This window comes from Paenibacillus sp. 2RAB27, assembly GCF_052115445.1.
In the GTDB taxonomy this organism is placed as follows: Bacteria; Bacillota; Bacilli; order Paenibacillales; family NBRC-103111; genus Paenibacillus_E.
Genome location: NZ_JBFRGR010000003.1, coordinates 230,687 through 288,357, shown reverse-complemented (window position 1 = coordinate 288,357; position 57,671 = coordinate 230,687). Strand labels below are relative to the sequence as shown.

The window sequence follows — 57,671 nt, the reverse complement described above, 5'->3', positions numbered from 1 at the left end:
TTCGACACAAATTGGATTTATTTATATTAATGGACTGATTAATCCAAGTTCTATTCAAGCTCTGCTTACCGAAAATTTAAAAGTTGATTTAAGTGAGTCCCCGATTAATGCTTTAAAAAATGCAATGAGTACACTCGGTCAAGTTCGCGAAATTCCCGATTTCGAATCCTTATACCAAGCTATTTTAGCGGGGTTAACAGTTGTTTTATTGAATGGGTGGGGGCAGGGGTTAGCGGCGAATACACAAGGTGGGGAGCACCGTTCCGTTGAAGAACCGACCACGCAATCTGTTGTAAGAGGACCACGGGAAGGGTTTACAGAGCAAATAAGTACTAACGCCGCACTCGTCAGACGTAAAATAAAAGACCCTGACCTATGGATGGAATCCATGACAATCGGGCGTAAAAGTAAAACAGAAGTAGCCATCATGTATATGAATGGCATTGTGAATGACAAGTTGGTACAGGAAGCAAGAATACGGCTTGGACGTATTGATATCGATGCGATATTTGAAAGTGGTAATGTCGAAGAGCTGATCCAAGACGAAACCTACTCACCGTTCCCTACCCTGTACAATACGGAACGCCCCGATGTTGTCGCCGCAGGCTTAATGGAAGGACGTATTGCTATTCTTGTCGATGGCACTCCCTTTGTGCTTATGGCGCCTGCTTTGTTTACTCAATTTTATCAATCTGCGGAAGATTATTATCAACGAGCAGATTTCGCAACACTTCTTCGATTACTTCGTTATGCATGTTTTTTCATATCTTTGTTGGCTCCATCCCTATATATTGCCATAACCACTTTTCACCAAGAATTGTTGCCCTCCTCTTTATTAATCAGTTTAGCTGCTCAAAGAGAGGGGATTCCTTTCCCAGCATTTATCGAAGCGGTTGTCATGGAAGTAACTTTCGAAATCCTTCGAGAAGCCGGTGTGAGGTTGCCGAAGACTGTCGGACAAGCTGTTTCAATCGTAGGGGCATTAGTAATCGGTCAAGCAGCAGTAGAAGCAGGTTTGGTTTCTCCTGCGATGGTTATTATAGTGGCCATTACTGCCATTTCCAATTTTGTTATTCCATCCTTCAATATGGGGATTACGATTCGGATTTTGAGATTTCTATTGATGCTAGTAGCGGCTTCGTTTGGATTATTTGGTGTAACTGTAGGGCTAATCGCTATCGTTATTCATTTGAGTAGTTTAAGGTCATTCKGTATTCCGTACATGTCTCCTATGGCACCTTTTATCTTAGCGGATCAGAAAGATACTATTTTTCGTTTCCCGCAATGGGCATTGTCTACTAGGCCTAGGCTCATTAGTCAAAAAAACAACATTCGAGAAAACAATGCCTCTTCGAATAAGCCTGAAAACAGGCCATAGATAAAGGAGTCATCGGTAATGCGAAGATATGTTATGGTATTTGTTGCCTTATTCGTCACAATTGGGTTACTCACGGGATGTTGGAGTCGGCGCGAGCTTAATGACCTCGCGATTTCGGTTGGTATGGGTTTCGATAAAAAAGATGATCAAGTGCAGGTGACGATTCAAGTTGTTAACCCCAGTGAAGTGGCTTCAAAAAAGGGCGGGAGTGGAACAACGACACCTGTAAGTACCTTTAAAGCTACATCCAAAACGATATTTGAATCTTTAAGAAAAATTACCACACAAAGTCCAAGAAAGGTGTACTCTTCCCATCTTAGGATGCTTGTGATTAGTGAAGAATTGGCTAGAGAAGGGATTACGCCGGTTCTGGATGGGATTTCAAGAAATCATGAAATGCGTTCTGATTTCTATATCGTCATAGCCAGAGGAACAACCGCTGAGAATGTATTAAATGTACTTACGCCCATCGAGAAAATCCCCTCAAATAAATTATTTTCCACGTTGGAGATGTCAGAAAAGGTTTGGGCGCCTACTGTAAAAGTAAAATTAGACAAATTAATTTCCGATCTGCAAACAGAGGGAAAAGATCCTGTACTAACTGGTATCCTAATTAAGGGGGATCCGAGTAAAGGTAGTGAAAAGAGTAATGTATACCGAACAGATCCTCCTACATCTTTGGTATATGCGGGTTTAGCGCTTTTTGAAAATGACAAACTTGTCGGTTGGCTTAATGATAAAGAAAGCAAAGGCTACAACTATTTAATAAACAACGTTGAAAGTACGATCGGACATATCGATTGTCCAAAAGGGGGTATTTTAGCATTAGATGTAGTACGCACTAAAACAAAAATGAAAGGCAAAGTAGAAAATGGCAAACCGCAAATCATGGTTGATGTTTTTCTCGAGGAGAATGTGGGTGAAGTCCAATGCAAGATCGATCTGCTTAATCCGGAAACTATCCAGAATCTGGAGGTATTGGCGCAAGAAGACGTGAAAAATATTCTGGAGGCCACCATTCAAAAAGCAAAAAAATATAATGTTGATATTTTCGGCTTTGGTGAAGCGATAAATCGAGCAGACCCTAAATATTGGAATAAAAATAAAGAAAGTTGGAAAGAACAATTTTCCGATTTACCTGTACTTGTGAAGACAGAAGTGAAAATTCGTCGTCTGGGCACTGTAAGTGATTCTCTGGTACAAAAAACAAAGGAATGATCAAAAATGTGGACGATTACAGCGATACTTTTGGCCTCTGCAACTATCGCGATGTTGGAACTTCCATCGCTTATGAAAAAAAAGCTGTATAAAGAATTCGTTATCGTTTGTTGTTTAGTATTGCTAGGTACAATACTAAGCATTGCTCAAAGTATGCATATGGAATTGCCTAATCCCTTAGATCTCATCACCTTTGTTTTTCAACCGTGTAGCGATTTCATTCTAGGGTTTTTACAGTGAAATTGCGTACATACGAGAGGAGGCATAACAAAGAAATGGGAAAAAGTATCATTGGCATCCGACAATTTACCATTCTTGTCATACTATTCACAGTTGGAAGCTCCATATTAATAAGCCCTTCTGGTCTAGCAGCGGAAGCGAAGCAAAACGCATGGATAGCCGCCATTCTGTCCGTGTGTATTGGTTTGCTGACCGTCTTTCTTTATCAAGCATTGGTAAGACAATTTCCGAACCAAACATTGGTACAGATGTGTGAGACTTTATTTGGCATTTGGATAGGTAAAATAGTTTCTTTGCTTTATTTCTGTTTCTTCTTCCTTCTTGCAGCGCTTGTATTGCGGAACATCGGCGACTTTGTGGTAACTCAGGTTCTCCCCGATACACCGCTTCAATTTATACTTATGATTTTTCTCGCAGTTGTTATAATGGCAAGTTGGCAGGGTATAGAAACTATTGCACGTACCGGGGAAATTTTTTTTCCATGGGTTATGATATTCTTTTTTGCTATGGTTTTATTTCTGGCACCGCAATTCCAGCTTGTTCAGCTTAAACCTTATCTCGGCGAAGGTATTATTCCTGTCATCAGAGCGAGCTTACCTTTTACAGGAACCCCTTTTATGGAACTTATCGTGTTATTGATGGTTATTCCTTTCGTGAATGGTGTGAAAAAAGCAAATAAAGCGTTTTTCGTGGGGACGCTGATCGCGGGAATATTATTGATTGTGATAACTTTGATCTCGATTCTTGTTCTTGGTGCAGGTATTACCGCAAGGAATTTGTATCCAAGCTATAGTTTAGCGAAAATGATTAGCGTTGGACAATTTCTAGAAAGATTAGAAGTCATAATGGCGGGGATCTGGTTTATTACGATCTTTTTTAAACTAACGATTTGTTTCTATGCTTCAGTCCTTAGTTTCGCTCAGGTTATCAAAATGGAAGAAATCCGCCCCTTGTTTTTCCCTTTTGGGATGATTTTGATTGTGTTATCTATCATTGCATATCCAAACGAAAGCTATTTCCTTCACTTCGTATCAAAAATATGGTTTCCCTATGCCTTCACATTTGGAGTACTACTTCCTTTATGCATGATTGGTGTGGCTCTCATTCGAAAGAGAGTATAAAGTAACCAATCACGATTAATTACTTCATGATAACCATCCATTTACACTGAGTAACAGCTCACACCATTCGTTACCATGAAAAGAAAGGCTTGTTAACAGTCGGCATGTCCAGAGAGAGGACGATAAACTAACGCAACCATTCGGACGAGGCTATCGAACGTCTGAGACTCATCTCCCAATTTCGTAAAACTTACACTATGGCATCCCTCCTGACGAAGTGATGTCCCCACATTCGCTTGGGGCTATTCCTCCAGATCCATTACAGAGGTTTCTTCGGTCGTGCACCTACCCTCACAAGCATAAATTCATTTCGGCATATGCCTTATTGCAACCGTTTTGGGTAACAGCCCTTCTTGCAACGTCCCTTGCTTTCCAAGTCCCTTACAACCTACTATATCGTGCTCACCGCCGAATTCGATYACAAGTCGGTGCAGAGCTCCGGCGATTTGCAACTATATCTCTACGCACTGTGCAACGTTGCCGAGGAATCGATCGGCTCCCTCCAAGATGGGGAGGCCATGAAAGGGTCAGCCGTACAAATCAACGATTATCAAGCGGTCATTCTGCTGAGCTTCGCCTGTGGCCGTCCTGCCGATAACGCCGGACTGGCGCTGTCCTTTGCGGAACGATTGCGGGCCAAAACCGAGCAGTTGTTCAAAAAGACGATCAGCATCGGGGTAGGCTCCCCTTATCCCGATTTTCGGGATATTCGAACGTCATATCTGGAATCGTCGGCGTTTATTGCATATAAAATTTTGACCGGCCCGAATGCGATTATCACCTCGGAGCAGGCTGGTTCCTGGGATAGCCGTAAAATGATGGATGTGTTCGAGGCCGTGGACGCGGTGCTCGAGGCCATTAAGCAGGCGGATGCCGATCGGACGAACCGGCAGCTGGACGGCTTGTTCGACAACGCGGCAGTCTCAATTTAACCAAGGATATGATGGTGCAGCTCTGCCTTCAGGTGCTGCTCAAGGCGCTTCGGATCGCGGCGGATTCGAGTCTGGACGAGAGGTTTCGAGAGGATAAGGAAACCGTACTTGACCGATTTAAGCATTGCGAAACGATACAGGAGATGCGTTCGGTGCTCGGCGGGCAATTGTGCGGGCTGATTATGGCCATGATCGAGAAGCGGAGCGCCCGCAAGAAGACGAATGATCTCATTGAAGCCATCCAAGCCTATTTGACGGTTCATTATGTAAATAGCGACATATCAGTGAATTACATGGCTGATCTGTTCGGCATCTCCCCCAATTACTTAAGCAAGCTGTTTAAAGAGCACACGACGATGAATTTCATCGACTACCTAATCGAAGTGCGCATGAAGGCCGCTAGCGGACTGCTGCTCGAAACCGCTCTCAAGTTGAACGGGATTGCGCTTCAAACCGGGTATGCCAACTTTTCAAGCTTCCTGCGCAACTTTAAGAAATATTACGGCATGACGCCCACGGAATACCGGCAGGTGCATGCAGATTCGGTAGCCAAATGAATGATATGAGCAATCCTGCTTGTTCGCTTAATGACAGAAGGAGCAGTTGCCATCCCATCTGCATGATGTTGGGTGACAAATTGGTTTTGGCATGCCAAAGGTGCTATCCAATAAGTCCCTAAAATAAAAAAGTTGGGCGGAAAAAACGACATGTTTTCCGTCCAACTTTTTTTGGCACTGTTTTGTAGGAAAGCAGCGAGGCGAATGCCTGCTACTTTCAGGAGATTGTGGGCCATAGCCACAATCCCAAACTCCGTGAACCTTTTCCAACCMCATCAAGGAAAACCGGCGGAACGACCGATTGCCCTTGATGCGACCAAATACGCTCTCTACCTCGACTTTACGCTGAGCATAGATTGCGGATTTCTTGTCATCACCAAGAGCGCTTTTCGCTTTTGTTTTCAACTCTTCCCATACCGTGTTCCAGTGAACCTGGCGGTTGCCTTTTCCCTTTGTGCACGCCGCTCTCATCGGACAATCACTGCATTCTTCACACTCATAAGTCTTAAAGCTCTGCTCCAAGCCAGAGCGCTTCTTTTTCGTCAGGTACTTTTTGAAGAGAACGTATCTCCCATTGGGGCCGTTACCGCCTCTGCTCATGATAATCAGGTTATGTTTTTCTAGTCACTGGCCAGCCATCTGCTTACGGTATTCTTTAGGGGAGACTCCCGCTATTCTGTTGAACAGATGGGTGAAATAATTGGAGTCGTTGAAGCCGGTGGCCTCAGAAATTTCGAATATTTTCATATCTGTGCTTTTCAGTAGAAGCTTCGCTTTCTGTACGCGGAGGTTCTGGATATAGCCGGTTACACCTTCCCCGGTTTCCTTCTTAAATAGATTGCTGAAGTAGCTGGGGTTGAGATGGACATGGGCCGCCACCTCGGCCAAGCCGCATACGCCCATGTATGATTCTTCAATAAACCGGATGGCCTGCTTGACCGGATTATCATTCTTGCTGGCAAGCCAGTTATTGTGGGATTGCAGGAATTCCTGGATGTATCCCTGCAACCATGCGGCAATATTCTCCGGCGTCGCACATTTGTAGATAGAATCCCACTCTATGGGGCGCAAGGCCATTTGCCATTCGGGAAACTGGACCTGCACCAACCGGAGAATGGCCGCAACCAGCAGCAGCGCTTCGATCTTGGCGTTTTGCGGGGGCAAATGGCTGATACGGACGGCTTGCTCCTGCAGCTCACGGCTCAACCGGTTGTTATCCTCCGACATAAGCCAGGTTACAATTTCCTTCTCCTTCTCGTAAAGCGCCGTCTGGTTGAGCAGTGATTCGTTGGCAGAACCGTGTTCCCTTTCCCCTCCCCGGCAATACCGTCTATAGCCCTGGTGCAATTCTTCCGTGCTGGCGCATAGTCCTTGTCCACTGCATTCAAGAGGCAGCCTTAGATATTGATGAATTGAATCGGTGAGTATTTGCAGCCATGAGGGGGTTGTATCTGGCCGAGTAGTACTCCGGTCCACCAATAAAGCCCACTCCGATGCGTTCAAAGGAAACAGGCGAAAGCCGTCGGGAAACCGTTTATTCAAGTGCTCCCCGGCAATATTGGCGAAAGCGAACTGCAAAAGCGGCACATCCCGGTCGGTATAATGCTTTTCCGGGGGGAAATAGGTAGGAATACGGAGAAAATGCAGCTCGCATTGCTTCAGCAGAGCCTCCACCTCTTCGCCGTTGCAGGGCATGCCCATAATAGCCGAGCGCAGCACGCTGTCTTCATGCTGGCGCTTCCAGCCCTCCACCAAAAGCTGGGACTGGCTTTCTTCAATGAGCTGCACATAAATCCGGTCGAGTATGCTTAATATATCCGTTTCTACACAAGGCTTCGTGATAAAATCCATCACTCCGAACTTGACGGCGGACTGGGCATACGAAAAATCCTTAAATCCGGTTACAATCACAATCTTCGTCAGCCAACCGCGGCTTTTGATTTCTTCTGCCAGCCGCAGACCATCTATATGGGGCATCCGGATATCGGTCAGCAAGAGATCTGGGACACATTTCTCCATCATGAACAAGGCGTCTCGGCCATTGGCCGCTTCCCCCATCACCACCCACTCGGTGGACCGCTTCCCCACCAGCCTCCGCAGCCCCTTGCGGAAGTTGGGCTGATCCTCTGCAATAAACAGCTTGCCCTTCATCCTTTCCCCTCCTCATGACTCCCCAGTGTCCCGGATTTAATAGGGAGCGCCATGTGAACAACCGTTCCTTTCCCTTTACTGCTGCTAATCTCCACGCCATATGCGGGTCCGTATACCAGTTGAATGCGCCGCAGCACACTTTTGTAGCCGATTCCCGTCTTATTGCCGTCCGGAAGATCAGCCTCCGCCTCTGTCAAGGTTCTCAGGGTTTCTTTATCCATGCCGCATCCGTTGTCAGCCACCTCGATATGGAGCGCCTCATTTAACAGGAACGCTTTAATCCGCAGCACCCGGTCTTCCTCCATATCACGGAAAGCGTGCACAAAAACATTTTCCACCACTGGCAGCAAGAGGGAACGCATCATCCGCAGATTCAGCAGGGACTCCTCAGCTTGAATAATGGTTTCAATCTCGCCGGTGAACAGCTCTGTCTGGATCTTGATGTAATTGCGGATTTGATGCAGCTCTTCGCCAAGCGTCGTATCCGTCTGGACAGATTTAAGGGAATACTTCAACATCTCCGAGATTGCGTTGATCAGAAGCGCCGCCTCCTCCTGGTCGTCGCTGTACAGCTTCCAATACAGCTCATTGAACAGGTTGTGCAGATAATGGGGGTTCAGCTGTGCCTGGATCGCCTTCAGTTCCGATTCCCTCTGGCTGATCTGGGCCAAATATACCTTATTAATCAGCTCGCTCACTTGCTCTGCCATGCTGTTAAAGCTGTCTCCGATGTAGCCCAGCTCATCGCCGGAATCCACTCTGACACGGACCGTGAAATCGCCGGAACGCAGCATACGCAGTCCCTGCATCAGATGGGCCAGAGGAGTCAGGAGCGTCCGGGTGGAAATCATAATAAGCAGTGCACTGAGCAGGATCACGCCGATTCCGGCAAATGCCAATACCCGGATGATGTCTTTATTTTTCCTCTGTATCTCTTGCAAGGAAGCCCCTCCGTATAGGATAAAGCCTGCTGGAATCAGCTCGTGGCGGACAAACAAATAGGTGATGCCATTCATTTTGACGTAACGGGGATAATTGGCCTCTGTCAGTTGCAAGAGTTGATCCATCTCGCTCTGGTCGGCATTGGAGTAGAGCATACCGCCCATAGGCTCTAGCAGCAGCACCTTGCCGCTGCCGTTCTCCGTAAGATCCCGAAGCACCTTGGATATCAGGCTTTCCTCTATCACCATCACCATGGTGCCGTACGGGATCAGCTTCTCATTGAGCATCCGTCTGGCTGCAACCAGAACCGTTCTGCGACCGTCCGGATCAATGGTGCTGTTCGCCTCGGCACGGCCCCAGACCATATTCCCCCGATGGGGCTTAAGTTTTTCCATTATCCTGGTCAAGTCATCCGTTCTCGGTTCTCCCGACACACCAGTTTTGGAGAGAACCGTCATTTCGCCGTTCTCATTGTACAGGAAAACGGAACGGATAGACGGCGCATCCACCAGCAGCATATTCAACTGCTCTTCTACATACTTGCGGTTCTTGAATTGGGTGTAAGAATCGCTCACGGGAACGATGTTCTCCCTGAGGAACATTTCAATGTTCGGATTGAGGATAATGGATTGGGATACCCGGTTGATTTCCTGGAAGGACATCTCCAGCCGGGCCAAAGCCTGTTCGTTGGCGATGGAGAACTGCCTGCTAATTTCCCCCTCCATTAACTGGATATTTGAGCGGTAAACCATCCAGCCCGCCAAGGCAAAGGAAAGTGTTACCATACATGAGAGCAGCACGATCAGTTTGATCTTGAAGCTGCCCTTTATTTTTCCGGCTATATACCCCGGCCAGCTTGTGGGATTCAATCAGCTCCCCCCTTAATTTCATATTATATGATAAAACGCTTTCCATCCAAGCAAACAAGGTTCATTTTACCTGTCTACGTAGGAAGAAAGCGCGTCACGTTCCGGTCCGGTTTACCCGTATTATTTTAAAGCTTCATACAAGGCAATAAGAGCAAGGGACTGTCCGTATGCCATCGGCATGATGGCAATATTTTTATAGTGGTCTTTATCCATTCCCATACCGGTTCCGGCCGACACATTCAGCACGGTTCCATCCCCGCCGATATTTTGACAAACCGCCTGGATAGCCTTGTCTGCAACAGCCTGATAGGAGGAGTCCAGGATACCGGCTTTTTTGCCTTTAAGGATACCCGCAGCAATTGCGGCCGATCCGGATACCTCTTCATAGCTGGTTGGGTCTTGCAGGACTGTGTGCCAGAGACCGGAAGCGGCCTGGAGCGGAACCAGCGCATTGACCTGAGCCTTATACGTATCAACCAAAAATTGACGAACGCCCGGGTTCATCGTATCTTGGCAAGTTTCCAAGTAATCGATGAGGCCGTAGGTGAACCAGGAATTTCCGCGGCACCAGAAGATGCTGCCGAAATTATCATTGCGTTCGAAACTCCAGCCGTGGAAGAACAGTCCGGTATGTTTGTCGAACAAGTACTTGATATGGAGCAGGATCTGGTGTACGGCTTCTTGCTCCCACTCCGGCCGGTTGAACTTGCGCCCGGCTTGGTTCAAAAACAGAACCGCCATAAAGAGCGTATCGATCCATAATTGCCCATTGTGTAAATGGACTCCATCCCGGTTGCCAATGGCAGTGACTGTATGCTGGAAGCCGCCTTCTTTGGTTTTGGGCAGCTCGTGAATGAGCCAATCCGCGTGAGCTTGGCATAGCTGTTCCAGCTGGTTAGAAGGCTCGAGCTGATCCATGAGCAGAACCAGAGCCAGATAAGGGGCGGTCGTATTAATATTTTTTGATGGCAGACCCACCTCCAAATTGCGGGAATACCAGTTCTGAAAAAACGCCATATAGCGGTGATCGCTATAATATTTCTGCAGTTTATACAGACCATAGAGACCGACGCCCTGGGGCCAGTCCCATTCTTCAATTCCGAAATCCCGTTGGACAATCCCTTTTCTTGTATCGGCCTGGACCACGGTTTTATCCTTTTCATAGTCACTGCCGCCCAGATTCATAAGCTTGTCTACGACCAGTCCGACTTTTTGGAGCAGCATTTCGTTTGTCATGATTCTTATACTCCTTCTCATATAAAATGTTTCGAAAGCAAACTTGGCCCGACCTTTGCCGAACCAAGTCTGCATTCATTCTATTCCAACCCCATCAGCCCTTACTTCTTATGCTGGGAGCGAACCAACTCCAGGATATCCTTACCCAGGAAGGCTCTATCTTTATTTTCTTTGTACCAGGTATTCATGAATTCCTCGATCTGTTTGCCGCCGCCTCTCTCCCACGCCGCTTTGGCATCCGCTACGGCCTGCTCAGGCGTATATTTGGCCCCGCCGATAATGCCTTTGGCAAAGATGTCCTTCATTTCCTTGTCGACATTAGTATTGATCACGACCAACTCACTCGGCAGAGTAGGCATATGCTCATAGTGACTCAGCGCGGGATACTTGGCCTCAGGATTAAGCAAGAACTCGTCGGCTTTCTTCAGCATGTCCAGACCGGCCTTCTGGTCAGGGTCACTGACGTCGAACGCCGTGGTGGAATTCAGAAGCGGGTTCTCGGGGATGGAGTAAAACATGGAGTAGTCCATGGCCCAATCCAGTTCCTTGGCGTTTTTGACAGGATCGATGACCTTAGGAAAACCGTCCGCCCCTTTTTTCCAATGCTCTCCTTCAATTCCTTTTTTCAGAATGAGTCCGGTCTCCGGCTTGATGATGAAGTTAATATATTCCATAGCAGCCTTGGGATTTTTGGCAGCGGCATTGATCACTGTGGTCATTTGAACCGGATTGACCACATGATGAACGAATTGTCCCATGGGGGACTTTGGCTGCGCCATCGGCGCAATTACCGCCTCCGGAACGACCTTGCGAAGCGTTTTGATGTCCGTTACCGTATTCTCAAACCAGTTGGTGATAGCTGGAGGAAGATATACGCCTATTTTTCCGTTCAGGAAATCCTGCTTGGCTTTGGCTCCGTTTTTGTCCGCGAGGTAATCCTTGTCGATAAGCCCTTCCTCAAACAATCGTTTCTTGAATTTGAGAGATTCCAGCGTATTGTCCCAAGTCCGGATAATTTTGTCGTCACTGGAGATTTTCCAGCCGTACGAGCCGAACATGGAGTCCACCATGCCGTCCGAGGTGTAGCTCATATTGGTTCCATAGGTATCCTTCTTCCCGTTGCCGTCAGGATCCTGCTCAACGAATGCTTTCAGAACGACAAGCAATTCTTCGGTCGTCTTCGGAACCTCCAGGTTCAATTTTTTCAGCCAATCCATCCGGATAAAGGCTACACTCTGCAGGTGGGGCTCATTAATTTTGCCGATTTCGTATAGCTTGCCGTCCGGCTTCGTGCCTATCTTGCGAAGCTGAGGGTACTTATCCAGCATCTTCTGGTATTCAGGCGCATATTTCAAGTAATCGTCCAGAGGCATCAACTGCTTCTGCTGGTATAGAGAATTCCGGAAGCCCGTGTCGAAATCATTGACGATATCCGGCGCACTGCCCGATGCGAACAACACATTCAGCTTCTTGACTGCCTCCGCACGGGAAATCGGCACATACTGAGCTGTTACGGGAGAATGCTCATTAATCCACTTGGTCCAACGGTTCTCCTCAACTGTTCCTTCCGCTGCGGGAATATTGCCCCTGTCATAGTTGGAAACGGTAATTGTGGCTTTTACTTCGGCTTGCCCCTTAGTCTCCCCTTCCTTCTGACTGCAACCTGTTGCCCCTGCCGCCATAACCGCCGACAGTCCCAGCGCCAGCGTGATCTTCATTTTTGGTACTGATGTTTGTCCAAACATATGGTATCCCCCTCAATCTATGATTAATTTCATTGTTGCCGCTAACCCTTGATAGAACCAAGCATAATGCCTTTGACAAAATACTTCTGCAAGAAAGGATATACCGCCAGCATGGGCACGACCATGACCATAACCCCAACCGCTTTCAGCTTTTCGGATACCATTTCCTGCTGCTGCATCATATCCATGGCGGACACATTGAAGTTTCCCTGAATTTGCAGCATCCCCTGAACGATAACAGTAAGATTCTGCAGATTCGTCTTACTAATGTAAAGAATAACGCTCATGAACATGTTCCAGTAGCCCACCCCGTAGAATAACGTCAGCGTAGCCAGCATGGGAAGAGCCAAGGGCAGTATGATGCGCATGAGCAGCTGGACCTCGCCGCAACCGTCAATCTGGGCGGAATCCACCACTTCTCCCGGGGTGCTCTCAAAATAGCTTTTCATAATCAGCATATTATAGGTGCTGATCAGCCCGCCAAGCCACAGGGACCAGTAAGTATTGGTCAAATGCAGGCTATTCATGACCAGATAAGTAGGGATCATGCCTCCGCTGAAGAGCATGGTGAACAATGCAGCCGTTGTGATCGGCTTGCGGGCGTAGAGGTAACGGCGGGATAAGGGATAGGCCGTCAACACTGTGGCCAGCATGCTCAAGGCCGTTCCGCATAAGGTAATGATCACGCTGTTGCCAAAGGCGCGCAGGGCCGGCGTATTCTCAAAAAAGTATCTGTACACGGTGAAATCAAGCCCTACTGGCCAGAACCAGACTTGACCCAGATCAACCGCATGCCCCGAGCTTACGGACAGCGCAATCAAATGCAGGAAAGGCAGGATGCAGGTGAGCGAAATGATGATCAGTACAGCGTGAATAACGATTACAAAAATTTTACCGCCTGTTGATTCCCTCAAGAGGAATTCCCACCTTTCTTCAGAATAATCCCTGATCGAATTTACGGGCCAATGCATTAGCCGACAGCACAAGCACCAGACCGACAAAGGATTCAAACAAGCCCATGGCTGTGGTCAGGCCAAACTGCGCCTGCTGCAGCCCCACTTTGTATACGTAGGTGCTGATGACCTCCGCTTTCTGCAGGACAGTGGGGTTCTGCAGATTGTAAACCTGGTCAAACCCTACTTCCATCAGACGGCCCATTCCTAGAATCAGCAGCAGGATAATCGTAGAACGGATGCCCGGCAGAGTGATATGCCAAATCTGCCTAAACTTGCCTGCACCGTCCATCCCAGCGGATTCGTACAGGCTGGGGTCAATGCCGGAGAGAGCGGCGAGATAGATAATAGCGCCGAAGCCCATCTCTTTCCACATACCTGAGCCAATAAAGATGGCGACCCATGAGTTTGCGCGGTACAGGAAAGGCACCGGCTCCATCCCCCATTGGCCCAGCAGCTTGTTGATGGTGCCGCCGTCGATGGAGAACAGGGTCAGGATAATGCCTGCAACGATGACCCAGGACAAAAAATGAGGCAAATATATAATGGTTTGAATCCAGCGCTTCAACCAGCTCTTCCCGACCTCATTCAAGGCAATGGCGATAATAATCGGCGCAGGGAACCCGAAGATCAGGCTCAGAACGCTAAGGGTAAGGGTATTCCAAATAATTTGCAGCGTGACGTGGGACTGGAATAGAAGCTCGAAGTATTTCCACCCCACCCACGGACTTGACCATATGCCATCGTGAAAATTGTAGTTCTTGAAAGCGATCACAAGACCGCCCATAGGCAAGTAGCGGAATATCAGATAATACAGCACTCCCGGTATAAGCATAACAAATAGCGGAATATTCTGCCGAAACCGCTTTGTCTGGTAAAAGGCCTCTTTGGCTGCCGGTGCTCTATCCGTTGCTACGGCGGCTGGCGTTGTTCTCATGGCTCCCCTTCTTTCAGTTGAAAGTATTTGTTGGATGTGATGCTTATAATGTACCGCAGTTCGTCAATTCCTGGCCTTAAGAATCTTTAGGTGTTTCTGTGCGATTTTTGTTTCTCCTTCAAAACATCAGAAGTCTCCCGGAAATGGCAACCAGCCGGCCGCCCGCGCAGAGACAAAAACCAAGGAGCCTGGCGGGTGTTCCCGCTTGGCTCCTTGGTTTTGTCCTGTGATCCACTCAATCACTTTAATTGCTGCGCCACGCTATAAAGCGCATGATCATGGCGGATACTTCCGCCCGGGAGACAACACTGGCAGGCTCCAGAAGGTTCCCCGGTTTACCGTTAAGAATACCTGCCGATACAGCCCAATCGATAGCATCATTGGCCCAGGCGGACACTTCACCGCTGTCCGCAAAGTTCTTGCCATTGCTGCTTGCAGCTGGCTGTCCTGCGTAACGGTGCAGGACAGTAATCAGTTGTTCCCGGGTCATGGAAGCTTCGGGCACACTGCCATCGCTGATCCCGGAAGCGGTAGCCCAGTCTTTCGCCTTGCTGTACCAATATTCCCCGCCTTCGGTCTCAACGCCATGCACACGGGCCAACACGGTAAATAACATGGCCCGGCTCATGGATACATCGGGAGCGAAGATCCCTTTCTCCGTTCCAAGCAGCCATTCGCGGCTTGCTATGAAGGCAATCGCCTCCGCAGCCCAATGGCTGCCAGGCACATCCCGGAGAACAACCTTATTGTCAATCAGCTGCACCGTCATACTGCTCTTGGCAGTGAAGCTTAATCCGGCTTCAGTAATAACCGTGTTTATCACTTCCCTGGTTCCATTAATCCGAACCGTATAGGCTACCGTGGAGGCGGAAGCATTCTTGAACGGAACTGTGACCCGTGCTTGCTGTACGCCATCAGGCAGTCGAACTGTAGCTGTTACTTCTCCCAGCGGACTTGTGACGGTCTCAACCCTGACTCCTTGCGTATCCGTTGAGACCGTGCGGCTGCTTCCATCGGACTTGCTCACCGTCTCACGCTTGCTTCCATTCTTCTTAATGATAATCTCGGTAACTGTACCATTGCTTTCTTTGGTTATTACTTTGCGATCGCCGTTCGGCCAGACAGTCGTCTCTGTCATCGTACCGGTAGTTGGATCCTTGACACTGGTGGTCGTGCTGCCATCCCCATTCTTGACCTCAGTAGACGGCGTTGTGGGGACAACGGGATTACTTCCGCCCGTTTGGAGGCCTCCGCCACTTTCACCGCTGTCGTTATCATATACACCCACTGTTACAACACAAGAAGCTGTGGAGCCGCCGTCCTCAGTGGTAACCGTAATAACGGCTTTACCAGAGGCATGAACCGTCACAAGCCCCTGTCCATCCACGGTGGCCACAGCCGGATTGGAACTGCTCCAGGTCACGGTCTTGTTGGCTGCGTCAGCGGGTTCCACCTTTGCGGTAAGCTGGACAGTCGAATCCCCTTGGTTGGTATACAGTTGGGCGGCGGTCTGATTCAGGCTCACTCCGGTGACATGTACCGGCTTTGTATAGACTGCAATGATCAACTCCACATGGGGACTAGCTTTATGTGTAGCCGTCTCGGCGTACCTAACCCAGTAAGTTCCGGGTGAAAGGTTTGAAAGGGTATCCCCTTCGATCTGCAACCAGGTGCTTCCATTATCGGTGGACCATTCCATGAATGGATTGACACCGGCGATACGTCCATCTTTTGCCCCAACCGCTGTTTCATTAGTGATCTTGAGCCCCTCGGGAGCTGCTTTCGGTACTCCGGTTACCATCGCTTTGAAATCGTCAAAGTCGATGGAGGCGTTGGCGTAGCCATCGATACCGAACCTTTGAACGGTCAGCTTGTTTCCGCCTGTGTGGCGGAAGTTGAAGTCGGTGGCCACCTCAACGTCGTCGATATAGACTGTATAAGTCTTGGCCTCCCAATTTGCCACCATTTTGACTTGGTACCAGGTATTCAGCTGATAGTCTTTGACTTTAACCTTCGTCGACGGTCCATTCTGCACGACAATTTTACCCGTATCAAAAGCCGTGACCATGGAATAATTGCCTGTGCCGCTGTCGTTTCGCATCATGGCGCCATTGGCGTACTGGAAGCTGGTGTTTAGTCTGGCGCGGTATTCGATGACGATGCGCTGATCCGCCTCGGCCTTTACCTCACCTGCATACGGCAGGATCAGGTTGGCCTTGCCCGAAGCAGCTGTTGTGGTCAGCCGGAGGAATTTATTCCCTGCCTCTTCCTGCAAAGTGGCGGCAGCGCCATTGGTCAAATCCTCGGTTGTAAACCCGTAAGGATACTTGCCGACCGTGTCGCCGGAGAAATCCCGGTAAGCGTTATAGATGACGCCGTCTTGAATGCTGTTCAGAGAACCTAACAAATCATCTTCCGCTTGAGCAAGCTTATCCCGTTCCTCGTCAAACTGTTCTTTGCTTAGATCGGCATTTTCAGCCATCTCTTCCGCTTTGTTCACTTCGGCCATTAAGGCACCATACTTGGATTGGCTATAGTTGCCCAGTCCATCGCCCAAAGGATAGGAGAAGTTGGCCAGCTTGTTGCGGAGTTGATTCACAATCTCATCAAGACCCCATCCCGGAATAACGTTTACGGCAACGGTGGATGGAAAATCACGGCCATTCAGCTTCAGAGTGACAGGCACCTGAACAGTACCAAGGGAGCTGAAGTCAAGTCCCTCCGGCCCCCAGCTGACAACCTCCGCCTTCATCAACTGGCCGTTGTAGACAACATCAACAACGATAGGCAACTTAGGGGCCACTCCGGAAGGGGTCCTCATTACGGAAGGAACCTGAACCGCATCAGAAGCTGCAATAACAGTCAAGCTGCGTGCTGCTATCTTGCCGTTGTATTCAGCTGTAATAAGAGCTGTGCCCGGTTTAACTCCATAGACCGACCGGGTTACGGAATCAATTCCGACCACCCCGGGATCGCTGCTGGTATACTGGGCAGCCGCTGTCACATTCTGAAACTCATGGCTGTTATAGTGAGCCGTTACCTGCAAGGGTCCGCTAGTCTGCCCGCTTGTCAAGATGCTGTGCAAACCGCAGATGGCAACGGACTGCACAGCTTTAGGCTCCGCAGCAACGGTAACCGTGGCTGTGGCCGTTTTACCATTATAGGTGGCGGTGATTGTGGTACTGCCTGCACTTACAGCCTTAACCCTTACCCCTCCGTCAATAACGGCGACCTTCGGATCGGAAGAACTGAAGATTGCTCCTGTATCAACAGCGGTATAAGTAGTGTCTGTTACGGTATACAGGGGCAAGCTGCGGGTTTCACCCAACCCCAACGTGTACCCCGGGGCATCGAATAACATTTCCGATGCATCCAGCTTAACTATATCCATGCTGTCGATTTCGGCAAGGTTGTTCCCCTTAAAGAAGCGGAGGATATTGTCGCCTTCCCTAAGATAGACTTTCGCCATGGAGAGTCCCCAATGATTCAGGCCGGAATAGACGATGTTCAAATTGGCGCCGGTGCTCCCGTTGACTGACAAGATATGGGAGGCATCGGCCGCATTGGGCGAACCGTTGGCATTGCGCACGGACAGCACATAAAATCCCGCTTCCGGCACGTTTACGGTAAACTGGGCATAATCATTAGCGTTCTTAATGTTGGCGATTTTCATCCCGCCGGAAGCGGTGCTTTCCAGCCGGACAGCGGGAGAAGTTTCACCGCCCGGATCCTTCACCAGCAGCGCGTTTTCCGCCTCATAGCGCTTCCGCTCCGGCTCGCCTGAAGGCTTGGCAATCGGTGTGTTCGGATCGGCGGGCTCTCCTAGGTTCGGCGTATTATCTGCGTTCCACGTGAATTTCTGCGTGTGGACTTTACGTGTCCATCCCGATCCGGGCCAGCGGGCGGCATGGTAGATGATCCAGTCCTCCGTCCCGTCAGGAGACGTGACGATGCTGTGGTGGCCCGGACCGTAAACGCCATTGGCGCTGGAGAAGATTGGCGTGTCTTTTTTCACCCAGGAAGCGGGATTCATCAAGTCGTCGCCGATCTTGGCTGTGATCAGCCCGAGGCAATAGCTGTCTGTCCAGCTTCCGTTCGCGGAATAAACCAGATTGATCGTGTCGCCCTTTATCGTAACTTCGGGACCTTCATTGATCCTGGCAGGCGACGATTCCCAATCATATTCAGACGTCGAGAGCAATACCCGTTCCGAGCTTATGGTTCGTGGATCGCTCATCTCCGCCATATATAAATTTTGGAAACTGCCATCCGTTTCTTCCCAGCCCGACCAGATGAAATAGTGTTTCTCATTTACAGTCAGCACCGTGCCGTCGATCGCCCAGCGGTCAGAGGAATCGGTAATCTTCCCCTTGAACTCCCAGGTGCCGGTCAACGGATTTTCACTGGCGTTCTCCAGCACGTACATTCGGTGGTTTGCATTGGTTCCGTTGTCAGCTGCAAAGTAGATATACCATTTGGATTTGCCGTCGCTATCCTTGAGATAGTGCATTTCCGGCGCCCAAACATTGGAACTGTACATGGTGCCCTTGACCGGTGTCCAGGCTAGCCGCCGTTCGCCCGCCTCAAGGCCGGTGATCGTCTTCGATCTGCGGATCACGACGCCGCTGGCGTTTGCAAAGGTGTTGTAGTAATAGCCGTCCGTGTGCTTATAAACCCAGGGATCGGCGCCTGTCTGCATGATGACATTGTAAAAATCCGACACATGTTTCCCCTCCTGTGAGGATGTTGATTCCGGCTTAGCCGGCGTTGGCTCTGCTGCCGATGCCGCTCCGCTCCATTGCGGCAGCATTAGCAGTACTGCGAGACAAAGCAGCAGATGTCTGAATTTTTTTTTGACCATGTGCTGTCCTCCTTGGAATCATTTCACCCTGTTGTCTAAAGCATTCACACTTCTATTGTCTGTTCCGCAGCATGTTCAGCAAGACTCTAATGGCCTCTGCTCTTGTTGCTTGATCGACGGGAGCGAATTCGTTCMCTCCTTTGCCTTCAATAATGCCCCGCTGGCTCAAGGCCGCCACGGCACCCTTCGCCCATTCAGGAATAGCCGTGTCGTCCGCAAACCCTGTGGATTCGGCATCTGCGTCTGACTGACCCAAAGCGCTCGCAATCATCTTGGCCATCTCACTGCGGGTAATCTCGGCATCCGGACGGAATGAACCATCCTCGTATCCGGAAATGATCCCTGCTTGCACCGCTTGCGCCACAGCATTCAGGGCCCAATCCCCGATCTTCTCCTTGTCGGTGAACATAAGCGGCGCGCTGTAGGGGAGATTCTCTTGCGGCTTAAGCGAATGGATAAGCATGGCGGCAAACTCGGCGCGTGTTACGATTCGATCCGGCTTGAACGTGCCGTCCGGATAACCGCTGACAATTCCCAGATCAATCGCTTGTTTGACATCGGCCTCCGCCCAGTGCGCCGTCAGGTCGCTCAAGGTTACCGTCGGTTTCGGAGCGGGCAGACTCACTTCCTGATCGACGCCGAATACCGCAACCTTGGCAGCGTTGTTCAACTTCACAGTAATCGTTGTGGCTCCACTGGCTTGCGCATCTAATTTCATCCAGCTTTTTCTCACTTCATCATAGAAAAATACTGCCGGCTTTTGACCCTTCTCTATTCGGGCAGGATCGAAAGTAAGGGTCAGCGTGATCTCCTTGTCAAATTCCCCTTGGAAATCCTTTTGAATCTCGAAAACAGGACTAGCTGGAGCAGCTTTGCTTGCAGGAAGCTTTTGTGTGTCTGTTATTTTGCTGATGTTAAGTTGAAATTCGCTATGGGAAGCACCTGCAGGGATCTTGATCATAATCTCATCATCGATACCGTATTCGCCATTCTTATCTGCAGGAACCTTAAATTGCCTGCTATCCTTCGAAATAACGCCATTGTTCGTTGGTGTTGAAGGCAAGCTGCCCGTGGAAGAATCCTCATTTGAGCCTTCTCCGGGAGAACCACCGGAATTACTAACCGTCCATTGCGCATACAAGATTAAATTCGCCCCGCCCATCGTGATGAGCTGGCCATCCATATAGCTGGTTCCGCTGCCATCCGCCCGTTCATTCCATCCCGCAAAGTGATACCCCGACTTCTTCAGATTGCCGGTGTTGCCATAGACCGATACCGTGGCGCCCTGCTCATAGCCGCTGTTATCTACCGGAACGAAACCGCTTGCCGCACCGTTGCTGTTATAAGTCACGCTGTAGGACGGCGCTTCGAATATCGCTGTGATCACAACTGCCTCGTCTGGCATGGTGAAGGTATTGTCAGTCACAAGAAGACCGCTGGGACTATTCACCTTCCAGCCCTTGAAGAGCTGTCCAGGACCTGGTGTGGCAGTTAAGGTAATCGCCGTATCCTTGATCGCCAACGACACATTGGCGCCCGCAGTGCCGTTTCCTTCTGTTTTCACCGTAATCCTATGGCTGGTCAATTCGAAGCTATCTACCACATTGACACTTAGCACAGCGGGATTCCCTTCATTAAACAGGATTGAGAAGTCCGCCTTATCGCCGTTCTTTAATCCCAAAGCGGCCATAGTCTCGCGGTTGATGGTCAACCTATCACCGCTAATTGTATAACCATCCGTACCTAATGTGCCATTATATACGGTGCCAGTTACTGTTGCTGCGTAAACCACTCCGGTCACAGACTTGGCTTCATTCCAGATAATGCTGGCGCTTATATCCCCGGGAACATAGAGATCATAGGTGGCCTTTTCGGGACTAACATCCGCATCCTTCTTGGAGACGGTAATGGTGAAGTCCTTAGAGTAGCTCACACCGTTCTCGCTTCCTTCGTCAATCATAGCGGTGACAATGACGGTTCCCGCTCTTGTGGCGGATAGCACATTCCCCTCTAGGACAGCTCTTGTTTGACCCGCATCCTTGATGCTCCAAGTGATGCTTTTGTGTGTGGCCCAATCCGGCGATACGGTTCCGAAGAGAGTCAGCTCCTGGCCGGCCTGCGCAGCCTCCGGAGCAGCAGTAATGTCAGACACCGCGTGGAAGGTGTTATCATACAAGTTGCGCAGCTCGATCTTAAACCGCTGGTGGTCTTTCCCCTCATCATCGGCCAACCGGATAACAGCGTTATTTCCTTTGGACGCTTCATTGACCGTAATCACTTTTCCATTGCTTTTGTTAATTATTTTGTAATAATCGCCCTCTTGCTCCAGGCGCCATTGTTCGGTATCAGAGGGAATGGGGGCTTCCTCAATAGTCTGATTAAGAATAAGCTCTTGGATACCAGAATCAGGCTTGATATCGAGGAAGCGTGCGCCACGCATAATCAAAATCCGGTAATAGCCGGTTCCCAGATCTACGAATCGCATCAATTGACTATTGGAATCGCCATTGGAAAATTGGATGACGGCTGCACCCTGGTTGAACTTCTCACCTGCCACGCTCAGCGCCTTGCCGCTGTGCTTCGGCTGGATCTTCACCATCTTCTCGGGGGTAATCTCCTTGGCCTTCGTGCTCATGAATCCACCGCTGAATTTGTCCAGGATCAGGCTGTCTATATTGAGCTGTCCGGTATCCCCTTCCTCACGGCGAAATTCAATCGTATTCTTCCCGGCCTGCAGACTGACCGTCTCGGTCACATCGGCCCAGGTATCCCAATTCGCTGTCGGCGGCAAGGAAACTTGCTTGACCCGGTTACCGTTCACATATAAGGTCATGGTACGATTCGACGACTGTACACCCGAATAGCGCAAGGTTGACGTATAAGCCGCCGTATAGGGGACATTCACTTCAAAGCGGACAGCATCCCCTTTTTTCTGGAATAAGCCGACATAACCGTTGCCTTCAAACCATAGACGGTCTCTGCCGATCCCCGGCGTGCCTGAGAGGGTTGCCGCTTCCGCCTGATATTCCCAGGGAGTACGTTTATTCAGATGAATATGATCGATATGGATGACGCCTGAGTCTCCGGGTACGCTTCTATAAGCGATACTGTTTTTCCCTTTGTTCAGCGGAACGGTTACAATCTGTTCTTTCCAGATCTTAGCGCCTCCGGAATGTGGAAGTGCGATTTCCTGCACAGGCGCGCCGTTCACTTCCAGCGACAATGTTTTGCCGCCCTGCTCTGTAGCGTACCGCAGCTTGAGATCGTAAGAGGCCGCATACTCGGTATCCACTGTGAATTCCACGGACGAGTTCACTTGAGACAGACCGCTCACATAACCAATTCCCGTATTTCCATCCTGCGCCTGGACGATTACCGCATCCGCCCCACCTGCCGTTTTGGCGGATTCCGCTTCATATGTCCAAGTCGTCGCATCGGTAACGGTGATATAATCCAGATTAACATTCGCCGTATCGCCGCTGTCATACTTATAAGTAATGACATTCCTTCCTTCTTTCAGGAATACATTGTCATATCTGTCAGCCCACTTGTCCCAGTCCTTCAGACCATAGAGATTCAATTGCTTGATCTTGAAGCCATTCACATACATGGACAAGGTTCGATCGTCCACTAGACCAGAGCCATAAGCCAGCTTGACCGAATAGCTGCCCGCGTGAGAAGCGTCTACGGCAAAGCTGATCGCCGAGTTCGGCTCCGTGAACCCTCTAACAAAGCCTGAACCGCTAAATCCGGTATGATCTTGAGCAATTCCCGTGCCGCCGGACAACTCTGCGCCTTCTGCTTCGTATAAGACGCTTTTCTTGGCAATAATGGCGTCCAGTCCCAAAGTACTTTTTCCGGAAAGACGTACGATGTTGCTGCCGGCATTCAGCCTGATGTTATGAACGGTTTTTAAATCGAAGTTCAGCTTGTTCTCCGGTCCGGCATTCGAAGGGAATACAAGCGTGGCAGGAGCCTCCTGGTTCACTCCAAGTGTCATGGTAACTTCTTCTGTTGTATTGTTGTTATAACGGAAATCCAGTGAGTAGACTCCCCCTGCATTCGTGTTGACCGTGAACGCTACATAGTCGTTGACATTGCTGTTACTGTACCGGGCATATCTGCCGGACGAGGCATAGATGCTGTTCATCGTTGCTCTTGTGACCCCTGATAATTCAGCGACTTCCGCTTCATAGACTTCGCTCTTCTCCTCCCCCGAAGGGCGGCTAAGCACGGTGCCGGGGTTGGACGGGATACCCAGATTGATGAAGTCATTATCGTCCCAATTGATCCGCTGGGCTCGAACTTCCCTGTTCTTGCCGCCTTGACTATGGGTCGGTATGCCATGGTAGGTAATCCAGTCCTCTGTGTCATCTTCGGATTTCAGGAATAACGGCGAGCCTGTCGAATAAGATCCGTTTTCATCCGAACGTTTCATGATCGGCTCGGGATGCTTATTCCATGCCGCTTCATTCTCTACGCTTTGGGCAAGATTGGCCCAGGACAGGCCGACAGCATAGTTATCATGCGTGTAGCTGCTTGCTGAATAGGCGAAATAAACTTTACCGTTTCGTTCTACCACGGCTGCGCCTTCATTCACATTATCCACATACTTCTCCCAGTCGTAGGTCGGCCTGGCTAACGTAATCTCTTCGCCTTCCAATGTCCACGGATTTTTCATTTTGACAATTGTTGGACATTCATCAAATCTCTCTTTTCCCGTTTTTGGATCTATGAAATAGAAATATTTGGTGTACGTAAGATATCTCTGCCCCTTGATGGTGACAAAGCCCGTTGGCAGTCCATAGCTTTGCGTATTCAGCAGTCCCTGTTGGGGTGTCAGTCCGTCTCCATTATCATAGGTTCCCTTTAGTTCCCAGGTCCCTTCAAACGGATCCGGCGAGCTGTTCTCCAGAACATAAGCGCTGGGATGACCATAAGCGAATCGCCCCGCTTCATCACTAACCTTCGGACCGGAAGCGAAATAGATGTACCATTTGCCATCGATCCTGTGCGCATCGGGACCCCATATAAATTCCAGGTTTTCAGGTAGCTTCCATACTTCTTTACTCTTCGCGGTGGAAACGCCAAGAATGGTTTCATGCCGTTTCAATACAACGTTGCCATCGCCTGCCGCCGAATAATAGTATCCGTCGTCTTGCCGCTCAATGGTCGGGTCGGCTCCTTTCATCAGCGGGTTAAGATAGTGGGATGATACGTCCGCATAGGCGATATTGGTCAGTATCATTACGAGCAGTAACGCCAGGGATACAGCAAAAAAGCCTATTCTCCTCATTGCAATGATGTCCTCCTTAGGGAATTGTATGTGGAGCTTTGTGGCAGCAAGGAAATGATCGCTCAAAAATAAACCGCTTTCATTTGCCGTGTAAGCCTCGCTCCATGGATGCTTACACTTTACTGCGATCCCTCCACTTCAGGCCTTAAGAATCTTTAGGTCTTTCTGTACGATTTTTGTTAGTTACCTAAATTTCCCTTTCAAATGGTTAGCCTGACACTTTTACGCAAAAAAAGTAGTAGGCGTTCACCCCCATTTGCCCATAATTTCAACACGCCAGTAAATTTATCGAGGATATACACCCCTTGCTCATTCAGCACGTCGATATTCTGAAACGTTAAATCTGAGATATGGGCATCCGGTACACTTCCCAAACCTATGAGAATCGTATGTGCGTCATCTCCCCATAGCACACTATTTTGCACGGTATTATGGGAGGTTGTGCCATAGTGATACATCACAATATCATCATCAGGCGTTCGAATAAATACACCTGTAATGAGACCGTGGCTTGAGCCACTAAAATGGATGCCCTCCGCATTCACTTCATAGGCGATAATATGAATATTTTGGACTCCAAAACTTTCGACTTAATTTTCTTCGCATAATTTTCAGAATGGATGCCTATATAATCGTACATAAAGCCCCCCGATTCACTTTGGTATTTGTATTCTTTAAAAGCCCCAGTCAGTTTTTTATTGTATTAAGATTTCTGCTTGCTGTTTCTCGGAATATCGACTCAAGGGTTGCATTCATAATTGGATCTATTTGAATAAAGTAATCAACTGCCTCTTTCGATATCTTTTCATCATTTTCCCACTCGATGGCTAATTGACTTAATACTGCACAAATCTCATCAACTTTACTTTTATCTAAACCGTCACCTATCCTTAATTTAATTAGCAACTCGTCATTTTGATGTAAAAGCAGATCTCCCAGATATTTTACTAAATCTATTTCCATAGTATCCTCCCTAAAACAAACCTTAGTTCTAATGCTTAAAAGCGCCGGATGATCACTGCAAGTTCAAATAATTATTCGAGAAATATGGATAAATTCATCTTTATTTCCAATAGGATTACCACGCTATTCTGCCGTTAGTTTATTCTCCCCTCCTGCCCGTCTTTCTGCTGGATACGACTAAGGAGGACTTCCTCTTCTCTCTCCAAACATAAAATTAAATAGGCGTTCACCCAATAACAGAGTGAACGCCTATTTAATTTCAAAACATAATTGTTACTACTTCAAAYTGTATTTCGCACTTCAAAACTTTATTGTCTACTTCAAGACTTTATTGTTTACTTCAATACTTTAATGTCTACTTCAAAACTTTAATGTCTACTTCAAAACTTTAATGTCTTCCATCTGTTGTGTTCATGTCGGGTGACAAATTAGTTTTGAAGTGCAGAAAGCCAGCAAACTCAAGGGTTTGCTGGCTTTGTTGATGAAAACAAAATGACAAATAAAGTTTTGAAGTGGATTTTTGGCTAAATTGTCTCATTTACAAATTAGTTTTGAAGTACTTCTGACAAATTAAATATAACCAGTCGACTTGTTGCTAACGTTCCCCGTCGTAGTTTAACAACCTCCGGGTCAACGGCTTATCATCCCAGGTACGACTCCAAAGGGAACCGGCCAAGAAGTATCGCCGTGAATGCTTAATACAAAGAAATAGGCTGCCAGCTGTCATTTATTCCCTTAGAACAAATTTTACCGCATCCGCAACTACATATCCGGTTGTCCCCGTGTTGCCGATAATCACACTACCCGACGTCCCTGCAGAGAAGGGATAACTTCCAATCAAGTTCCACATCCCGCCGCCCGCCTGCTGGTTAACGGTCAAACCAGACGTCGTCCCGTCTGTATATTTGACAGTGACCGGTACATTGCTTGCTCGATTCGTATCGGCATTCCACCACAAATACACGTCATAAGTGCCTGCCGACAATACGTTAGGAGTATACTGGACGCTCAATGTCCCTTTCCCTGTATTGCCGTCATGCAAATAGTCCGCGCCAATCTTTTGGCTGCTGAACAAACTAGCCGTCCATGCCCCCGTCCGACGTTATTCTGTATTTGGGGTCGCACGAGTAGAGACATCTACTTGTGCGACCTCCTATTTACGGAGCTGCATTCACCACAACATCGTCAAAATAAACTTTCGACAGGTGTGTGTATACCCCGATTTTCCCCGCTGAGAACGTGCTGGCTGTTGCTGTAAGAATAAGCTGACCATTTACATATGCCTGCAGCGTATTCCCATTCACCGTGAATCGCAGCGTATGATAGGTTCCTGCGGCAAGAGGCGGGATGGCTGCTGAAATGGCAAGATCGGTTTGAACACCGTTTTGCAGCTTTGTGATGTATACTTTCTTGGTGTAGTTATCATAGGACATACTGTAATAGTTGTTATAGTCAACAAACCTCGCCACCAGTCCTATTCGGCCGCTGGCCGTCTCCATTTTTCCCTTGGCTTCTACGCTGTAGTTGGTCCAAGATGTGGATCCTGCTACGGATTTCACCCCGCCTTTATCCGCATTGTTAGACAGGTAAGCTTTGGACCCATACACGTCGGATACAACGGAGAACGTTCCCCATCCGGAAACCACCGACCAACTGCTGGCGCTGCCGGACTCAAAATTATCTTCCAGCAGTGTGCTTTTCGTCGTGACGATGGCTTCACTGCTTTCATCGGAGATGTTGTTCGCCGCGTCTTTCGCTTTGACGGTGTAGTGATAAGTCGTCGCCACACTCAAGCCTGTGTCTTTGAATGTATACACCGCGCCCGTCACCGTGCCCACAGATTGCCCATCCCGATAAATGGTGTAGCCGGTTACCCCGGTATCATCGGAGGCTTGCGCCCAAGACAGCGCAACTTCCGCAGACGAGAGCGCATCAGCCGTCAAGCCGGTTGGCGCAGTAGGCGCTGTGACGTCGGGATTCGGCAGGGGATTCACAACAATATCGTCAAAATACGCTTTCAACAGGTGCGTATATACGCCGACCTTCCCAGCTGAGAAGGAGCTGTCCGTAGTCATAGCCACCAGCTGCCCATCCACATACGCTTGCAGGATATTGCCTGATACCGTGAATCCAAACGAATGGTACGCTCCAGCGGTAAGCGGCGTTATCGGATTGGAAATCGCTAAGTCGACAGTCGTGCCGTTCACCAGCTTACTGATGTAGACTTTTTGGGTATAGTTCTCATAAGTCATGCTGTAATAGTTGTTATAATCGACGAATCTCCCCACTAGCCCGATTCGGCCGCTCGGCTTATCCATTTTCCCTTTCGCTTCCACACGGTAGTTGGTCCACGAGGAGAGTCCAGCTACGGACCTTGTAGCCCCTTTACCCGCATTATCGGACAAGTAAGCCTTCGTGCCTCCGTCATTCACCACRCCAAAAGTTCCCCATCCAGAAACAACGGACCACATGCTTGCACTCCCCGACTCGAAATTATCCTCGAGCAGTGTGCTCTTCGTCACAGCCACAGCTTCAACACTTACTGCAGAACGATTATTCGCAGGGTCAACGGCCTGAACCGTGTAATGGTAAGTCGTGGCCAGGCTCAAGCCCGTGTCCTTATAGCTCGTGGTTGCGCCATTTAAGGTCGCAATTTCTTGCCCATCCCGATAGACGATGTAGCCAGCCACACTGTCATTATCCGTAGACGGGGTCCAAGACAATGACATTTCATAAGAAGATAGCGCCGTTGCTGTCACATTCGATGGTGCGGAAGGCGCCGTCATATCTCGATACGAGATGATGAAATTATCATAGGAGACTGGGCCCTTAACCCGCTTCAAGAATTCGGTTAATCCAATTAGGAATGCCCCATTAGAGCCAGGGGTTGCATTAATTTCACTTTTCACCGCGTTTCCTAGTGCAGCTATCCATTGTTGTGTTGCTGTCCCCCACGGGAAGCCTGCCGGCAGTTCAAGATCCTTCGTTAGGATCCCAGCGGAGCCGCTTGTAATCGAGTTGTCTGTTGCTGTGACCACCAATTGACCATTGATATAGCCATATAGGTTACTGCCTACCACTTCAAACCTCAGCTTGTTCATAACATCCAACGGTAATGTCACACCGGTCGCTGTTTGAAGCACAACGGATGTACCATTGCTGCGTTTCTCAATGACTGCCTTTCCGAATAACGCATCATAGGTAAAGCTATAATACTGGTCTGGATTTACATACCGGGCGAGGAGTCCTACCGTATCTTTATGACTGACAATCCTCACATCTGACTCTACGAAATAGTCTGTACCCACAGTCTGCTCGACCACAGCTGTCGATGACTTCGTTGACTGATACACATGATTGCCACTACTTTCTGTTTGAAGCGCAAAGTTCCCTTTAACGGAGGTCCAATCCGCCACACCTGACTCAAAATCATTCGTGTACAATGGATCGTAAACCAGTTCAAAGGCGAAGCCTTTATCCGTATCAAGCTGGACAAATACGTCTTTTCCTGTGGCGATCACGGGAATTTCCTGCAGCCGTACACCGTTTGTCGCCAGCTTGTAAGCTTTGTACGCTGCTGGGATGAGTGTCGTCTTCAGATGGAATTCCATTGTCTCGTGTTTGGCAAGTGTCGGCAATTTCCCTCTTACATAGGTCCGTTTGTTGGCATCCGTTAGATCTTGAATCGTATCTTCCCCTGTCGCCGCTGCATCGGTTGTGTAGATGACCAGCATTCTCTCGCTTTTGTCTAGCGATTTATCATCAAGCGTTGCTGCGGATACGGTTCCTTTATCCACACTTGCCTTCATGGATACAGGACCAAGCTCGAATTTGTTGTTATTCAACGTGCCTACAGCTCCAATTGCGTAAGGGGTATTGATCAGATAGGTATTTAAATTAAGATCAAATATAAGCTCACCCGTGTCCGAAACCAGCTTATTTTGATTCAGATTAGAGAGCATGTTGTTTTTCAGATTGACATCATCTATTGCATTTATAAACGTCTCCGCAACCTGCTTTAAAGTCATGCTATTCGTAATGGATATCTTATTCTGGGCAGGAAAATTACCGCTTGCGATTTGCTCAGGTGTAAGCTCAGGTGTGATTTTATAGATGGCATAGGGTTCACCAGGCTTATCTGCGTACACGGTAACCATCTTGAACAGATGCGGTATATACATTCGATTAATCTCTAAATCTTCATTCTCCGTTGATGCCGCATGCGTCTTAACCGATGTCTGGTCCCTGACAATGACAAATTTAGGTTCGCTTGCAGTGATGTGACCTTTACGGAAAAGAAGGGTGCTTTGATATTCGGACATCGTTACCAAGGTATCTGTTAGGGTATCAAATGAAGTAAAACCACCCAAAGTTGCACTTTGTTGAGTAGCCTCTCTTACACGGGAAACATATTGAAACCTGTTTAGCATATCCCAGCCATTGAAGGCGCCGGTCGCGGCCACCATCAATCCAAGGTCGTCTCTGCCTTTCGTCGGAAACTCCTGATTATATTCAGTTAATGCAAAAGGCTTCTGGTACAGCTGCCCAAGGGCAAGACCAGGAATATAATTCTTAAATATAGTCCCTCCAGATTGCGGCACATAATTAGCTGCTGATTCTGGAGCAAATACCATACTGTAACGAGGATGTGACGCCGGGGTAAAAGAGAATGTTGCTCCCCTTCCATCTACAAGCCCATTATATAAGTGTGTTTCATGAACATCTGTGTGTGTTCTCCAGTAGTTGGCCAAAGAATCATTAATGTAGTTAATTCCTCCAATGGGTACCTTTACTCCAATTACATCTTTAAGGTAATTTTTCATTCCATTATGGGAAGATAACGTTTTTTCTGTGAAGTATTCGGCAAGATCATCACGAATACTCGCAGGTGCACTCCAAAATATATTTGGAAATGTTGTGATAGGCGGACGTGCTTTACCAGCCAGAAACGTATTAAAGTCTGCTTTTAACCATTCATTTACACTTGAGTTTGAAAAATTAGCATTATAAAGAATAGTTTCATTCATGGGAGACAGCCCCATCAATATAGGATCATCCTTCAAGGCAAGTCCGGTGTAAGGATTAACATGAGTAAGCCACTGCTGAGCAAATGATCGCCAAATCGCTTTACCTTCCGGAAAAAGCGTTGCCATATATTTGGCAGCGAATGAGCCGTAGACGCTTAAGCTTGGTACACTAGAGTAATCCGCATAAGCCAGAATGTCGAGATCGATATAAATGCCTCGATCCTTCAGCAAAGAAACGAAGTACTCAAAATTATCCAGTTTGACCGGATCTAATGTAACCGTAGTGGAAGTAGGTTTCACCATAAGTCCTACTGCCCAGTCAACATTATCATCATTGGAATGGTATCGCACCACATTATAACCCATAGCAGCAAGCCGGTCGGCTATAATAACCATTTCTTCCCGGGTTGGATCCGTACCATAGCTGCCGTTAAGATTGGTACCAAAGAACTTTACTTTCTTATTGGGCTCATCCGTAAAATAATAATCGCCATCCGCATCAATCTTTACGAAGCCTTTCGTTCCAGCTGGTGTTTGATTCAAGTAGGACAAGTCCAGCGCACTTCCAGGTGCTACCGCTAATGTCGTATCAATAGCTTTCCATGTGCTGTCAGCAACTATGGGAGCTGCATTTGCGGTAGGGCCCGCCATACCTGCAGCCCCCACTATTTGCAGGAGTAAAGCCATAACCAGCGTTACTGAAGCCTTAGTAATCATTCCTTTTCTCATTTTTCAATCCTCCTGTACACTTTTATCAAAACCCATTCATGTTTTCTCGGCAGAGTCGCTGATCTGTGCGACATAAACCCCCTCCTTTCAACCCCTAAGTGATTTAAATTGGGATTTCGACCCTGTTTATAGAAAAAGTCCGGATTATCAAGCTTCGCAGCCCAATCGGGCGCGGTGAATGGCACCGGGTAGCCCATATCCTTCGTTTTAAAACATAACCCACGACTGATGCAATCTTGCGCGCATTCGCCATCCGAACATCCAGAATGGTCGTATTCAAATAAAAGGTCAAATTCTCTGTCCGCTGCGCCATGTCATACATCGTCATATCCCACACGCTGTTCGTCCAGCCGTTCTCAAAGACCGTCTCGTGGTTGTGTGCGCGTTCCTCAATCAATAGCTCCGAGATGAGCCCGGTTTCCTTGGCATACACGTGAAAAGCAGCCACGCCATGCGGGGTCACTCTGACCTCAGAGGAGCTGTCCCCTTCGAAGACGGGGCGGTCCTGAACGAGACAGGTTCTCACCCCCTGTCTGGCCGAAGCAACGGCTGCACAGAAGCCCGCCAGCCCGCCTCCGCACACGACAACGTCGTATTTCTCCGTCTTTTGCCGGTTTGCCCTTGCCGATGGATTCCCCGCTAAGCTTGTGTCCTTGAAGTCAGTCATCATGTCCTCAATTCTCCCTTTATGAAGCTGCATCCCCACCCCTCCCGAGATGAGTGATGACAGCGCTTTCTTTTCCTCCTCTCCACTTTAAAGTTCGTACTCGTATAATAAAATATCTCCATTTTTGATTTGATGCCTTCATTTTGGTTATCCGCCCAGTAAGCTCATTTGTAAACATTCGCTTATACACTTTCGGACCTACACGCTCAGCGGATGCTGGAGCATAATGGAACTGCAGCGCTCTCCGGCGCAGGGTGGATAAATTCGGCGGTGTATGCTTTTCTAGGGAGAGAACTTCATGCAAAATCCAAATAAATTCTTCCGTTAGTTGCGCTGGTGTCATGGTGCAAACCATAATCTAGACGATAAAGATTTAAAAGCATGTCGTAAAGATCATTACAGAATTCACAGAAACAAGATGAATCAATTTTCCATTTAGAGAAATTCGATTTGATTGTCAGATACAACTCCCGTTACTTGAATGCAAACAAGGAAGCAGCTGCCAAGGCATTCTACTCCCTGGAACCAGTCGGACAGCTTGCCGGCCAATGGCCTTACCACCGTAAGCGCAATGGCGTATACCAAGAAGAATGTGCCGGCGTTGACCCTGATGGATTCCGCGAACAACGGCAGGAAAGTTGTGATGCCGCCATAGGCAACGGCCAGAAAGAAGAGCGCTGTAGTAACGGGGAGTACCGATTTTTCAAACATTTCGATCTTTTTCGTTGCACCTTTCGGTTGAAACGGGATTTTGGTTGTGGAAATTAGCAGAAACGAAACCGCAGACAGTCCTGTTGCGAGTAAAAACAAGGTCTGGAATGAACCATTCTGCAGCACCCATAAGCCGAGCAGCGGACCAATCGCCATGCCGAACCAACCCATGCCTTCACCCGGCGCGAGTCCGGAATGATATCAGTGACCGATGTACTGATAGACTCGTGGAGAAGGCCCAACTGGCGCCATGCAGAACACGCAGCGCGAGCAGCATTACTATGCCGGCAACCCAGTCGTATAGATACATCGATATAACAAAGAAGACAAGCCCCCAAATCATAAACTGCCTTCTGCCGTACCGATCAAGCAGCCCTCCGACAATCGGACGAAAGACAACAGCGGTCAGTGTGAACACCTCAGCCTCTAGTCCGACCTGCAACTCGCTGCCGCCTATTTGCTTAATAAATAACGGCATCGTGGGCAGCAGGATATAGAATCTTGTGAATTAGACCAGCATCCCTAGCGTCAATTGAATAAAAGACGTTGTCCATAGTCGTTCCATGTCATCCTCCTTAGACTTCATCTGTCCGGACTTTCTCTATTTCTTCCTTCATCCATTGAATCTCTACCTCTCCCATCCGCTTGCGATGATCGAACACCCGCAGTAGCTGCACGCGCTGTTTCTCAGGCTCTGGCTTGTGCTGTAACAGATACCACTCAAAGTCTGCAACTATTTTGAAATTCCTCTCCAGGATCTGCAAGTACTGTTCGAGGCAGACCATAAGGTTTTCTTTGACCATCTTGAACCGGAACGTGAGCTCCATCTCGGCTTCCGCAACCATTGAGGACGAAGCGAAAGGAGGAGATCAATGAGAATTCTAGTTGTTTCGGCCCATCCGAATATCGAACAGTCGCGTGTAAATAAACGCTGGATGGCGGAATTACGTGGCTTAATTGGCTATACGATCAGCGAACTGATTCGCCCCCTTTAAGTATTTTCCAATCACTTTTCTGCCGCATTATAAATTCTATGGAGCATCTGGCGACGTCGAAAATAGCGCCTCAGACTATGTGAAGCATATCTCATCTCCCGATCTCAATCCTATAATCGTTCGAAAACTATGCTCGATGAAATGAGTAAACCAATTACCAAATAAGTTCGTAAAGCGTTTTTTTTACTTACGAGGATTAAATGAGAAAACTATGAGGTCCGAGTTGCTCCACGACTGTAGGCCGACTACTAAACGTTACACCTGCCCGTTATTTTAAACCCTCCCCCTCCCGGGCGTAACTAGTAACTAGCTAGCTCATTACTTACACAAAATGTAATAAGCGTTCACCCTGTTGATTGGTTGAACGCTTACTGGTTTACTTCAAAACATTATTTGTTACTTCAAGACTCTGTTTGTTACTTCAAGATTTTATTTGTCACTTCAAAACTTTATTGTCTACTTCAAAACTTATTTGTCTCCCGATAGTAGTTATTACCCCCGCCCATTGACTTTCCCACCTCCACGTAATAAAATATTTGTACGTAACATATATTTTGTACACGGAGGCTATCCACTCCATGCCACAAGAAAATGAGATCCAAGACAGCTACTATATTGAGTCCCCCGAGCAGGCGACTGTGCTGCTTAACCCGCTTCGCGGAGAAATCATCGCGCAGCTCCTAGAGCCGGGATCCGCCGCGGAAGTGGCGCGCACCTTAGGTGAGACGGCTCAACGCATCAACTATCACCTGAAAGCGTTGGAGAAGGCCGGCTTAGTTACACGCGTAGGTACACGCCAAGTGCGCAATCTGGTTGAGGTGCTTTACCGTTCAATCGCCAAAACCTTTGTACTGGCCGAATCTCTCAGCATGAAGCCTGAAACCTTGCAAAAGCTAAAGGATCAGAGCTCTCTCGCCCATCTCGTGACGACTTCCGAGCGAATCCGCCGAGATGCTATGCTGCTCATGGAGCAGTCGGATGTCGGTGAAGTGATTCCAAGCGCGACACTGCAGCTTCAAGTGCAGCTATGCACGGAGCAACAGCGACATGCATTCATTGAAGAATACACGGCAATGGCCCAGCAGTTAGTGCAACGCTACGCAGGTGTTCGAGGAGACGTTCAAGATACTTATCAGGTATTACTGACCGTTTATCCCAAGCCAAAGGAATGAGGAGGCAATTACCATGAGTCATGAGCATGAGCAAGCACAGGAGAAACAAACAAGTCTACCACAGCAGGATACTGCTCTATCATCCGTATCACCTGTCATCGCTTGGGAACAGATCCCCACCAAATCAAGCGATTCCTCCAAAAGCAAAGTCATTCAGCTTGAATCTTATCGCCAACAAGATACCGCATCCATGGATTCCGAAGCAACCGTTACGGTTCGCGAGTTCCCTTCTTTTCAAAATGAAGAACCTATTCGACTCATCATGGTTTCCTCTGGATTTGGCCAGAAGACTACCGTGCATACCAATACAATCCAATGCAAAGCCGCTTAATGGGCTAAGCAACTTAATTACGCTAAACCTTAACCTCGTAAACAAAACAACCCATCTTCATTATAGAAAGGATGATTTCAATGAGCTTCATACCTATGGTCGTCGAACAAACCGCGCGCGGAGAGCGCTCGTATGATATTTACTCCAGATTGCTGAAAGACCGCATCGTATTCCTTGGCACAGAAGTTAATGATGGAGTCGCAAATGCGATTATTGCCCAGCTTTTGTTCCTTTCCGCAGAGGATCCTGAGAAAGATATTTCGCTCTACATCAACTCGCCTGGCGGATCTACGTCAGCTGGTCTCGCAATTTATGACACGATGAACTTCATCAAACCCGATGTATCCACGATCTGCGTAGGTATGGCCGCATCCATGGGCGCTGTTCTGCTAACAGCTGGTGCTCCGGGTAAACGTTTTGCCCTACCGAATGCAGAAGTTATGATTCACCAACCTTGGGGAGGCGCACAGGGGCAAGCGAGTGATATTCATATCCGCGCTCAACATATTCTCAAAACGCGCAGAGTTCTTAACGGTATCCTTTCCCAAACCACCAAACAACCAATCGAGAAGATCGAACTAGACTCAGATCGCGATTACTTCCTGAATGCTGAAGAGGCGCGGGCTTATGGGTTGATTGATAAGGTAATTGAGCGAATTTAAGCGAATATCGGGTTTGAATCACAAAAGACTACCAAGAGGACTCATCTCTTTTGGTAGTCTTTTTACATAGAACATGTGCCGGGCAGAAGAAAGTCAGTTCCTCATTCCTCCCAGATTCATAAGATCTATTAGTAAATGTATTACGAACGGAATGCCGGGAGGCTATACAGAAAGGGACTGTTGCTTCAAGCTCAAATTAAAATTAGCTTCAATTCTTCTACACGTTTCCTCTGGACTTTCCATACAAGCCCACAGGAGGTTCAGCTCTTCATACAGTGTAGTAATTTCCTTCTGTTGAAGATTGAGGCTATGCAGTGTGCGAGCGTAAGGGAGAACATCCAAAAATCGGCTGTAATGCTGTGGATGAATATCCGGATGAAGCAAACTATCATCTTCTGCTACAGATTTAAGTACTGGGATCGTGCAGCCATATGTTTTGAGCAGCGATTGTGCTTCAACGCCTGTCATAAACTCCACCAGACGTTCAGCCATCAAGGCATGCTCGCTATTCGCATTCACCGCTAACCCTCCCCCCAGCAGGAGCGTTGCTTGTTTGCGCTGCTCAGGCACAGGAAGGATATCCCACTCCATCGAGTAGTCCCGGAATTCATTCATAAAATAATAGGTCGTCATTATCATCGCTACCCGTTCCTTCATAAACAGGCTTTCTGCTAGATGATTGCTGCCATGCGAATAGATGGGTGATACTTGATCCTTGTACATCAACGAAGTGCAGAACTCAAGCGCTTGAATATTTTCTTCGTTGGCCATCGTACAGTGACTTCGATCCGCTGACATAATTTCCCCACCATTCTGTAGGAGAAAGACAGGCCAGCGATTGATAGAGGAAGAGAAGCAAAAACCATACTGCTCCACAATACCATCACCATTCAAATCATGCGTACATTGCTTGGCTACTCGCAATAGATCATTCCAATCAACAAGCGGAGTCTCCTCTGACAGGCCATTTTCCCTAAATATCGATCGATTGAAGCATATCACGACTGGAGAAAAAATAAATGGCGCAGCCAGCATCTGCCCTTCATGGGTGAAAATATCGAATACCTGCGGATAACTGGTTTCCTGCGGATTCAAATGCGGTGGGACATAACCCGTCAGATGCTCTGTTTTCCCCGATTCCAACCACTCCCGATAATGAGAGTCGGACATCATAAATACATCCGGTCCCTCTTTCTGCTCCATCATCTGAATAATGGAATTGGTATATCTATCTTCTGGCAGTACATTTATTTCCACTTTAACAAAGCGATACTTTTGCTCAAAAGCATGGACAATACGATGTATAATGTCGATTTCATAAGAGCTGGAGAACCATGCAAGTCGCAGCGTAACCGGCGTATGCCCCTGATCCGGCAGCTTTACACGATTGCCYTTTCCAGCTATCTTTTCAATTAATCCATCCTCAACAAGCTCGGTCAAAGCCTTGCGAATAGATACCCGACTAATCTGATATTTTACGCTTAGTGCGTTTTCCGGTAATATATATTCCCCTGGCTGAATCTTTCCGCTGACGATTTCATCCCGTAATTCCTGGAGAAATTGGTCGTAACGCTCCTGAAAATTATTTCTTTTTCGCAGCAATGTATACCGCTCCTATACATGTGTTTATGACACAGTATACCATGTGCTTTACATGGTTACCAATCATTCTTTCGAGGAGGGATCTAAGCATTTTTGGGATGATATCCCAAATGCAGGTCTAAGAATCGATAGGCTAGTTGTCTGGCCTCTTCAGGAAAATCATGACCTGCATTCCCCATCCAGAATGTAAATGAGTTCTCTCTCCCTAGCAGCTTATACAAGCTATCCAGATCCCTCATCCCGCATGCTATGGCGGACCAATTCGGGAAAATGTGATCACTGATCCCGCTCCACATCCACAAAGGAGTAGGTGCCGCAAGCGCAGCTATTTCATGCCACTCGAATGGAATGCGGTCTTCCCTCAAGTCATCCGATATCGATGGAAAATGCGAGAACCAATCGCGTTGTCCCCATCGGTTCGGATCGGGATCATCCGTAAACATGCTGAAGCCGCAGCTCGATGCCACGGCTCGGATTCGTTCATCCAATCCAGCTAGAAACCAACTATTATAACCTCCCAAGGAATGTCCGATTGCGCCTATTCTTTCCGAATCTGCCTCCTGAACGGAGCAAAGTATATCGACTGCTCGCATATGGTCAAACAGCATCTTGCTAACAACTGTCCATCTCGGATTTCGTTCATAAAAAGGGGCTGACTGAAAGGCTTCTGAACCCGGATATATCCGGCTGCCACTCGTAATGGCATCCGGAGCAAGCACCACATAGCCTCTCGATACGAGCTCCAGACCATATAGGCGGTTTTTACGCCCGGAAGGCGTCGCTATATCTAGTCTTCCCTCGGAAGCTGTCGGATGGAGTGCGAGTACGGCAGGATGCTTACCTTCGCCGAAAACATAAGGATTCGGCAACAATAATGTAGCCTCAACCTGATCCCCATCAAATGTCGCATAACGGATATCGAGCCTTCGGTGATCAGGCATAGCTTCTTCCCTCATGATTTCATACCCTATAGCGCTTGCTGCCGCAAATGAGTCTGGCGGCGTACCAAGTACTTTCAACCAAGCTGCTTTGATGGACTCTCGCTTGAACTCCCATTGCCCAACTGTTTCAATCCGATCTAGCAGATGCGGAATATTGCCTTGATTCCTTTCAGAAAGTTTATAGCTCATCCTTCACCAGTTCCTTCCATCCACGCATAGCTCCACAACTCGCTGCCACAGCCATAATAAATCTTCCCTTGCAACAACACGAACCCACTTGTTGCTTCCTTAGGAAGCTCAGTGATCAGGCGTGGTGTCATCAAGTCCGGCTGAACCATGAACAAACCCCTGCTTAGCAGCCCAATCACGACTTGTGACCCACTTGCATCATTAACAAGGAGCAGACCGTTACGTACAATAGCTCCCCATTTCGATACATCTTCGCAATAAAGCAAGCCTTCTCGCGCAGGGTCAAATACGAAGTATATCGAATCAGAAGTGAGTGCATGAACCCGATCCTGCGCATCGATGACCAACAAGGAGATCTCACGCGCATCCGGAATGGGTGACCATTGCTTCGTTACCAGTCTATCCCGCCAATCGAATCGGTATAGAACAGCTTCACGTGCTGCAGGCACACCTCCACCAGGCGTTTCGATGCTCGTTCCTCCAATCACATTCCCACAGCTAAGGGCTCCCAAGCTCAGCGTACTTTGATGAGGGACAACAACATCTTGCTCGTATACAGTTGTCGTCTCCGTATAGATATCCAAAACAATCAAGCTGCCGCCAACAGCACCATAACCCGGAAAACCGCCGACTAGAACATGAGTACCATCAGGATGTGCCAAGGCGCATCTGGGACGATGTATTCGTTCATCCGAATAAACTAAGCGGGGATTCCTGATAGAATGCCTATCATGACTTTGTCCGCTTTCAGCTCCTGCCTGCAGCGGCCTCCGCGTATCTAGAATATGCAAGTGCCCGCCAGCATAGGCTGCGCCAATGATATAAGGTCCAAGAGAAGCGTAGGCACAAATATTCCCTCCGCCCCCCTGCTCTACGACTTTCCCGCCAAAATTCAGCATTTCTTGTTCATTTGGATCATACCGATATAGATGCAGCGGATGATTGGAAGTCCCGTATAGCCTGCCATCCGGTCCGCCGATCATCGGGGAAAGTGCTGTTCCATTCCCTTGATAAGACAGTGGTAACTCAGTTCGTCTCCCGTCTGGCTCCTGAATAACCAGTTCACCCTCCGCGAGCTCGTATTTGGTCAACTCTCTTCCATCGGATAAATCTTGGTGAAGCTTGTGATAACCGGTTCCCTTGTAGAAGGAGGCAGATACATCTGCTTCCTTTACGGATATGGCCTTGCCGCCATTCAATCGGTACCACTCCAACACTGGCGAGTCTTTCTCTGTGCTGTAGGTAGGCAAGCTTGCATACACATGACCATCCTTGCCCATATGCACATGGCCGCTCCCGCGAACACTTGGCCCACTGCCTTTCAGCGTAAACAGCTTTCCGTCCGTCAAACAATAGGTAGCAATCCCAGCCTCCGTGGTACCTATGCCGGCATAAACCCACCCCTCTGAGTCAACGGCTAGCGTCATTGCATACTTCTGATCCATAGCTAAGCGCCCCACAACGGAAGCCTTGCCTGACGCTGCATCTATGCGAAACAGCTTACAGCTCGGATATGTCGTGAAATACACATGCCCTTCCGAATCCTCGGCAAAGGCGAATCCGACGATTTCCTCCTCCGGTGCAGGTTTCTCCCAAGTCACGAAGCGCTCATGAAACGGATCCAGCACCATTAGCATGGGCCCAGCACCGGTATAATATAGACCAGAGCGGCTGCTCATAGAAGCATAGGAGTAATCGTGCAGTCCCTCCGGAAAAGCAACTTGCGTGCACTTGCTGGAAACCGCATCGACAATCAACACATAACCTCTTGCTGCTAGGACTACACGCTGCATCCCGGAGGTTGACTGACACACAGCAGCCGACCTTCCTTCATCTGCCTGCACCGGTGTCCCCAAGCAAACAAATCGCTCCATTCTTATCACCCTTTTGTATAGAAATCCGCAACTTTACGAATGGCACGAATAATATCTTCCACATCTTGTTCGGAATAAAACTCACTCATCGGTATTTGTATCGCTGTCTTCAGAATTCCTTCGGCATTCGGACACAGTCCACGTTCGTAGGTCGCATCACTTAACTCAAACGGGAAATGACTCCMCGGATAAGCTTGTTTCTGTTGAAACAACGGCTGCATATAACAAACCTCAGGGATATAACCAGCACGATTGGGAATGCCTTCTGCCTTCAGCGCTTCACAGAATTCATCACGGCTGCAGTTAAAAAGCTCAACGTCCAACCGAAACATATAAAACCAATACGTACACGCATTATCCTTATCGACTTTAGGCGGTGTAACCCCGGTTACACCTCCCAACCCTTCTGTTATGCGGTCTCCAAAGCTTTGCCGCTGAGCGCATATCCATTCCAGCTTTTTCAATTGTGCGATCCCTACTGCCCCTTGCAGCTCTGTCATCCTATAATTCGGTGCCACCGATTTCAGATCCCGGTTTACGGCATTGCCAAAACGACTGTAGTTCTTATCGGCAAACGCATGAGTCGTCTGATAATCCGCTTCATCACCTGAATTAACAGTTACGATTCCCCCGTCCCCTGTCGAAATGTGCTTGAAATCATTCGTGCTAAAGCAGCCATAATCGCCAATTGTACCGACAAGCCGTCCCTTATACCGGGTCAAATAGGCTTGTGCGCAATCCTCGATCACGCTCAGCTTATGCTTGCGGGCAATGTCCATAATTGGATCCATGTCGCATGGATTCCCTGTTAAATGAACAACTACGATTGCTTTGGTTCTTGGCGTAATTCGTGCTTCAATGGAACTTGCCGTCATGTTGTACGTATGTGGATCCAGATCAGCAAATACTGGAATTGCATTCTGATACAAAATACCGATTAGTGTACCTTGATCCGTTATCGGACTCGTGATAACTTCATCCCCTACCGTCACTCCCGCCGCACCCAAAGCTACATGGAGAGCAGCGGTGCCGGAGGATGTCGCCACACTGCGCTTCACTCCGTAGATCTCATTAAAGTCACTTAGGAATTGCTTAACCTTCGTGCCAAAATGATAAAATAGCGTATTCTGCTCCAATGCTTCCAGAAGCTCCTTCGCTTCCTCCAGGCCAAATCGTTTGCCTGTTGCGAATTCATCCGTTTTGACAGGCGAGCCCCCATGAATTGCTAGTTCCCCCATATTCCTCACTCCTCTCACGGTTGTGGTTCAGCGTATATGCTTTGCTTGGCAGTCCACTTGCTGCATGTAAAGCCAAAGCGAAGCTCTGTACCAGCATCCTGCTTGCCTTCTTGGTCGAAGACCGGGATCCTTACTACAGCTCCAACAGGTGCATTCTCTAACGAAATTCTGCCTGCCGAGTCTACACGAATGACAACATTTCTGCGGGACTTCTCCCAACGAACAATCTGCTCACCAGTCCAAAATTCGAACCCTCGCGCCTTTGCTTCTTGAACAACCTTCCTTAATGCTTCCCGCACCTTCGGTTGCTGCAGAATATGAACTTGATGGAAGAGGAAATGGGCAACGCCCCTTACATGACTAACCTGTTTCAGGAAAGGAATAATAACAGAAGTATCAGCCAATGTAGAATGATCTAAATCCTGTGTTAAAAAACCGATTTCCAGCACATTGTACATCCGATTTCGTTCATCCGCCCAAGCAATTGGATAATAGGGATGACAAGTCCCAAATAGAAAACCAATATTCCCCTTCTTGCTTGGTCCACGCGATTGATCACTCTCGATCCCCCCAGCCTCACACCAGCGGAATAACTCCCCCCATCCCTCGAAACGGGTGTAATGGTTTTTATTGGAGACGATTGGCGCTTTAGTAGCAGAACGAATATAAGCCAATTGACGCTCGAATTCTTTAGCGCTCCAAACTCCTTTATCCTTATCCAACGCGTTATAATGAAAGGCTAGCTCATGCCCTTCCGCACTTACGCGATCGTACACATGATCCGAGTATCCAGGTTCAATCATGCACCAGGTCGAATGCACGCCGCATTCCTTCAGAACATCCAAGGTTATCAGGGCTGACTCATCCAAATTGAGATCACTGTCGTGTGAGATCATAGCCACTTGCTCGACGCCCTCTGGCCAATAATCGATAAATGGAACAAGGAGTCCCAGAGCAGTCGCTTCACGAATTAATTGGGACAAAAGCGTTTCACGCCACAGATCCGCATAGGGAACTGTGTAGTAGGACATCCCTGTTTCAGTCTTGCTGCGATCGTGCTCCCAATCCATCTCACAGCGATCATCTGCTTTCAAAATGCCTTCATCCAGGTTCCCCGAACCGTCCGGTGCAGGTAGGCCATCTTCAAATACGGGGCCGCCCCCTTGCTGCAGCATCACAATTGTTTCCAAGATATTGATATTCCAGCGGACCAGTTTACCTGCTCCTAACTTGAACTCTAAATAAGCGGGACCCATCATTTCGCTATGGGAATTTCCCTTGTATAAGTTCCCCATTGCAACAAACTGACTGCCATTGGCTTCGGCGGTGTGCCAAGGCTTGGCACTTAATGCTCGAAGTCTAATTCCATCCGCTGCTGTGTTGAAGTTAGGAAGCTCTGCGTACACGGCTTCCTTAGAAATCGTCTCCCTGCAACCTAGACCACCTGCCATCCGATTTAAACCGGCATAAGAGATCAAGGTTCCTCCATCCTGTACGAAATTCTTCAGCTTGTGCTGCGACATATCACTCTCATCGCTTTGGGCAACAAGGAGCACATCAGGCTTATAGGCCTGAAGAGCGTCCCAACTTTCCAGCCGTTGAAAGGCTAGACCTGCGTGAGCAAGCACTTCTTCCAAATAAAGCTCAAATACATTCTGCCCATAGCTCCATTTTTTTTCAGAGGGACCCGGATCAGCCCAAACTCCGATTTTCACCATACGCTGCATAGTTCCACTCCTCTCAGTCTCTCTATTGGAAAAAAGAAAAGGGGCAAGGTGCTGCCCCTTCATCGACATTTATGTTACTTAAATAATGCTTTCGGATCCTTCGTCTTGATGTTCGCATTGTACTCTTTGACGATATCGGCTCCACCCTTATCCATATACTCCTTGACAAGCTTATCCCAATCCGAAATCGGACGGTTGCCGGCAATCATTTTCACTTGCTCGTTCATGACATACTTCTTGAGCTCGGCGCCCTTCGCAACATCCGTCGCAGAATCCAAGCCATTGATTGGATTTGCATACAGCTTCGCGGACTTGTACATCGTTTCAATGCTCTTAACCAAATCAATCAACTGCTTGGTTTGATATGTGAGCGAATAATCAACGTCCGTATCCTTAGGTGCCCAAGCCGCATTATCTACAAAATAAGTGGATGGCGCTAAGCCGTCCGAAGCGAAATTTTTGGCATTGACAGGAAGTCCATTCTCCATGTTATACCCGACGCCAACCTTACCAGACCACCAGTCAAAATTCGCATTCTTCTCATTTTGATCTGCCGCTGGGTAGAACGTACGGCCGAAATCATGAAGCTCAAGAATTCTCTTCAGTTTGTCGGGCTCTTTTGCAAGCTTCGCGTTCAGAACAACAAATCCGTTATAGCCTGCACCCGATTGCAAGCCAGCATTGCCATAAGCATCTGTGAATGGCGCCAAGCTCACGAACTGAGCGTTAGGTTGAATCTTCAGCAATCCGTCCATATAAGCTTGGGACATTCCGCGAGGCGTACCGATGAAAATCCCAGCTTTGCCGGAGTAGAATTCCTTATTGGTATCCGCCCAGTTCAGAACGGCATAGTCCTTCGTCATAGCGCCTTCCTTATACAGATCCGCAAGCATTTGTACGATTTCCTTACGTCCGGCTCCAACGATTCCTGGGATATAATTACCCTCGGAATCCTTGTGATACCAAGCATCTGGATCCCAGTACGGGCCCTGATTGAAGTTCGGGTTAATGTCTTGACCAATGGCTACCCCATAAGTGTCAGCTTTCCCATTTTTGTCTGGGTCCTGCTTCGTAAATGCAATGGCTACCTGCTTTAGCTCTTCATAATTAGTAGGAACCTTTAATCCCAGAGCATCTAACCAATCCTTACGAATAACCGTCACCGTCTGATATTTCGGTGAATATTGCGGAATGGCATAGATCTTTCCGTTCACACGCATCGAATCCCATATAAAATCAGGAACCAGTTTCAGCGACGGATAGTCTTTGATGTAATCGTCCAAAGCAAGGAATGCGCCTTGCTTAGCAAATTTGCTGTAGCGATTTTTCAAATCAGGCGACATGAACCCCAACAGATCCGGGATATCCCCTGAAGCAAACGTTGCATTGATCTTTTCGTCATAAGCCGTGTTGGGAACATAAGTAACTTTATAATCAATGTTGAAGCGTTCATTAATCATATTCAGTCCAGGCGTTGCGTTCGGAGGTGGATCACCGTACCGATAATCGAGCGCCGTAATCGAATATTTCGTCGGAGCAGCGCTTGCCTTAGGCGTCTCCGATGCTTTGCCTGAAACTGCCGGAGTTGGCTTCTCTGTATTGGAGCATGCGATCGTACCCACTGCAAGTAATGCGGCTACTCCTACTAATGTCGTGCGTTTTCCATTCATACTTTTACCCCCATTTTTCATAAAATTATTGGATGAAGCTAGTAAAACCATCGGAGGGACACTTATCCGCAGGAAACGGATCATAGGATATCAGCCCTTCACCGCGCCAAGCATAACGCCTTTGGCAAAGTATTTCTGCAGGAACGGATAGACAAGCAGAATCGGCAAGGTGGCAAGCAAAATAGCAGCCATCTGAATCGTCTCTGGCGGGGGAGGATTCTCAACAAATGAGTCTGACAGGGTAGCCGTAGCCTCTCCCATAACTACGATTTGTCGCAAAACAACCTGAATCGTCCACTTATCTGAATCATTGATATAAAGAATTGGAGCAAAATAATTATTCCAATGCGTAACTGCATAGAACAAGCTGAATGCAGCCAGCGAGGGCTTCGATAACGGAAGAATAATACGATTGAATACTTGGAGATCATTAGCTCCGTCAATAACGCCAGCTTCCTTCAGGTCCTCGGGTATGYCAATAAAAAACTGCCTCATCACAATAAGATTAAAAGGCGTAATCGCAACAGGGAGAATCAACGACCACATGGAATCCAACAGCCCCGTCCCTTTCACAACTAGGTACGTAGGAATCATTCCTGCAGAGAAGAGCAATGTGAAGACCACCATGATCATGAAAGTGCGTTGACCGATAATGGGCCGTGAGAGTGCATACGCCATCGTCGCTGTAAACATGAGATTGACTATCGTTCCAAACAAGGTCACTAGAATCGTATTCAAGAGTGCTTGACGAAAAGCTCTGGACTCCAGGATATATACATAAGCATCTGTCGTCCAAGTGGACGGCCATAACAGCAGCTTGCTGCCTAGAAAATCCTCGTAGGAAGAGAAGGATACCGAAAACAAATAGAGAAAAGGGAAAATCATCACACAGGAAATCACGATTAAGATCGTAATATTGACGGTATCAAACATTCGATCGAAAATTGATTTGCGTTTTAAAACATTCATAAGGTGTTCACTCCTCAGAGCTTTCCGTAGGAAAGCTTTCTTCGTAGGCATGGGCTGCGCTTTCCGTAGGAAAGCTTTTTTGATCCAATTAAGCACGAATTCGTGTCAGTACACTCCTTCTTCTCCGAACTTTTTGGCCATCCGATTGGCTCCCACAACTAGTACAAGGCCGACTAGTCCTTTAAACACACCCACTGCCGTGGATAAACTGTAGTCCGACTGTTGGATCCCCTTGTAGTATACGAAGGTGTCCAGAGTGTTCCCTATCTCCATATTGAATGGATTCAATTGCAGGAACACTTGCTCAAAGCCAACCTCCAGCACATCGCCCAACCGAATTATTAACAGAATGATAATCGTACTCCGAATCGCCGGAAGTGTAATATGCCATATTTGGCGAAGTCGGCTGGCACCATCCATAACGGCAGCTTCGTACAGAGAAGGATTCACACCCGCTAGAGCAGCCAAGAAAATGATCGTCCCCCAGCCCGCCTCTTTCCAGATAACTTCCAAGACCAGAAATAGCCTGAAATTATCTGGATTCGTCAGGAAGGGTATAGTCTGTTCAGCACCCATGACTTGGATCATAAAATCATTTACCAGTCCATCATTACGGAAGAAAATCGTAACGATTCCGACCACGACTACCCATGATAAGAAATGGGGCAAATAAATGATTGATTGAATGATACGTTTGACGGCTGAGCGAGACACTTCATGAAGCATGACGGCCAGCATAATAGGTGCTGGAAAGGCAAAAATAATTTGCAGGAGCGAGATCACGATCGTATTCCAAAGAACGCGCACGACCTCCAGGCTTTCAAAGATACGGGCAAAATTCGCAAAACCTACCCACGGACTGTCTTTAATCCCTAAGAAGGGGCTGTAATCTTTAAAAGCAATCGAAATACCGAGCATAGGAACATAGCGGTATACGATAAAATAAAGTAAACCTGGTGAAAGAAGCAGGTAGATATAGCGATCTTTCCATAGTCTGGCTTGAATGCGCCTCCACTTACTACGCTGCAATCCAATGCCGCCTTTGGTATGATTCGTATGATTGTTCGATGCAGTATTCAATTCAGGGACTCACCTCTCTTTATCTTCAAATGGCCATGCAATCCGGTGCTCACCTGTAGGAATCGTCCACTCTTTCCCATCAAGACCTAACGTCTTGATGAAAAGAATGACGGAACCTTCATTGTCATTCTGTATGATCCAGGCGCTCTCCCTGCAATCGACCACTATATTCACTGGGCGCTCAGAATGAAAGCGTAAGCTCGGGMCAACGTCTAGCTCTGTAACTTGCCATGCTGCTATTTTCGCTAGATATGGCGCTTGATCCTTACCCATACAGTAAGAAAGCCAAGCTGTTCGCCCCTGCATGTTACAGCTCGCATAGTGAATCCCCGCATCATTTCCATCCTGCAAGAAGCTATTGAGCAGCAGAATATCTCTAGCCCCCGCTTCCTTTTCAAAAGTTAAACCGAGCTTGCCATCTTCTGTAAGTTTTACACACTCCGCAATCTGCAAACGCTCACCACAAGTGGAAGGCTTCAGAAGTGTCACGAAGCACTTCCTTGTGCCATTCGAATCGCTGGACACGTTCAGATAAGGACCATAAGACTCTGCCCCCGGATATTCCGTTATTTGAATGGTTGGCGCCTCTGGGAAAAGGAATTTCATCTGGAGCGAAGCTTTCTCGCCCTGCAGGATAACTTCATCGCCCTGTACAGAGTCGCCTGGCATTAGCTTCGTCGCATCTTCGTAAATACTCGACTTCGTATGAAATAACAGTTCGGGATGGTCTTCCTCTTGGTTCATCATCACTTCATCCCAAATAACATAATACGATCTGTCCAAATGGAAAATAGTACGTACATAGGATTCCAGCAACCCTCCATAGCTTTCTGACGCATTGCCCTGTACGACTTCATAGCCAGAAGCGATCCAAGACTCCGTCAATTTCCCACCACCATAGCGTGGTTGTCCTTGACCGTTTACCAGCAACGAATTATGTCCAACTGTCCCTGTTGTATAATCCGCTCCTGGACCGGGTACGTAATCCTGATACCCCGGATTAGTCAGCAGCCACTCTCCAGCTACATTGAGCATCATATTATTCTGGTCTTTATGATTATGGCCATTGTCTGATTGGCTAGACGTAAAGCATAACAGGTGATCTTGTTCCCCCCAGCCTGTGCGAAGCGAAGCCCATCCAATCCCTTGGAAAGTCCGAGATACCTGCTCTCTGTAAAATACATCCGGAGCAACAGCCTGCAGCTGCTGCCGCAAATTCATAAGCACAACCGGCCGATCAGCTTCGAATTGCTTTATATACCACATCGCAACCGGGTGAAGATGATGCGACGCAACCATGGACATCATATAGGACAAGTCCAGCTTATAGAAGGAATCGGAGAAATTGGGAAATGTATTCATTCCACCGGGAGACAGAAAACGGAAAAACCGTTCAGGAAGCTCATCCTTCACATAAGGATGATTGCACAATATCGCATCCCCAGTCACACGGCGGTATAAATCCGCAGCCATCCAAATATGCCGTGCGGCGACATTATCGTACAGAATCCCCTCTGTCTCACTTGATAGCAGCTTCTTATCCTGAAAGGAGACCAGATAGTTGAAGGCTTGATTCATGTATTTAGCAGCATAAGGAGAATCACCTTGCAGCGCTGCAGCACCATACATCATAGCTACCTGCTTAGCTGCAATAATATTATGCATATCCGTGTTGTCGATATCAATTGCCAAGGGCTGAAGTCCCCTAGACAGCAGCGTTTCACTAAGGGATTGCCGCTCATCCTCGGTGAGAGTTCCATGTATCGCATCGTAGGCAATGGCAGCACCAATCATAAAATGAGCATTGCTTAAGTTCCCTTCCGCTCCACGGTGATCAAATTCATACCACTTGCTAAAACCTGCTAAAGCGACCAAGTACATTTTAGCCTTCTTCGCATAACGCGACTCACCCGTAACCAGAAAAGCAATTGATAGCGCATACATTCTCTCCTCAACCGCTCTAGAAAACATAGTCCAATAAGGATAATCCACATAACCCGCTGGATTCGGTATCGTTTTGGGCTCAACTAACGGCAACGGCACCATCATAACGTCGGAGACCGAAGGATAACTCACTTGAAATTGCTGCTCCCGCTCATATGCATCAGCTTGCTGCAGCAGCGCCTCCCACAAAGAAGAATATGCAATTCCCTCTTGATCTTCATAACTTACACGTTCCTTAAAGTCTTTAAGCTCATCAGCAGAAAATAAAATGTACGGCCGCTCCATGAGACTCAGCTTGTATGCGGGGACAGCTGGAGCAATAACCCGGATCATCCAGGTTCGGTCTGCGTCGGATTCAATCTTCGTTGATTTCACACAAATCTGCGCTTCTCCGATTTGCTTTCCGGTCAGCCTCAGACCGTTTATCGATATGACCGAAGGATCACTGGATTCAATGAGCCACTCAGACTCGTTTATCGCCTTAGCAGCTCCTTCATCATCGATCTCAAACAGGGCCAGATGGCTTATTTCTCCAATCTCTAGTAATATGGGTCTAGACAAATGGAGATGGTTCATAAGATGTTATGCCCCCTTCTTTCGTACTTGCATCATAAAAATTCCAAATGGTAGGCGCTTACATCGAAACATTCTATACTTGCAAGAAGTTATTTGTATACTTGTATTTTACATGTATACATCGAATGTGTCAATCCACTTCTATATTGTGGCCTACGATCATTGACAGCAAATAACCACCCTGAAACGGGCGGTTATTTGCTATAAAATCAAAATGCTTTCTTTACATCATTTTACTAAACAGTAAATCTAACAATTTGGCTGCTTGTTCTCTTGTAGCTATTCCCTGAGGAGCAAACACACCGTTGTCCATACCTTCCAAGATTCCTGCTTGCTGCAACATGTTCACGCTCTCCCTAGCATAATCCTCGATGCTTGAAGCATCGCTATAGAGGAATGGAACTTTAACCGGAGCAATCTTCACTTGAGCAACCGCAACTGCCCGCTGAAGAATAACCGCCATATCCTGGCGAGTAATAAATTCCTGTGTACCAAAGTGAAGATCGTCCACACCCGATATGATCCCGAGCTTCTGAGCACTCGCTACCGCTTGATAGTACCATTCTCCTTGGGTCGTGTCACTAAATCTGGCTTCCGCCTTAGCATCGATCAAATCGAAGGTTTCCATGACGAGCTTGATGAATTCAGCCCTGGTAATCGGAGCGTCTGGAGCGAATTGAGCTTCATTTCTCCCTTTAATAATCCCTCTGGCAGCCAGTGAATCTATGTGCCGCTTGGACCAGCGGGAGTCCTCTACATCCTGGAACGTAAAGGATGCTTCTTTGGCCGCATACTTACTCAAATGATTCGTTCTAAAAATTAATTGACCCGTCTTCTCGTCATACGAGGAAAACTTCATAACCTCGAGTTGACTTTGTTCATTCAAGTAAAACATGACCACTTTATTAGCACCTTCTCCTCGTTGGAGCGTGTATGGTACTGTAACTTCAACAAATTGGTTGTCTGCGAAGGCAGATATATTGCGCTCGCCTGCCGTAATTGTGAAATCATAGACGGGAGAATCGCCTACGGCCTGAGCAGCCTCTGGGCTTAGCCCCTTGACATCAACCTTTGACATATGGATCGCAATTGGAGCACTTTGATCACCCAATGCTGCCAGCGGTATAGAGATTTTCGCAATCGCGCTGACAATTTGGACGGCTGAAACGCCATTCTCTCTTATTTGCTTTAGTGCATCTGGAGGAAGCTGCAGCGAAACTTGAGAAGCCGTAACAGAATCAGGAATCTGGAAGGATACCCTCTTCTGCCCGGAAGCAACAGCCTGTTGCATCGCCTCTTGGAAAGCTTGCGGCGTTACGATGATCGCTGAAGTGTTTCCGTTATTTCCGTTATTTCCGTTATTTCCGTTGTTTCCGTTATTTCCGTTGTTTCCGTTTCCTCCCTCGMCGCTGCCAGAATTGTTCGATTGCACCATGACGGTAATCTCATCACTCTGCACGCTGCGATCAGCAAGCGTTATATGAGCAGTAATCTTGACGCTGCCCGCATGCTTGGCTATGAGCTTGCCCCCTTCAACAGCTACTGCACTAGGATCGCTGATGGCATACGAAATTGTTGCTCCCGATAGCTCCTTCGTGGTTCTGCCTTTTTCAAGAATTCCCATCAAGCTGACTGGGATGATATCGCCAACTTTAAAATTGCTTGTGGGTATGGTCAATTCAGCACCTGTCAATTTAACAAGCAATTCAGGAATGCTGATCTTATAAAGGTTCGGTCCTTCTGGCTCGGTGTATAAATAGAAGCTTCCGAAATCGTCTTGGGCGAGCTTCCTGACTTGTGTCGCCAGCACAGTCACCGCTTTGGTAGCAGCGTCTACMTTGAAGAATCTTCCCCCCACAGTTGCATATACATTCCCATCTGTCCCTGTCTCCATTGATCCGTCGATCCAGCGGCCACTTGCATCAGGGAACTCATTCTTACTGTAGGTGACTTGCTTCTTAACGGGATCGTAGACGAACAGGGCCCCATTAGCCAATCCCCATATATTTCCGTCTGGTCCGATGTGAAGAGCTGTAATGGCCTGCTTGCCAGCCACTGGAACAACTTGGTGCTCAAGCTGTTTACTTGCTACATCCCAGACGAAAAGCACGGCTTCACTCGCTGTTGGCGTGCCTCCTTGACCTCCATGAATGGAAGTACCGCCATACAATTTACCATCCTTATAGATGAGCGAAATAATACTTTGATCCGGCACCAGATTCCAATACACATCCGGTTTGCCTCTTGTACTCAAGTCATAGACAGCCAGAGCGCCGCCCAATAGACCGTTCTTTGGAACCGTACCCACAAACAGCTTATTCATGTCCTCTGAACCCGCCATTCCGAATGGCCGATCTTGAAGCGTATACCCCGGTATATCTGGATTTGCCTTAAGATCGAAAATAACAACAGGGTTCAGCTTATCTGAATTCGTACGATTCCAAGGCTTGGAAAGATCATATTCATAAATTTTGGCATCCGGGTAGAGCCCGTAATATATTTTGTTCCCAATTACAGTAATCCCCTCTTGCTGACCCAAGCCATTCAGATACATCGATTGACCAGTTGAAGGAGAATGCACACCGACATTGCCTGCCAAATAGCCCGATGTATAAATTTTCCCGTCTGGTCCTTTCTCAATATCATGAATGTTAACGGGCTCTGCAGGAATTTGGATTTCGGTAATTTTAACTTTACCCGTCTGCAGATTGTATTTGTACATTTTGCCGCCATTTCCAGTCAAACCAACCAGGCTGTACCCTGGAAAGCCCTCCTCCTGAAGTTGAACAAAATCATATCCAATTGCGGCGCCATCGATGTTGGCTCCCAAGGACTGAATGGTATCCGTGTTAAGATCGTACGCATACAAAGCTCCAGCAGCTGCTGCGTAATACACTTTGTTGGCAATAGGCGACTTGGGTGAAACACCTCTCGAGAACATCGGCACATCGAAGCTCTTCTCGCCAGTGTCGGCATTTGTGATTTCAATTTGGGCTCCGGTTGCCGCATTCAGGACGAACATTTCATTCGCATTGTTGGCTTCTTTCTTGGCGAAGAGCTTGCCGCCCGCAAGGTTGAGATCGTAAACAGAAATAATATTGCTGTATTTGCTCGGAAGAATATTCTTCTTCACCCCTGTCGCAATATCATATTCCACCAAACGAGCCTGATTTCCCACTCCAGCATACACTTTATGTGTATCCGGATCATAGACAACAACACGAGTCCAGCGCTCACCGCTGTTCTGGGCTGACAGCGTTCCGAAATCGGCAAATGAATTCGTTACCGGATCGTATTCATACAAATTCGCTGTTGGATAAGTGCTTCCATACATCTTACCGTCTTTTCCATTTGCCATCGGGTATAGCACAGAATCCTTGGTCGGTAATGGATGACCTAGGTTTTTTAGCTCGCTGGTCTGCGGGAAATAGCGATAGAGCAGCCCCTGGTTGTATCCGCCCAAATAAACGGTTCCGTCATCAGCTACTGTAACCGACCAAGCCCCCGTCACATCCGGCATAGGCATGCTTTTGACTACTTGCTCAGTTTCGACGTCTATAACCGTAAAAATCCCAGGTGATCCTACGGCTACTGAATAAATGACACTACGCCCGTTAGCATCCTTCCCGATATCCCCTCTCATAAGGGTAACGTTGCGAATCTGCACACCTACATCCTCAGCAACCTTCACAATGGAATTCTGAGGAATACTCGCCGCAACGGTATGAGTCCCTTTCAACAGCCTTACATTATCCACATAATATTTATAGGTTTTGTTGGCGCTTCCTGCGAACATGACCGCGGCATAAACCGCTTCATCCGGAACTTCCACTTTAACCGAATTGGTGAACCATGCGTTCGTCGGATCCGATTTAATGCTCCAGGCTTGCTTGCTCAAATATTTCTTGTCTTTGTCAAAGTAGCGTACATACATATCCGCAGAACCGTATTCAATATAAGTATCGGCTAATGCGGTGTAAATCCCACCCGGCTCCACCTCAATCAATTCGCTGATGACATTTAGAAACTTTCCTGGCTCATTTTGCAGATACAAGCTTTTGGCTCCTGTCTTGAAAAGCTCGCCCGTAATTCCGAAGGTGCTGCCATCTGTTCCAGGCGCATATTTGCCCCATCCTGTTATCGTATTATCAGCGACGGCCTCCTCGAAATCTCCATTAGCAACGACTTTGGTTATACTGATATCGTCCAAATAGTAGCTATAAGACTTCGTTTTGGAAGTAATTAGAGACACCTTAAGCTTAGTTCCTCCAGGCTGCACAGTAAACAATCCTTCCCTATAGACCCAATCCTCGGATAAGGAGGTATCGCTCAAATAGGCGTGAAAGTCCGTATTGTTGGCACTCTTTATCAACTTGCCATCATCATCGTATACATATACATACAATCCCTGCATATTCCCTGATTGCAAAAGGACTTGAGCGCCCAAACGATAGGTCGCACCTGCCTGCACATCCATTAGCTCACTTTCCATGTTGATTCCTAAACCGGAGTTGGCCGCATAACCCACATAAAGACTATTCTGTCCTTCTTTGTGTTGTACGTTATTCATAGATGGATTCCCCGCTTTGAATTTCCATCCAGGAATATTGCTGTCTGTTGCTGGAGCTTCAAAGCCTCCGTTCAACAGGAAATACTTTGGAGAGGGGGGTGAAGGCGGAACCTCTTCCGTCCATTCCACTTGATCGACATATAACGTGCCTTGGCCTACGTTCATTACGTACACTGCTGCCGTTACCGTATTAGCCGGAGGGGCTTTGGTCACGGATAGCTTAGACCAGCTTCCAGCGGTAGGCGTCAACGTTTGATTCGCTTGATCGAGCAAACGATTAGCTTGATCGAAGAAATTCATCTGAATCTCGGCGGACGCCGTACCTGTTCCGTAAACCATAGCGGAAACGCTCTGATTCCTTCCGGCATTCACCGTTACGTAATTGCTCATAACCCCGAGCGGCTGGTTCGAAGGATTATCAAGCTTCAGGCTTTGGGTACCTTCAAGCTTCTTATTCGAATCCAGGGTGATGCCTTGCATGTCTTGCAAGCTCCTCCAATGTTGAATGAATCCGTCAGAAAGAGGCAGCTCGAAGCCAGCATTCTGAAGTGTGGAGAACGTACCGAGGTCCGGCCCTACCGCTGCTGTTGGTTGCTTCAATTCCTCGATCTTGAAATCATCCCAGTAGCTTGTTCCTTTAGCGCTTAATTTCGCCGATGATGATATAAAGATAGCTGCAAATGCAGCATTGCCAGGCGCAGCTGAGGCGACTGTAATTTGCTGCCATCCTGCAGGGTGAACCGTCTGTTCATAGACTGCTGTAGGCGGCGGGGTAGTTGCTGCACCAGCACTGTTATAATACCTCAATTGAATTTGGACAGACCCGCCTGTTGCAAGCACCATCGCGGAAGCCGCATAATTGGCATTTGGGGTAACAGGGATTTTATCGCTGATGGATCCAAACATAACCGTAGTGTCCTGATCATCAAGTCTTAAGCTCGATGTGCCAGAATAATACTTTGACTTATCCACGGTGAGAGATCCGCTCTTCCCTGCTCCCCCAAACATAGGTGTCCACCCAGGGATGACTTCACCTGTAACCGGCTGCTCCAAGCCAGCATTAGTGAGCGGATTCGTTACGACAGGGATAACGCGTTCCAAAGATACATCATCTATGTAGACATTCCCAATGCTCGCAGCTCCTGTAACCAGAACGATCGCAGCTGTGCTTGCCGTTGGCGGAGCTGTCGCCTTTATACTAAAGTGCTGCCATAAATTAGGGCTTCCAGCCGAGAAGGTCTGACTATTCACCACATTACTATTTGGCACAAGATTGTTGTCACTGTCATAAAATTTAATTTGCATTTGCGCATTTGCGTTTGGACTTCCCTCCAAATACCACCAAGCATAAGCCAAGTACTCACTACCTGCCGTTACTTCTACTTTATCGCTTTCCACAGTAAAGCTGCCGGCATCGTTATCAAAAATCTTCAAGCTGTTGGCTCCGCTGCGATAGTAAGTATCTGTAATGGCAACGCTTCCAACTGTTCCCGCAGTTTTAGTCCACCCAGGGATATTCCCATCCGTAACCGGAAGCTCAAATCCTGAGTTGACCAATGCAGAAGACTGTAAGGTGGGACTAACCGCCGCTTCAGACACTGACTTGCCTGTGAAACCCGCGGGCATCACGATACACATACACAAGAAATACATAAGTGCTTTTCGAATTCTAAACCAGTTCATCTTCATCCATCCTCCTTTAACTTGACGACAGGCATGGTATAAATAGAAACATATTCCTCCAACCTGTTTCCATTGAACGCAAAAATGGTATAGGTTTGGTACCTATACCAATACTAAGCGATTATAATTAGTCCGTCAATGTCGATGTTCAGATTTCACTTTCCTGCAGAAAAATATCTTGAATGACTTGGGCTGCCTCTTCAGGCGTTTGCATCCCTGCCCAGAACGCTCTCAACTTGTGGCTGATCACAGAAAATGCTCTGCTCGAAGGCAGCATTTGGGACAGGAAGAGTGAATCCTGTATGCCTTTTTCACTGACACTAAAGGCTGCTGCCTCCTCGTTCGAAAGTATTTTTTGATTAAGCTCATCCCACGTGGAAAGGAAACCCGTCTCCTCTACCATCCTTTCCTGAAAATCCCGGGATACTGCAAATTGAATGAAATGTTTGGCCATTGCCGCATTCTTGCTATACTTCGAGATCATAAAAGCATTGGCAATCAGCAGCTTTGCCCCTTGCTCCCCCGGATGTTCAGTGCTAGAAGGAAGCGGAGCAACATGATACCGATCCCTTTGTTTAAAAATGGGTGTTGTGAAGATGGTAGAAAGCTGCATCCCGATCTTCCCCTTCTCGAACATGTCATTAATAAATGAGGAATCGTCAATTGCAGCAATGGGTGCAATTCCGTCCCGGTATAGCATACGCTGCAGCAATCTAAGTGAACTGACCAGACCACGTTCAGACAGTCTTCCGTCAGACGTTCGCTCGAATCGAAAGCCATTGGCAAATGCCAGCACAGGCCATCTGCTCCAAGAGTCTGACATGCCGAACCCGTATCGATCTATGATGCCGTCTCCGTTGCAATCCTTATTTAACGATCTGGCGACCTCCGTGAATTCATCCAACGTCCATGCATGGGTCGGCAGCGCAAGACCTTGCTCCTGAAACACTTGGCGGTTGCAGGTCAAAAATACGGGTGAAAGTGTTACCGGAATCGCATACGGTACTCCGTCTGTAGCGAATGCTTCGTATAATCGGCCATAGTCTGTCGTCTGTTTCGTCGTGACTTCTGCAAGAGGCAAATAGTCACTCAGGTCTGCCTCATGATAATCTCGATCCCAGATAAGAAACAGATCTGGTTGTATCCCAAGCTCCAGCCATTTTTTCACATCCATTCGATTCATCTCATCCGTACGAAATACATTTACCGTTACGCGAGGATACGCTTCCGTGAACGCTTTGATCAGCCTATGCAGCGCTTGATCGGCAAACTTGGAGGAATGGGGGCACATCACCAAGAGGGACTGGTTATCATTCTCTACATGATCAGGACGATCGGCAATCATCGTCCCCTTTCCTACCATTTTGATCAGAAGCCCTTCCTTCAAAAGTGTATCCAGGGCTTGTCTGAGCGTATTGCGGCTTGAATCATATTTCACACACAAGTCTTTCTCAGAGCTTAAATAATCTCCCGGATTCAAATACCCTGCATGGATCTGTGAGCGAATATCATCCGCTATGTGCAAATAACGAAACTTTTTAAGATTCATCTTGTCCGACAACCTCACTTTTGGCTAATATCTATGCAATCAGTATAGAACAAATTAATCAATCTACAAACATAATATCCGTTTATGAAATACCCATGGAGGACATACAAAAGCCATGGCTTCTCATTAAGTTTCCAAAGGCCAAACTTCCTGTTGCATAAAGGGTACTAAGCCTAATATGACCTATGCAGTTCGTGGTAAGGCCTGGTATTTCTGGGGCCTAGGTGTAACCCAAAATAGCGCTGTGCCATAACGTTATTCGGATTACTAGCGTACTTTCAAAGAAAATAGAAGGATGGCATAACGTTATTTCTACTTTTATATAGAATAAGAGCCTTTAGAAGGACATTAACGCTATGCCATAAT

The 57,671-nt window shown here is 47.8% G+C and carries 34 protein-coding genes and 3 pseudogenes (1 of these 37 cut by a window edge); 9 read left to right on the top strand and 28 right to left on the bottom strand.

Features of this window, described 5'->3' with window-relative positions; genetic code table 11:
- From AB4114_RS06430 to AB4114_RS06410, 5 genes are all read left to right on the top strand, one after another.
- Positions 1-1,378 carry the 3' portion of a spore germination protein gene (locus AB4114_RS06430; protein WP_441987683.1) on the top strand. Its footprint begins 191 nt before the window's first position, so the window shows 1,378 of its 1,569 coding nt (coding positions 192-1,569); its start codon lies beyond the left edge, outside the window; its stop codon occupies positions 1,376-1,378.
- Between the two features lie 18 nt (positions 1,379-1,396).
- Positions 1,397-2,596: a Ger(x)C family spore germination protein gene (locus tag AB4114_RS06425; RefSeq protein WP_441987682.1), complete on the top strand. Its 1,200-nt coding sequence runs from the start codon at positions 1,397-1,399 to the stop codon at positions 2,594-2,596.
- Positions 2,597-2,871: 275 nt separating this feature from the next.
- The gene (locus AB4114_RS06420; RefSeq protein ID WP_441987681.1) at positions 2,872-3,957 is read left to right on the top strand and encodes a GerAB/ArcD/ProY family transporter; all 1,086 of its coding nucleotides are present in this window, start codon (positions 2,872-2,874) and stop codon (positions 3,955-3,957) included.
- Between the two features lie 353 nt (positions 3,958-4,310).
- Positions 4,311-4,889, top strand: a complete 579-nt coding sequence (locus tag AB4114_RS06415; protein ID WP_441987680.1) for a hypothetical protein — start codon at positions 4,311-4,313, stop codon at positions 4,887-4,889.
- Between the two features lie 8 nt (positions 4,890-4,897).
- Positions 4,898-5,446: a helix-turn-helix transcriptional regulator gene (locus AB4114_RS06410; protein WP_441987679.1), complete on the top strand. Its 549-nt coding sequence runs from the start codon at positions 4,898-4,900 to the stop codon at positions 5,444-5,446.
- Positions 5,447-5,473: 27 nt separating this feature from the next.
- On the opposite strand, the gene AB4114_RS06405 is transcribed toward AB4114_RS06410, so the two are convergent.
- The 17 genes and pseudogenes from AB4114_RS06405 to AB4114_RS06325 form a co-directional block, all read right to left on the bottom strand.
- Positions 5,474-6,046 carry a transposase gene (locus AB4114_RS06405; RefSeq protein WP_441987678.1) on the bottom strand — a complete coding sequence of 191 codons (573 nt, stop codon included), beginning with the start codon at positions 6,044-6,046 and terminating at the stop codon, positions 5,474-5,476.
- A 24-nt stretch (positions 6,047-6,070) separates the two neighbouring features.
- Positions 6,071-7,597: a response regulator transcription factor gene (locus AB4114_RS06400; protein WP_441987677.1), complete on the bottom strand. Its 1,527-nt coding sequence runs from the start codon at positions 7,595-7,597 to the stop codon at positions 6,071-6,073.
- The gene (locus tag AB4114_RS06395) at positions 7,594-9,408 is read right to left on the bottom strand and encodes a cache domain-containing sensor histidine kinase (protein WP_441987676.1); all 1,815 of its coding nucleotides are present in this window, start codon (positions 9,406-9,408) and stop codon (positions 7,594-7,596) included. Before AB4114_RS06395 ends, AB4114_RS06400 begins: the two co-directional genes overlap by 4 nt.
- Before the next feature lie 120 nt (positions 9,409-9,528).
- Positions 9,529-10,644: a glycoside hydrolase family 88/105 protein gene (locus tag AB4114_RS06390; RefSeq protein ID WP_441987675.1), complete on the bottom strand. Its 1,116-nt coding sequence runs from the start codon at positions 10,642-10,644 to the stop codon at positions 9,529-9,531.
- A 101-nt stretch (positions 10,645-10,745) separates the two neighbouring features.
- Positions 10,746-12,389 (bottom strand): extracellular solute-binding protein, encoded by a 1,644-nt coding sequence (locus tag AB4114_RS06385; protein WP_441987674.1) that lies wholly within the window; start codon positions 12,387-12,389, stop codon positions 10,746-10,748.
- Positions 12,390-12,430: 41 nt separating this feature from the next.
- The gene (locus AB4114_RS06380) at positions 12,431-13,360 is read right to left on the bottom strand and encodes a carbohydrate ABC transporter permease (protein WP_441987673.1); all 930 of its coding nucleotides are present in this window, start codon (positions 13,358-13,360) and stop codon (positions 12,431-12,433) included.
- On the bottom strand, positions 13,323-14,279 hold the full coding sequence (locus tag AB4114_RS06375) for an ABC transporter permease (protein ID WP_441987672.1): 957 nt from the start codon (positions 14,277-14,279) through the stop codon (positions 13,323-13,325). The genes AB4114_RS06380 and AB4114_RS06375 overlap by 38 nt, the downstream gene beginning before the upstream one ends.
- Before the next feature lie 244 nt (positions 14,280-14,523).
- Positions 14,524-17,952, bottom strand: coding sequence for an Ig-like domain-containing protein (locus AB4114_RS06370; protein ID WP_441987841.1), 3,429 nt, complete (start codon positions 17,950-17,952; stop codon positions 14,524-14,526).
- 216 nt (positions 17,953-18,168) lie between these two features.
- Positions 18,169-18,978: pseudogene (locus AB4114_RS06365) on the bottom strand (glycoside hydrolase family 43 protein); the annotation flags it as partial.
- 214 nt (positions 18,979-19,192) lie between these two features.
- Positions 19,193-24,436 carry an S-layer homology domain-containing protein gene (locus tag AB4114_RS06360; RefSeq protein ID WP_441987671.1) on the bottom strand — a complete coding sequence of 1,748 codons (5,244 nt, stop codon included), beginning with the start codon at positions 24,434-24,436 and terminating at the stop codon, positions 19,193-19,195.
- A 200-nt stretch (positions 24,437-24,636) separates the two neighbouring features.
- Positions 24,637-24,894: a hypothetical protein gene (locus AB4114_RS06355; protein ID WP_441987670.1), complete on the bottom strand. Its 258-nt coding sequence runs from the start codon at positions 24,892-24,894 to the stop codon at positions 24,637-24,639.
- 229 nt (positions 24,895-25,123) lie between these two features.
- A complete protein-coding gene (locus AB4114_RS06350; RefSeq protein WP_441987669.1) occupies positions 25,124-25,399 on the bottom strand; it encodes a hypothetical protein in 276 nt (91 codons plus the stop codon).
- A gap of 727 nt (positions 25,400-26,126) precedes the next feature.
- Positions 26,127-26,483 (bottom strand): annotated as a pseudogene (locus tag AB4114_RS06345) (golvesin C-terminal-like domain-containing protein); the annotation flags it as partial.
- 73 nt (positions 26,484-26,556) lie between these two features.
- Positions 26,557-31,155, bottom strand: coding sequence for a fibronectin type III domain-containing protein (locus tag AB4114_RS06340; protein WP_441987668.1), 4,599 nt, complete (start codon positions 31,153-31,155; stop codon positions 26,557-26,559).
- A 103-nt stretch (positions 31,156-31,258) separates the two neighbouring features.
- On the bottom strand, positions 31,259-31,855 hold the full coding sequence (locus AB4114_RS06335) for an FAD-dependent oxidoreductase (protein WP_441987667.1): 597 nt from the start codon (positions 31,853-31,855) through the stop codon (positions 31,259-31,261).
- Between the two features lie 429 nt (positions 31,856-32,284).
- Positions 32,285-33,098, bottom strand: a pseudogene (locus AB4114_RS06330) (MFS transporter); the annotation flags it as partial.
- A gap of 10 nt (positions 33,099-33,108) precedes the next feature.
- Positions 33,109-33,360 (bottom strand): hypothetical protein, encoded by a 252-nt coding sequence (locus tag AB4114_RS06325; protein WP_441987666.1) that lies wholly within the window; start codon positions 33,358-33,360, stop codon positions 33,109-33,111.
- 45 nt (positions 33,361-33,405) lie between these two features.
- Between AB4114_RS06325 and AB4114_RS06320 the strand changes: the two genes are divergently transcribed.
- The 4 genes from AB4114_RS06320 to clpP all read left to right on the top strand — a co-directional run bounded on the left by AB4114_RS06320 (position 33,406) and on the right by clpP (position 35,693).
- Complete coding sequence (locus AB4114_RS06320; RefSeq protein ID WP_441987665.1) at positions 33,406-33,528, top strand: hypothetical protein; 123 nt, start codon at positions 33,406-33,408, stop codon at positions 33,526-33,528.
- A 578-nt stretch (positions 33,529-34,106) separates the two neighbouring features.
- Positions 34,107-34,700: an ArsR/SmtB family transcription factor gene (locus AB4114_RS06315; RefSeq protein WP_441987664.1), complete on the top strand. Its 594-nt coding sequence runs from the start codon at positions 34,107-34,109 to the stop codon at positions 34,698-34,700.
- Between the two features lie 13 nt (positions 34,701-34,713).
- Entirely contained in the window at positions 34,714-35,031 is a 318-nt protein-coding gene (locus AB4114_RS06310; RefSeq protein WP_441987663.1) for a hypothetical protein, read from the top strand.
- 80 nt (positions 35,032-35,111) lie between these two features.
- Entirely contained in the window at positions 35,112-35,693 is a 582-nt protein-coding gene (gene clpP / locus AB4114_RS06305) for an ATP-dependent Clp endopeptidase proteolytic subunit ClpP (protein WP_441987662.1), read from the top strand.
- 162 nt (positions 35,694-35,855) lie between these two features.
- On the opposite strand, the gene AB4114_RS06300 is transcribed toward clpP, so the two are convergent.
- The 11 genes from AB4114_RS06300 to AB4114_RS06250 form a co-directional block, all read right to left on the bottom strand.
- Positions 35,856-37,295 (bottom strand): extracellular solute-binding protein, encoded by a 1,440-nt coding sequence (locus tag AB4114_RS06300; RefSeq protein WP_441987661.1) that lies wholly within the window; start codon positions 37,293-37,295, stop codon positions 35,856-35,858.
- A gap of 83 nt (positions 37,296-37,378) precedes the next feature.
- Positions 37,379-38,425: a dienelactone hydrolase family protein gene (locus tag AB4114_RS06295; protein WP_441987660.1), complete on the bottom strand. Its 1,047-nt coding sequence runs from the start codon at positions 38,423-38,425 to the stop codon at positions 37,379-37,381.
- Entirely contained in the window at positions 38,422-40,299 is a 1,878-nt protein-coding gene (locus AB4114_RS06290; RefSeq protein ID WP_441987659.1) for a hypothetical protein, read from the bottom strand. Before AB4114_RS06290 ends, AB4114_RS06295 begins: the two co-directional genes overlap by 4 nt.
- Before the next feature lie 5 nt (positions 40,300-40,304).
- Positions 40,305-41,537 carry a DegT/DnrJ/EryC1/StrS family aminotransferase gene (locus AB4114_RS06285; RefSeq protein WP_441987658.1) on the bottom strand — a complete coding sequence of 411 codons (1,233 nt, stop codon included), beginning with the start codon at positions 41,535-41,537 and terminating at the stop codon, positions 40,305-40,307.
- A 14-nt stretch (positions 41,538-41,551) separates the two neighbouring features.
- Positions 41,552-43,264, bottom strand: a complete 1,713-nt coding sequence (locus tag AB4114_RS06280; RefSeq protein WP_441987657.1) for a hypothetical protein — start codon at positions 43,262-43,264, stop codon at positions 41,552-41,554.
- A gap of 74 nt (positions 43,265-43,338) precedes the next feature.
- The gene (locus AB4114_RS06275) at positions 43,339-44,934 is read right to left on the bottom strand and encodes an extracellular solute-binding protein (protein WP_441987656.1); all 1,596 of its coding nucleotides are present in this window, start codon (positions 44,932-44,934) and stop codon (positions 43,339-43,341) included.
- Positions 44,935-45,024: 90 nt separating this feature from the next.
- Entirely contained in the window at positions 45,025-45,903 is an 879-nt protein-coding gene (locus tag AB4114_RS06270) for a carbohydrate ABC transporter permease (protein WP_441987655.1), read from the bottom strand.
- Positions 45,904-46,008: 105 nt separating this feature from the next.
- On the bottom strand, positions 46,009-46,938 hold the full coding sequence (locus AB4114_RS06265) for an ABC transporter permease (RefSeq protein ID WP_441987840.1): 930 nt from the start codon (positions 46,936-46,938) through the stop codon (positions 46,009-46,011).
- A 54-nt stretch (positions 46,939-46,992) separates the two neighbouring features.
- On the bottom strand, positions 46,993-49,503 hold the full coding sequence (locus tag AB4114_RS06260) for a heparinase II/III domain-containing protein (protein WP_441987654.1): 2,511 nt from the start codon (positions 49,501-49,503) through the stop codon (positions 46,993-46,995).
- Between the two features lie 223 nt (positions 49,504-49,726).
- On the bottom strand, positions 49,727-55,756 hold the full coding sequence (locus AB4114_RS06255) for an S-layer homology domain-containing protein (protein ID WP_441987653.1): 6,030 nt from the start codon (positions 55,754-55,756) through the stop codon (positions 49,727-49,729).
- A gap of 148 nt (positions 55,757-55,904) precedes the next feature.
- Positions 55,905-57,305: an extracellular solute-binding protein gene (locus AB4114_RS06250; protein ID WP_441987652.1), complete on the bottom strand. Its 1,401-nt coding sequence runs from the start codon at positions 57,303-57,305 to the stop codon at positions 55,905-55,907.
- Positions 57,306-57,671 lie beyond the last annotated feature (366 nt).

Excerpts from the sequence above, each read along its gene's own strand:
- AB4114_RS06250 (WP_441987652.1), bottom strand. The coding sequence starts at position 57,305 with ATGAATCTTAAAAAGTTTCGTTATTTGCACATAGCGGATGATATTCGC.
- AB4114_RS06390 (WP_441987675.1), bottom strand. The coding sequence starts at position 10,644 with ATGACAAACGAAATGCTGCTCCAAAAAGTCGGACTGGTCGTAGACAAG.
- AB4114_RS06295 (WP_441987660.1), bottom strand. The coding sequence starts at position 38,425 with ATGAGCTATAAACTTTCTGAAAGGAATCAAGGCAATATTCCGCATCTG.
- AB4114_RS06280 (WP_441987657.1), bottom strand. The coding sequence starts at position 43,264 with ATGCAGCGTATGGTGAAAATCGGAGTTTGGGCTGATCCGGGTCCCTCT.
- AB4114_RS06335 (WP_441987667.1), bottom strand. The coding sequence starts at position 31,855 with ATGCAGCTTCATAAAGGGAGAATTGAGGACATGATGACTGACTTCAAG.
- AB4114_RS06410 (WP_441987679.1), top strand. The coding sequence starts at position 4,898 with ATGATGGTGCAGCTCTGCCTTCAGGTGCTGCTCAAGGCGCTTCGGATC.
- AB4114_RS06325 (WP_441987666.1), bottom strand. The coding sequence starts at position 33,360 with ATGGAGCTCACGTTCCGGTTCAAGATGGTCAAAGAAAACCTTATGGTC.
- AB4114_RS06315 (WP_441987664.1), top strand. The coding sequence starts at position 34,107 with ATGCCACAAGAAAATGAGATCCAAGACAGCTACTATATTGAGTCCCCC.
- AB4114_RS06350 (WP_441987669.1), bottom strand. The coding sequence starts at position 25,399 with ATGGAAATAGATTTAGTAAAATATCTGGGAGATCTGCTTTTACATCAA.
- AB4114_RS06425 (WP_441987682.1), top strand. The coding sequence starts at position 1,397 with ATGCGAAGATATGTTATGGTATTTGTTGCCTTATTCGTCACAATTGGG.
- AB4114_RS06385 (WP_441987674.1), bottom strand. The coding sequence starts at position 12,389 with ATGTTTGGACAAACATCAGTACCAAAAATGAAGATCACGCTGGCGCTG.
- AB4114_RS06380 (WP_441987673.1), bottom strand. The coding sequence starts at position 13,360 with ATGCATTGGCCCGTAAATTCGATCAGGGATTATTCTGAAGAAAGGTGG.
- AB4114_RS06310 (WP_441987663.1), top strand. The coding sequence starts at position 34,714 with ATGAGTCATGAGCATGAGCAAGCACAGGAGAAACAAACAAGTCTACCA.
- AB4114_RS06290 (WP_441987659.1), bottom strand. The coding sequence starts at position 40,299 with ATGGAGCGATTTGTTTGCTTGGGGACACCGGTGCAGGCAGATGAAGGA.
- AB4114_RS06420 (WP_441987681.1), top strand. The coding sequence starts at position 2,872 with ATGGGAAAAAGTATCATTGGCATCCGACAATTTACCATTCTTGTCATA.
- AB4114_RS06275 (WP_441987656.1), bottom strand. The coding sequence starts at position 44,934 with ATGAATGGAAAACGCACGACATTAGTAGGAGTAGCCGCATTACTTGCA.
- AB4114_RS06375 (WP_441987672.1), bottom strand. The coding sequence starts at position 14,279 with ATGAGAACAACGCCAGCCGCCGTAGCAACGGATAGAGCACCGGCAGCC.
- AB4114_RS06320 (WP_441987665.1), top strand. The coding sequence starts at position 33,406 with ATGAGAATTCTAGTTGTTTCGGCCCATCCGAATATCGAACAGTCGCGT.
- AB4114_RS06355 (WP_441987670.1), bottom strand. The coding sequence starts at position 24,894 with ATGTATCACTATGGCACAACCTCCCATAATACCGTGCAAAATAGTGTG.
- AB4114_RS06400 (WP_441987677.1), bottom strand. The coding sequence starts at position 7,597 with ATGAAGGGCAAGCTGTTTATTGCAGAGGATCAGCCCAACTTCCGCAAG.
- clpP (WP_441987662.1), top strand. The coding sequence starts at position 35,112 with ATGAGCTTCATACCTATGGTCGTCGAACAAACCGCGCGCGGAGAGCGC.
- AB4114_RS06370 (WP_441987841.1), bottom strand. The coding sequence starts at position 17,952 with ATGAAAATCGCCAACATTAAGAACGCTAATGATTATGCCCAGTTTACC.